Source organism: Sorangiineae bacterium MSr11367 (assembly GCA_037157805.1).
Classification (GTDB): Bacteria; Myxococcota_A; Polyangia; order Polyangiales; family Polyangiaceae; genus Pendulispora; species Pendulispora rubella.
In genome coordinates this window covers 1,959,912-2,017,582 of record CP089983.1, presented here as the reverse complement: position 1 = coordinate 2,017,582, position 57,671 = coordinate 1,959,912, and the positions used below count along the sequence as shown (strand labels likewise).

The 57,671-nt window shown below is 64.8% G+C and carries 51 protein-coding genes (2 of these 51 cut by a window edge); 21 read left to right on the top strand and 30 right to left on the bottom strand.

The features are described 5' to 3' along the window. Positions 1-2,689: the 3' portion of a CusA/CzcA family heavy metal efflux RND transporter gene (locus tag LVJ94_07905; GenBank protein WXB07158.1), read on the top strand. Its footprint begins 383 nt before the window's first position; only the last 2,689 of its 3,072 coding nucleotides appear in the window; its start codon lies off the left edge, out of view; the stop codon is at positions 2,687-2,689. Continuing rightward, on the top strand, positions 2,686-3,969 hold the full coding sequence (locus LVJ94_07900) for a TolC family protein (protein WXB07157.1): 1,284 nt from the start codon (positions 2,686-2,688) through the stop codon (positions 3,967-3,969). Before LVJ94_07905 ends, LVJ94_07900 begins: the two co-directional genes overlap by 4 nt. Here LVJ94_07900 and LVJ94_07895 read toward each other — a convergent pair whose 3' ends face one another. Beyond that, a complete protein-coding gene (locus tag LVJ94_07895; protein ID WXB07156.1) occupies positions 3,970-4,971 on the bottom strand; it encodes a hypothetical protein in 1,002 nt (333 codons plus the stop codon). A 561-nt stretch (positions 4,972-5,532) separates the two neighbouring features. Here LVJ94_07895 and LVJ94_07890 point away from each other — a divergent pair. After that, entirely contained in the window at positions 5,533-6,345 is an 813-nt protein-coding gene (locus LVJ94_07890; GenBank protein WXB07155.1) for a hypothetical protein, read from the top strand. A gap of 99 nt (positions 6,346-6,444) precedes the next feature. Here the strand turns inward: LVJ94_07890 and LVJ94_07885 are convergent, their stop codons facing one another. The 4 genes from LVJ94_07885 to LVJ94_07870 all read right to left on the bottom strand — a co-directional run bounded on the left by LVJ94_07885 (position 6,445) and on the right by LVJ94_07870 (position 11,851). Continuing rightward, on the bottom strand, positions 6,445-7,653 hold the full coding sequence (locus LVJ94_07885; GenBank protein ID WXB07154.1) for a hypothetical protein: 1,209 nt from the start codon (positions 7,651-7,653) through the stop codon (positions 6,445-6,447). Positions 7,654-7,732: 79 nt separating this feature from the next. Then, positions 7,733-8,737 carry an aldo/keto reductase gene (locus tag LVJ94_07880; protein ID WXB07153.1) on the bottom strand — a complete coding sequence of 335 codons (1,005 nt, stop codon included), beginning with the start codon at positions 8,735-8,737 and terminating at the stop codon, positions 7,733-7,735. 19 nt (positions 8,738-8,756) lie between these two features. After that, positions 8,757-11,102 (bottom strand): hypothetical protein, encoded by a 2,346-nt coding sequence (locus LVJ94_07875; GenBank protein ID WXB07152.1) that lies wholly within the window; start codon positions 11,100-11,102, stop codon positions 8,757-8,759. After that, positions 11,099-11,851: an HAD-IA family hydrolase gene (locus LVJ94_07870; protein ID WXB07151.1), complete on the bottom strand. Its 753-nt coding sequence runs from the start codon at positions 11,849-11,851 to the stop codon at positions 11,099-11,101. Before LVJ94_07870 ends, LVJ94_07875 begins: the two co-directional genes overlap by 4 nt. A gap of 183 nt (positions 11,852-12,034) precedes the next feature. On the opposite strand from LVJ94_07870, the gene ggt reads away from it, so the two are divergent. After that, positions 12,035-13,873 (top strand): gamma-glutamyltransferase, encoded by a 1,839-nt coding sequence (gene ggt / locus LVJ94_07865; protein ID WXB07150.1) that lies wholly within the window; start codon positions 12,035-12,037, stop codon positions 13,871-13,873. A gap of 21 nt (positions 13,874-13,894) precedes the next feature. On the opposite strand, the gene LVJ94_07860 is transcribed toward ggt, so the two are convergent. From LVJ94_07860 to cpaB, 9 genes are read right to left on the bottom strand one after another with little or no spacing between them, the layout of a single operon-like run. Beyond that, entirely contained in the window at positions 13,895-14,929 is a 1,035-nt protein-coding gene (locus tag LVJ94_07860; protein WXB07149.1) for a hypothetical protein, read from the bottom strand. Then, a complete protein-coding gene (locus LVJ94_07855) occupies positions 14,926-16,062 on the bottom strand; it encodes a CpaF family protein (GenBank protein ID WXB07148.1) in 1,137 nt (378 codons plus the stop codon). Before LVJ94_07855 ends, LVJ94_07860 begins: the two co-directional genes overlap by 4 nt. Further along, complete coding sequence (locus tag LVJ94_07850; GenBank protein WXB07147.1) at positions 16,059-16,655, bottom strand: hypothetical protein; 597 nt, start codon at positions 16,653-16,655, stop codon at positions 16,059-16,061. The genes LVJ94_07855 and LVJ94_07850 overlap by 4 nt, the downstream gene beginning before the upstream one ends. A gap of 8 nt (positions 16,656-16,663) precedes the next feature. Further along, on the bottom strand, positions 16,664-17,560 hold the full coding sequence (locus LVJ94_07845) for a hypothetical protein (GenBank protein WXB07146.1): 897 nt from the start codon (positions 17,558-17,560) through the stop codon (positions 16,664-16,666). Next, a complete protein-coding gene (locus LVJ94_07840; GenBank protein ID WXB07145.1) occupies positions 17,557-18,471 on the bottom strand; it encodes a type II secretion system F family protein in 915 nt (304 codons plus the stop codon). The genes LVJ94_07845 and LVJ94_07840 overlap by 4 nt, the downstream gene beginning before the upstream one ends. A 2-nt stretch (positions 18,472-18,473) precedes the next feature. Further along, positions 18,474-19,376: a type II secretion system F family protein gene (locus tag LVJ94_07835; protein WXB07144.1), complete on the bottom strand. Its 903-nt coding sequence runs from the start codon at positions 19,374-19,376 to the stop codon at positions 18,474-18,476. After that, on the bottom strand, positions 19,373-21,064 hold the full coding sequence (tadA, locus tag LVJ94_07830) for a Flp pilus assembly complex ATPase component TadA (protein WXB07143.1): 1,692 nt from the start codon (positions 21,062-21,064) through the stop codon (positions 19,373-19,375). The genes LVJ94_07835 and tadA overlap by 4 nt, the downstream gene beginning before the upstream one ends. Before the next feature lie 5 nt (positions 21,065-21,069). Next, on the bottom strand, positions 21,070-22,368 hold the full coding sequence (locus LVJ94_07825) for a type II and III secretion system protein (GenBank protein ID WXB07142.1): 1,299 nt from the start codon (positions 22,366-22,368) through the stop codon (positions 21,070-21,072). Continuing rightward, the gene (gene cpaB, locus LVJ94_07820) at positions 22,365-23,123 is read right to left on the bottom strand and encodes a Flp pilus assembly protein CpaB (GenBank protein WXB07141.1); all 759 of its coding nucleotides are present in this window, start codon (positions 23,121-23,123) and stop codon (positions 22,365-22,367) included. The genes LVJ94_07825 and cpaB overlap by 4 nt, the downstream gene beginning before the upstream one ends. A 41-nt stretch (positions 23,124-23,164) precedes the next feature. Between cpaB and LVJ94_07815 the strand changes: the two genes are divergently transcribed. The 10 genes from LVJ94_07815 (at position 23,165) to LVJ94_07770 (ending at position 30,394) form a co-directional block, all read left to right on the top strand. Then, the gene (locus LVJ94_07815; GenBank protein WXB07140.1) at positions 23,165-23,821 is read left to right on the top strand and encodes a hypothetical protein; all 657 of its coding nucleotides are present in this window, start codon (positions 23,165-23,167) and stop codon (positions 23,819-23,821) included. Positions 23,822-23,913: 92 nt separating this feature from the next. After that, the gene (locus LVJ94_07810) at positions 23,914-25,290 is read left to right on the top strand and encodes a sigma 54-interacting transcriptional regulator (protein WXB07139.1); all 1,377 of its coding nucleotides are present in this window, start codon (positions 23,914-23,916) and stop codon (positions 25,288-25,290) included. Between the two features lie 163 nt (positions 25,291-25,453). Beyond that, positions 25,454-25,639 (top strand): hypothetical protein, encoded by a 186-nt coding sequence (locus tag LVJ94_07805; GenBank protein WXB07138.1) that lies wholly within the window; start codon positions 25,454-25,456, stop codon positions 25,637-25,639. A 41-nt stretch (positions 25,640-25,680) separates the two neighbouring features. Beyond that, positions 25,681-25,956 carry a hypothetical protein gene (locus LVJ94_07800; protein ID WXB07137.1) on the top strand — a complete coding sequence of 92 codons (276 nt, stop codon included), beginning with the start codon at positions 25,681-25,683 and terminating at the stop codon, positions 25,954-25,956. A gap of 37 nt (positions 25,957-25,993) precedes the next feature. Beyond that, positions 25,994-26,401: a hypothetical protein gene (locus tag LVJ94_07795; protein WXB07136.1), complete on the top strand. Its 408-nt coding sequence runs from the start codon at positions 25,994-25,996 to the stop codon at positions 26,399-26,401. A gap of 167 nt (positions 26,402-26,568) precedes the next feature. Next, positions 26,569-27,123: an A24 family peptidase gene (locus LVJ94_07790; protein WXB07135.1), complete on the top strand. Its 555-nt coding sequence runs from the start codon at positions 26,569-26,571 to the stop codon at positions 27,121-27,123. Then, positions 27,120-27,638: a hypothetical protein gene (locus tag LVJ94_07785; protein WXB07134.1), complete on the top strand. Its 519-nt coding sequence runs from the start codon at positions 27,120-27,122 to the stop codon at positions 27,636-27,638. The genes LVJ94_07790 and LVJ94_07785 overlap by 4 nt, the downstream gene beginning before the upstream one ends. 4 nt (positions 27,639-27,642) lie before the next feature. Continuing rightward, on the top strand, positions 27,643-29,031 hold the full coding sequence (locus tag LVJ94_07780; protein ID WXB07133.1) for a hypothetical protein: 1,389 nt from the start codon (positions 27,643-27,645) through the stop codon (positions 29,029-29,031). Beyond that, a complete protein-coding gene (locus LVJ94_07775; protein WXB07132.1) occupies positions 29,028-29,567 on the top strand; it encodes a hypothetical protein in 540 nt (179 codons plus the stop codon). Before LVJ94_07780 ends, LVJ94_07775 begins: the two co-directional genes overlap by 4 nt. Beyond that, positions 29,567-30,394 (top strand): hypothetical protein, encoded by an 828-nt coding sequence (locus tag LVJ94_07770; protein ID WXB07131.1) that lies wholly within the window; start codon positions 29,567-29,569, stop codon positions 30,392-30,394. The genes LVJ94_07775 and LVJ94_07770 overlap by 1 nt, the downstream gene beginning before the upstream one ends. Before the next feature lie 6 nt (positions 30,395-30,400). Here the strand turns inward: LVJ94_07770 and LVJ94_07765 are convergent, their stop codons facing one another. From LVJ94_07765 to LVJ94_07700, 14 genes are all read right to left on the bottom strand, one after another. Beyond that, a complete protein-coding gene (locus LVJ94_07765) occupies positions 30,401-32,554 on the bottom strand; it encodes an ABC transporter ATP-binding protein/permease (GenBank protein WXB07130.1) in 2,154 nt (717 codons plus the stop codon). After that, on the bottom strand, positions 32,551-35,259 hold the full coding sequence (locus LVJ94_07760) for an ATP-binding cassette domain-containing protein (protein ID WXB07129.1): 2,709 nt from the start codon (positions 35,257-35,259) through the stop codon (positions 32,551-32,553). The genes LVJ94_07765 and LVJ94_07760 overlap by 4 nt, the downstream gene beginning before the upstream one ends. Beyond that, positions 35,256-36,434: an HlyD family secretion protein gene (locus LVJ94_07755; GenBank protein ID WXB07128.1), complete on the bottom strand. Its 1,179-nt coding sequence runs from the start codon at positions 36,432-36,434 to the stop codon at positions 35,256-35,258. The genes LVJ94_07760 and LVJ94_07755 overlap by 4 nt, the downstream gene beginning before the upstream one ends. Before the next feature lie 109 nt (positions 36,435-36,543). Beyond that, complete coding sequence (locus LVJ94_07750; GenBank protein WXB07127.1) at positions 36,544-36,726, bottom strand: hypothetical protein; 183 nt, start codon at positions 36,724-36,726, stop codon at positions 36,544-36,546. Between the two features lie 71 nt (positions 36,727-36,797). After that, the gene (locus LVJ94_07745; GenBank protein ID WXB07126.1) at positions 36,798-36,980 is read right to left on the bottom strand and encodes a hypothetical protein; all 183 of its coding nucleotides are present in this window, start codon (positions 36,978-36,980) and stop codon (positions 36,798-36,800) included. Between the two features lie 840 nt (positions 36,981-37,820). Next, positions 37,821-39,422: a serine/threonine protein kinase gene (locus LVJ94_07740; protein WXB07125.1), complete on the bottom strand. Its 1,602-nt coding sequence runs from the start codon at positions 39,420-39,422 to the stop codon at positions 37,821-37,823. A 23-nt stretch (positions 39,423-39,445) separates the two neighbouring features. After that, positions 39,446-40,090 carry a hypothetical protein gene (locus LVJ94_07735; GenBank protein WXB07124.1) on the bottom strand — a complete coding sequence of 215 codons (645 nt, stop codon included), beginning with the start codon at positions 40,088-40,090 and terminating at the stop codon, positions 39,446-39,448. 5 nt (positions 40,091-40,095) lie between these two features. Further along, positions 40,096-40,980, bottom strand: coding sequence for a hypothetical protein (locus LVJ94_07730; protein ID WXB07123.1), 885 nt, complete (start codon positions 40,978-40,980; stop codon positions 40,096-40,098). Positions 40,981-40,998: 18 nt separating this feature from the next. Beyond that, positions 40,999-41,523 carry a hypothetical protein gene (locus LVJ94_07725; GenBank protein WXB07122.1) on the bottom strand — a complete coding sequence of 175 codons (525 nt, stop codon included), beginning with the start codon at positions 41,521-41,523 and terminating at the stop codon, positions 40,999-41,001. 19 nt (positions 41,524-41,542) lie between these two features. Continuing rightward, complete coding sequence (locus tag LVJ94_07720) at positions 41,543-43,660, bottom strand: S9 family peptidase (protein ID WXB07121.1); 2,118 nt, start codon at positions 43,658-43,660, stop codon at positions 41,543-41,545. 44 nt (positions 43,661-43,704) lie between these two features. Further along, entirely contained in the window at positions 43,705-44,748 is a 1,044-nt protein-coding gene (locus LVJ94_07715) for a hypothetical protein (GenBank protein WXB07120.1), read from the bottom strand. Positions 44,749-44,777: 29 nt separating this feature from the next. Further along, positions 44,778-45,563, bottom strand: coding sequence for an alpha/beta fold hydrolase (locus tag LVJ94_07710; protein ID WXB07119.1), 786 nt, complete (start codon positions 45,561-45,563; stop codon positions 44,778-44,780). A 35-nt stretch (positions 45,564-45,598) separates the two neighbouring features. Then, positions 45,599-45,850, bottom strand: a complete 252-nt coding sequence (locus LVJ94_07705) for a hypothetical protein (protein ID WXB07118.1) — start codon at positions 45,848-45,850, stop codon at positions 45,599-45,601. A gap of 106 nt (positions 45,851-45,956) precedes the next feature. After that, positions 45,957-46,757, bottom strand: coding sequence for an aminotransferase class IV (locus LVJ94_07700; GenBank protein ID WXB07117.1), 801 nt, complete (start codon positions 46,755-46,757; stop codon positions 45,957-45,959). 68 nt (positions 46,758-46,825) lie between these two features. On the opposite strand from LVJ94_07700, the gene LVJ94_07695 reads away from it, so the two are divergent. The 5 genes from LVJ94_07695 to LVJ94_07675 all read left to right on the top strand — a co-directional run bounded on the left by LVJ94_07695 (position 46,826) and on the right by LVJ94_07675 (position 53,374). Further along, a complete protein-coding gene (locus LVJ94_07695) occupies positions 46,826-48,199 on the top strand; it encodes an AgmX/PglI C-terminal domain-containing protein (GenBank protein ID WXB07116.1) in 1,374 nt (457 codons plus the stop codon). A gap of 109 nt (positions 48,200-48,308) precedes the next feature. After that, complete coding sequence (locus LVJ94_07690) at positions 48,309-49,673, top strand: hypothetical protein (GenBank protein WXB07115.1); 1,365 nt, start codon at positions 48,309-48,311, stop codon at positions 49,671-49,673. Next, a complete protein-coding gene (locus LVJ94_07685) occupies positions 49,670-50,926 on the top strand; it encodes a GNAT family N-acetyltransferase (protein ID WXB07114.1) in 1,257 nt (418 codons plus the stop codon). The genes LVJ94_07690 and LVJ94_07685 overlap by 4 nt, the downstream gene beginning before the upstream one ends. A 65-nt stretch (positions 50,927-50,991) precedes the next feature. After that, entirely contained in the window at positions 50,992-51,987 is a 996-nt protein-coding gene (locus LVJ94_07680; protein ID WXB07113.1) for a hypothetical protein, read from the top strand. A 217-nt stretch (positions 51,988-52,204) separates the two neighbouring features. Next, positions 52,205-53,374: an HNH endonuclease gene (locus LVJ94_07675; protein ID WXB07112.1), complete on the top strand. Its 1,170-nt coding sequence runs from the start codon at positions 52,205-52,207 to the stop codon at positions 53,372-53,374. 112 nt (positions 53,375-53,486) lie between these two features. Here LVJ94_07675 and LVJ94_07670 read toward each other — a convergent pair whose 3' ends face one another. Both LVJ94_07670 and LVJ94_07665 read right to left on the bottom strand, forming a co-directional pair. Beyond that, the gene (locus LVJ94_07670; GenBank protein ID WXB07111.1) at positions 53,487-54,383 is read right to left on the bottom strand and encodes a hypothetical protein; all 897 of its coding nucleotides are present in this window, start codon (positions 54,381-54,383) and stop codon (positions 53,487-53,489) included. Between the two features lie 38 nt (positions 54,384-54,421). Continuing rightward, positions 54,422-55,015 carry a hypothetical protein gene (locus LVJ94_07665; protein ID WXB07110.1) on the bottom strand — a complete coding sequence of 198 codons (594 nt, stop codon included), beginning with the start codon at positions 55,013-55,015 and terminating at the stop codon, positions 54,422-54,424. A gap of 539 nt (positions 55,016-55,554) precedes the next feature. On the opposite strand from LVJ94_07665, the gene lepB reads away from it, so the two are divergent. Both lepB and LVJ94_07655 read left to right on the top strand, forming a co-directional pair. Beyond that, complete coding sequence (gene lepB, locus LVJ94_07660) at positions 55,555-56,160, top strand: signal peptidase I (protein WXB07109.1); 606 nt, start codon at positions 55,555-55,557, stop codon at positions 56,158-56,160. A gap of 308 nt (positions 56,161-56,468) precedes the next feature. Beyond that, positions 56,469-57,671: the 5' portion of a beta-galactosidase trimerization domain-containing protein gene (locus LVJ94_07655; GenBank protein ID WXB07108.1), read on the top strand. It continues 993 nt past the right edge of the window; only the first 1,203 of its 2,196 coding nucleotides appear in the window; it begins with the start codon at positions 56,469-56,471; the stop codon falls past the right edge of the window.

Sequence of the window (57,671 nt, the reverse complement as noted above, 5' to 3'; positions counted from 1 at the left end):
TCCACTGACGTCCCCCACGGGCGAGATTTTCCGCTACGTGCTGCACGGCCCCTCGCACTCGCAGCGAGAGCTGAAAGAGCTGCAGCAATGGGTGGTCGTCCCCACGATCAAACAGGTTTTCGGGGTGGCCGACGTCACGAATTTCGGCGGGGAGACGACGCAGTTCCAATTGGCGCTCGACCCCGCACGGCTTGCCCAATACGGACTCGGGCTGAGCAAGGTGGTGGACGCCATCAAGGCGAACAACGCCAACGCCGGCGGCAGTGTTCTCGTGCGCGGGGACCAGGCGGCGGTGGTGCGCGGTATCGGGCTCGTGCGCAATCTGGACGATCTGGGAAACATCGTGGTGAGCGAGAGCCACGGTACCCCCGTGTTCGTGCGCAATGTGGGGACGCTGAAGTTGGGCGCGCTCACCCGCAATGGCATTGCGGGGCGCGACGAAGATGCCGACGTGGTCACCGGCATCGTGCTCCTGCTCCGCGGGGTGAATCCTTCGGTGGCGCTCGATGGCATCCACGAGAAGATGGAAGCCCTGAATCATGGGCTGTTGCCGCCGGACGTGAAGGTCATTCCGTATTTGGACCGGACGGATTTGGTCCATACGACGCTGTCGACCGTCTCGCATACGCTGCTCGAGGGCATGGGGCTCGTGATCATCGTGCTCATGCTGTTCTTGGGCAGCGTGCGCAGTGCGCTCATCGTCGCATTGACGATTCCGCTGTCGCTCTTGATTGCCTTCATTCTGATGGCCACGACGGACATTCCGGCGAACCTTTTGTCGCTGGGGGCCATCGACTTCGGCGTCATCGTGGACGGAGCGGTGGTGGTGCTGGAGAACATGCTCCGCAAGCGCGAGGAGGACGCAACGTCGGTATTGACCCTCGACGATGCGCGCGAGGCGGCGAGCCAGGTGGCGCGGCCGATGTTCTTCGCCACGGTCATCATCGTGACCGCGTACCTGCCGCTGTTTGCATTCCAGCGCGTGGAGAAGAAGCTTTTCACGCCGATGGCGTACACGATTGGCTATGCGCTGGCCGGTGCCGCATTGTGCGCGCTGGCGCTCATTCCAGGTTTGGCCTATGGCGTGTTGCGAAAGCCGCGCAAGGTCTTTCACAATCCCGTATTGACGCGGCTCGGGCATGCGTACGAGCGGTACTTGGGTGTGCTGGTGCGCCGGCCGTGGACGTCGATCGTGCCTGGGATTTGTGCGCTGGGGTTGGGCGTGGTGTTGAGTCTGGTCATCGGGCGGGAGTTTTTGCCGCAATTGGACGAAGGGTCGATTTGGCTCCAGGTCACGCTGCCGCCGGGCATTTCGCTGCAGAAGGCGAGCGACATGGCCAGCGAGATCCGCATGGCCACGAAGGCGTTTCCCGAGGTGACCAGTGTGGTGACGCAACTCGGACGCAACGACGATGGGACGGACTCGTGGACGCCGTCGCACATCGAGGCCTCGGTGGGGTTGCGGCCTTATGCGACCTGGGGACACGGAAAGACGAAGCACGATCTCATCGTGCAGCTCTCGGAGCGCTACGAGAAGATCCCGGGGGTGACCGTGGGGTTCTCGCAGCCAATGATCGACGGTGTGAACGACAAGATCGCCGGCGCGCACAGCGAGCTGGTGATCAAGGTGTTCGGGCGGGACTTCGCCGAGATGCGGCGCATTGCCGAAGGCATCGTGGACGTGCTCAAGGCGACGCCGGGAAGCGCGGACGTGTCGATCGATCAAGAGCCGCCGCTTCCGCAGCTGCAGATCCTGGTGGACCGCGAGGCGGCCGCGCGCGTCGGGGTCAATGTGACCGACATTGCGGATCTCATCGAGATTGGCATCGGGGGACGGCCCGTGGGGCAGATTTTCCAAGGCGAGCGGCGATACGATATCACCGCGCGATTCATCGAGCCGGTGCGGAGCAGCGAAGAGAACATTGGCAATTTGACATTGAACGCACCCAATGGCGCGCGCATACCGCTTTCACAGGTGGCCAGCATCGGCTTCCGCACGGGAGAAAGCACGATCACGCGCGAAGGGAACGGGCGGCACCTCACGGTGAAGCTGAATTTGCGAGGGCGCGATCTGGCGTCGTTCTTGGAGGATGCGCACCAGCGGATCGACCGTGAGGTGAAGTTCGATCGGCAGCTTTACACGGTGAAATGGGGCGGCCAATTCGAGAACCAGCAGCGGGCGCAGGCGCGGCTCGCCATCATTGTGCCGCTGGCGCTGGGTCTCATTTTTCTGCTGCTGTATGGCGCATTCGGGACGCTGCGGCACGCGGCGATGATTCTGGCCAGTGTGCCGCTGGCCCTGGTGGGCGGGATGATTGCGCTGCTGCTGCGCGGGATGACGCTCAACGTGTCCAGCGCGGTGGGCTTCATTGCGCTGTTTGGCGTGGCCGTTCAAAACGGGGTCATCATGGTTTCCAATTTGAATCATATGAAGGAGAGTCTCTCGCTGGGCGAGGCGGTGATTCATGGCGCCAAGGACCGATTGAGGCCCGTGCTGATGACGGCCACGGTGGCCACGTTGGGGCTTTTGCCGGCCGCTCTGGCGCGGGGAATTGGCTCCGACGTGCAGCGGCCCTTGGCCACCGTGGTGGTGGGCGGCTTGGTGACGGCGACGGTGCTGACGTTGTTGGTGCTGCCTGCCCTCTATTACGTGGTGGAGCGGCGCGTGTCCGGGAGAAGCGGGTCATGAAGCGGAGCCTGGGCCTATGCGCCATCGCGGTAGCTCTCTGGGCTGGGCCGGCCGCGGCGGAGCCGGAGGGTGTGAGTCGCTTTACCCTTGCCGGGTACCTGCAGGAGGTCGCCCGAGGGAACCTCGAGCTGGTGGCGCAACGGACCAACGTGACGATTGCCCAAGCGCAGTTGGGCATCGCCAAGATATTTCCCAATCCGCAGCTGACCGGCGGCTTGCTGCAATACGATATTACGAAGAAGGACAATCCGACGGCGACCACGGTGCAGCTCGCGGTGCCGTTGGAGCTGGGTGGGAAACGCAGCTCGCGCATTTCGGTGGCGGAGAGCGGTGTGTCGGTCGCGCAGGCAGACACCGAGGATTTTCTTCGCCTTTTGCGCGCCGCCGCGGCGAATGCGTACATCGCATCGCTGCATGCGCGGCTCGTGCTGGAGCGCAAACGGCGCACGTTGGCGAGCCTGGAGTCGCTGGTGGCGGTCAATACGCAGCGGCTTCGCGTGGGCGACATCGGAGAGGCGCTGCTGGTGCAGTCGCGGGTAGAGACGCAGCAATTCCGCGCGCAGGTCCTTACGGCCGAGGGGGACGTTCGGGCGACAGACCTCGCGCTGGTGGGCTTCATGGGCAACGAAGCCGGGCCGCACATGCGGCACCCGCTCGAACTCGCCGGAGATTTGCGGGCCGCGGCGAATGCCAACTTCGACGTGGAAGGACTGGTCCGCCATGCGATGCAGCACCGGCCGGATCTGCGCTCGGCGAAACGGCGCGTGGCGTTGGCGCGGTCGGTGGTGGACTTGACGCACGCCAACCGCGTGATCGACGTGACCTTGGGCGCGAATTGGCAGCACAACTTCGCGACGTCGGGGACGACCAACCTTCCCTCGTCGGATTGGCTGGGCGGCACGTTGAGCGTTCCCCTGCCCTTTTCGCGCGTCTATCGAGGCGATCTCGATGCAGCCTACGCCGCGGAGAGCCAATCGAATACGATCGCGCGCGCCGCGGAGATTCACGTCGAGGTGGAGGTGCGCCAGTCCGTCGCCCGCTACCAAGCCGCCTCGTCGCGCGTGAAGCTGTACACGCAAGACGTGCTCTCGGACGCCGACAAGGTCCTCGAGAAAACGCTCTACAATTACCAACGCGGCGGGGCCACCCTGGTCGAAGTCCTCGTCGCCCAACGCACCGTCGACGACGTGTACCTCTCCTATTACGACGCCCTCACCGACTCGGCGCACACGTTGGTCGACGTGCAACAGACCGCGGCGTTTTGGGACTTCGGGCTGTAGTCACGTTGGCCGGTATGGCATCTTTTGCTTCTCTTCGTGGTAGCGGTTGCAGATCTCCCAGACGGCGAGGCTGCGCACTGCGAAGATGTTGCCCGCCTTCTCGAATGCGCCGAACGTCGCGGCGTCCCGCGTGGATTCGTGGATCGATTGCCACGATGCAATGCGCGTGGCCTCGCGTTTCGGCGGGTCGAAATCGTTCATCGCTTGCAGGAGCTCGGTCACCTGGGCGTGCTGTGAGCCGGCCATACTGCTAGGGCGAGGCCGATTCATCGCGGCGGCCGAGAAGACGTGCACCGCCGTCGCGCAGCTTTCGAATACCCACTCGTAAACCGGGGAGTGCTCATGCGAGTAGTGCACGAGGGGGGCAGCAATACCTTGCGATGCCAGGGAGGTGTCGAGGAGCAATCCGAAGCAGTCACCGTCGGCTCCCGCGAGAGGGTAGAAGGCAGGGTCGTGTTGAATCTCGCCCACGGAGGCCCAATCATCCGGATACCATTCGAACTGGAACATCCCGAAAGCGTCGCTCATGACCACGTCGAACGGAACGCGGGCGCCGAGGCCCCGGAGCTCGGAGAGCTGCTGCTGCAACCCAGGCCATACCGCCAGCGTGTCGGAAGGACGGCCATACGGCAATAACCGAGCATCCCGCTCGCGCTGGAGTTCGCGCATGCGTGCTTTCTGCTCCGCGACCCACGGTGGCTCGGCGAACGCGAGGCCGAGCTCCGGGTGCTTGGCGCCAAATTGGTACATATCGACCTGGAATGCCGGGTCCGTCCGCCCGCATTCCTCGTACCATGCACGAATGGCTTCCTTGCACGCGGCACGAAGCGAGGCTAGCTCCGGCATCTTCGAGCGATCGGCCATCATGCCGAAGATCTGGGTCGCCTTCCCGCTGAAAAAGGGCAGTGCCCTGAGAAGCTCCGCCGCGCCCGAACGGCCCGAGGTCCGCGTGGGCGAACATTCCGCAATTCGTGCCGCGATCCATTCTTCGATTTTGGTCATCCGCCGTTCTTACGTCGCAATAGCAAAAAAGCTACCGCCGACAAACTACGAGTTTTGGCGATGCACGAAGAACCAGAGCGAATAGGACTGTGATCCGACGCTTCTCATCGGCGATTCATGTACGCGTAGGAAAACATTACCATGTAGATGACGATGTCACCGATGCGTTCGTAAAGACGTATGTAGAACGCACGAAGTTGGAGCCTACGATACTTGGCAAGGTCTTGAACATTTTACGCGGAGCCGCACGACAGTAGATGAAATTTATTGAAGCCTAGTTTGCCAAGCCGCCGCTCGACACTTTTCGATGCAAAATTCGACGATACAATCGGGGTATTTCGGTCGAACAACTGCAAAAGCTGACCATCACAGTGATCGCCGTGCGCGTGAGAGATCAAAACTCTTAGTTTGTCACCGAGGGCGACCAGGTTTGCTGGGTGCAGGACGCTATTGGGAACCAAAATTTCTCGCTCTGTCCCGGCCGGCGGGAGCTAGCACCGAGTGCCCTAATTCCGTGAGGGCAATCGTGTCAAATAGGTCGAATGCGGACATAATCGCCGCATGACGAGCCTCGACCGAGGAACCTCGGTGCCCGCCTGCATGCAGGTACCGGACTGGCTGGTGGGCACCAACGCCGCGGTGACCCGCAGCGTAGCTGCCACCGCCCGCAAGTGGGCCCGCGAGTACTTCCTGTCCGGCCAACTCCCGGAGCTGCAACTGGTGGACCCTGCCGGCTTACCCCTGCTCGTGTTCAGCAGCTCCGATCTCCGCCCCACCCAACGCGCCGCACGGCTGTTCGCCGTCGTCAACTTCCAGATCCGGGCGGACGACGTACTCGGGCCAGGACGGCATCGCGACTTCCTCGACGCGTTCGAGTCCCACACCGGGCAGTCCGCCTGGGGCACCTTCGACAATGTCATGAGCGGGCGCTGGCCATCGACCTTCGACGTTGTCAGACGGCGGCTCGAACAGGTGCAGCCTCAACTCGAAACCTTGGCGTCGACGATGGTCGTGGACGTAGGCTACCAGGCGCGCCCAGCCAGCGTGGTACTGGAGAGCACCCTCAACGAGACACTGACCTACTGGGACGCGGGGGAGGGCAGCCCTCTGCCGGAACGCGTAGCCACCGCACTGAAGCGAATGGACGCGAGCTCGCCAGAGGAGGTACGCGAACGCGTCGTGTCCTGCATCATGACGGCGGCGCAGGCGATCCGCAGGGTCCAGAATCGAGAGTGGTTCACCCCGGACCGCGTCCGCGACTACCTCACCACCTTGGGCACCGACGCGTACGACGCCCTTACGGGCTGCATGGGGAACGAGGTCGCGTCGGAGGTCTACGCCATTGACCGGGGGGTAGCCGACGGCGAGGGGTAGTTCGGCGTCATCACAGGACTACGCGCGAGGCTCGGGGACCGGGCACGACACTCCCGTGCGACGGACCCTTACGAACTTTCGGCGTGAGGTACTAGGCAGTCATTTGGCCAAGCGGAATACACCTGCGCCAGACGTGAAGTAGACGTACCGCCCGTCGACCACGAAGTCTTCGACGGGGTGCGGATAGAGTACGAAGGGGGTGCCGCCAAATCGCGCGGCGACGATGGCGGCCTTTCCCCAATAGAGGCCCTTGGCGTCGACGAGCAACTTGTCGTTTTCGCGCGATCGGGTCAGGAGTGGCGCGGCAACGGTCACGGCGGCTCCGCCGGCGATGGGCATGGCTTTGACCTCGTCGCCGGACGTGAAGTAGACGCGCGTGGCGTCCGCCGCAATCGGACCATTGTTGTCGAGATGTAGGAGCTTGGTGTTCGTATCTTGATTCGGGTCCGCCAGATTCGTCTGCCATATGATGCTGCGCCTGTGGGTGACGAATGCGAATCGGGCCCCAGGATCGATGGCCAACGCACGGCGCATGAAATAATTGCAACCTTCCGATTGAAGCGTCTGCGGCGTTCCGCTCGGCAATGGAATGCGAGAAAGACCACTGCAGAAATTTGCAAAATACAAATATCCGGGACCGATGGCCAGCTCGCCTGGGTCTCCGATCGTTCCTCCGCCGGCGTACACGGCCGTGACGGCACCTCCCCCGACGGGGACGGTCAGAAAACCGTAGCGGGAGTCGTTGATCCAATACAGATTACCATTCGCCACCACCAGAGGCTTCAAAGACCAGGATTCGCCCGGGGCGGCCTTGGCGACGAGACGCGTGGGACCACCGACTTTGGGAACGGCATACATGGCGTCGTACACCCGGCCGGCATCGCTGTCGTTGTGGCTCGAGCGCCAATAGACGTTCGTTGCATCCGCGGCGAGAGCGTACGCGACGCGTGGATCGTCCATGCCCCCCACGGAGAGGCGCTCTGGCTCGCACAGCCCCGCGGCGCAGCTCGCCCCCAGGCAATCGTGCCCACATGCACCGCAGTTCTTGGCGTCTTTCTGCAGATCGGCGCGACACGCATTTCCCGGGACGTTGCCGTCGACGACGCTACCGTCGTTCACGTCGGGCGATGACCCTCCGTCGCCTGGATCGCCGGGGCCTGCGGCGTCACGCTCCACGTCTCCCCCCGCATCGCCGGTCGGGGTGGCCGGCGAGTCGGAGCCGCACGCGGAGATCCACACCGAGGTGCTCACCATGCCCACCGCAAGGAGAAATAGAAGATTCGACCGGCCCCGGCGGAAATTAAGCATGCGCCGATAGACTCGCATCCACCTGCGCGCATTCATGGATCACGCGTTTTGGCCGGAGCGCGCCAGCGTGACGCATCGATTACCGCTTCTCGCTATCCAAGTGCGCCATTTGGGACGCCGCGTAGCGATCGCCGGCGGCGGCGCCTGCGGGGATGGCGCGCTCGATGCTCGCGAGGTCGTCGGGCGTCAATGCAACGTCGAGGGACCGCAGCGCCTCGCTGAGGCGTTCGCGGCGGCGGGCGCCTACGAGAGGGACGATGTCCGGGCCGCGGGAGAGAACCCACGCGATGGCAATGGGGGCTACGGTGGTGCCTTTGGACTCGGCCACCTTGCGCAAGGCTTCCACCAAGGCCAGGTTGCGGTCCAGATTCTCGCCCGAGAAGCGCGGGCTCACGCCGCGGAAGTCGCCTTTGGCCACGGGGCGGTCCTTGGACCAGTGGCCGCTGATCAGCCCTCGCGAGAGGACGCCGTAGGCGGTGATGGCAATGCCCAGTTCGCGCGTGGTCGGCAGAATGGTGCTCTCGATACTGCGAGATAGCAGCGAATACTCGATTTGCAGGTCCGACACCGGATGCGTGGCGTGTGCGCGGCGAATCGTATCGACGCCCGCCTCGGAGAGGCCCACGTGGCGGACGTATCCCGCTTTCACCAAGTCGGCAATCGCGCCCACCGTATCTTCGATGGGCACGGCCGGGTCGACGCGGGCAATGCGGTACACGTCGATGTACTTCGCGTCCAGCCGGCGCAGCGAATACGCGACGAAGTTTTTCACCGCGGCGGGGCGCCCATCGTACCCCAGCCAGCTGCCATCCGGCCCGCGCAGGGCGCCGAACTTCACGCTGATGATCGCTTTGTCACGCAGACTCGGGCGCTCGCGCAGGGCGTCGCGCAGCAAAAGCTCGTTGTCGCCCATTCCGTAGAAATCGCCGGTGTCGAACAAGGTCACGCCCGCATCGAGCGCCGCGTGGATGGTCGCGATGCTCTCGGTGCGATCTGCGGGGCCGTAAAGGTCCGACATGCCCATGCAACCCAAACCGAGCGCCGAGACCTGGGGACCCTTGGAGCCGAGCTTGCGTGTGATCATGGCCGCGAGATTAACATGATCAACGATGACGGGGTTCGCGCCCTTTCGGTTGAGTCGGTGTCGGACGAGGCACCGCCGTCGGTATCGCACGGCGCACGGCGACACCGTCCTCCACCGTGAGACGTTCGCCATGGTGCAGAATCTCCATGCTGCCTTCGCCGTGCAAGAGCTCGTAGCTGGCCTCGTTCGAAAGCACGGTCACGCGCAACTGAAGCCCCCGTCGCGTCAGGGTGAAGGTCAGTCGCGTGAGCCCCTCGGGAAGCCGCGGCGCAAAGGCGATGACCCCGTTTTCATCGCGCATCCCGCCGAGTCCGGCGACGAGCGCAATCCACGTCCCGGCAAGCGCGGCGATGTGAAGACCGTTGCGCGTGTTGTGCTGCAGATCCTGCAGATCGAGCAGCGCGCACTCGGCGAGGTAATCGAAGGCGAGGGCCATGTGCCCGACCTCGGCCGCCAGCACCGCCTGCGTGCACGCCGACAGTGACGAGTCGCGCACGGTGATGCGCTCGTAGTATTCGAAGTTCTTCGCCTTCTGCTCGGCCGAAAATGCATGGCCACAAAGGTGCATGGCCAACACGAGATCCGACTGCTTGACCACTTGTTTGCGGTAAATATCGAAATACGGAAAACTCAAAAGAAGCGGATACTGCTCCGGCTTGGTATGGTCGAAATCCCAGAGCTGATGGCGCGTGAAGCCGTCGGCCTGCTGGTGCACCCCCAGGTCCTCGTCGTACGGAACGAGCACCGCGCGGGCGGCCGCACGCCATTCGGCCATTTCGTCGGCGGTCACGCCGCAGCACCGTGCCTTTTCCAAATGGCGCTCGCACGCGTCGGCCGCGCCCAGCAGGTTTCGCTGGGCCATCAAGTTCGTATAGAGGTTGTTGTCCGCCAGCGCACTGTATTCGTCGGGCCCGGTGACGCCGTCGATGCGAAAATCGCCGTGCACGTCGTAATGACCCAGCGAGCGCCAGAGACGCGCCGTTTCAATCAAGAGCTCCAGGCCCGTTTCCTCTTCGAAAGCCCGGTCGTCCGTGACCTCCACGTATCGAATCGCCGCATCCGCGATGTCCGCGTTGACGTGAAAGGCGGCCGTGCCCGCGGGCCAATACGCGGAACACTCTTCGCCTGTGATGGTTCGCCAGGGAAAGGCTGCGCCGGCGAGCCCGAGCTGGCGCGCGCGATCTTTGGCAATCGGCAAGGTGCCATGCCGCCAGCGCAACACGTCGGCCACCGACTGGGGATTCGTGTACGTGAGCACGGGCAGCACGAAGGTCTCCGTGTCCCAGAAGGCGTGCCCGTCGTAGCCGGGCCCCGTGAGGCCTTTGGCGGGAATGGGGCGCAGCTCCGCGCGCGCACCCGCCTGCAGCACGTGGAAGAGGGCAAAGCGCACGGCCTGCTGGATCTCGGTGTCGCCCTCTAGATCGACGTCGGCGCGCGCCCAGAAGTCGTCGAGGTAGGCTTTCTGCTCGGCGAAAAGCGCGTCCACGCCCGCGTGATGCGCCGAGGTGAGCGCCGCGCCCACCTGATCGCGGACGGCGGGAAGGCTCCTCTGACGCGACCACCCGTAGGCGAGAAACTTCACGATGCGCAGGCGCTGCCCGGGCTGGAGATGATCCGTCACCACGACCCGGCCGATGTCCGGCGCGACATTCTTCGCAATGCGCACGGCGTCGGTGCCCGTGATGACGTGGTCCATCGCGGCGGCCATGCGGATACCGCTGTTCTTCGTCTCGTGCACCAATTCGACCATGCTGTCGCGTGATTCGTATTCCAAGGAACGCAGCGGCGCCTCGAGCACGGCGGCCTCGCGCGGATCGCGGCCCATGGGCGGCAAAGCTTCGTTGGCCATCAACTCCGATTGGACGACCAAGGTGGCCGGCCCATCGAGCGGTTCGACCTCGTACACGATGGCCACGATGGATCGATGGGTGAACGACACGAGCCGCTTCGACGTCACGCGCACGGTGCGCCGGGCCGGCGATGTCCATTCGGCGACGCGCGTGAGCACGCCCTCGCGAAAATCGAGGTGGCGCACGTGCTTTCGCAATTGGCCATAGCGCACGTCGAACGGCTCGTCGTCCACGAGCAGGCGCATGATCTTGCCATTGGTCACGTTGATGACGGTCTGGCCCGACTCGGGAAAGCCATACCCAGCCTCCGCGTAGGGCAGCGGGCGCAGCTCGTGCACCGAGTTGAGGTACGTGCCCGGGAGGCCGTGCGGCTCACCCTCGTCCAAATTGCCGCGCAGTCCGATATGCCCATTGGAAAGCGCAAAAAGCGATTCGGCCTGCGCAATCAAATCGAGCCGCAATTCCGTTTCGGTGAGGCCCCAGGCCTCGACGCTGAAGGCGCGTTGTTCGATCACGGCGCCCCCCCCACGGCAAGCAGCTCGCCAAGATCACCCACGACGACATGGGCGCCCCGTTTTCTCAATTCCTCGGCTTGGCCCACACGGTCGACACCGACCACATATCCGAAGTTCCCCGCACGTCCGGCCTCCACCCCGGCGAGTGCGTCCTCGAAGACGGCGCCCGAGCCGGCCTCGACCCCGAGGGCACGCGCGCCGGCCAAGTACGTGTCGGGGGCCGGTTTTCCGTGCAGGTGGTCGCGCAGGGCCACGATGCCGTCGATGCGCACGTCGAACAGCGACTCGATGCCCGCGCCCACGAGCACGTCGTGGCAGTTGGCGCTGGCCGACACGACCGCGGTGCGAAGTCCGGCCGCGCGCACGGCACGCACGTACCGCACCGAACCCTCGTACGGCTTGACGCCGTGGGTGTGGATGCGCCGGAGGAGAAGCTCGTTCTTTCGATTCGACAAACCGTGAATGCTTTCGTGCTCGGGGGCATCGTCGAGATCGCCCTCTGGGAGCGAAATCCCACGCGAGGCGAGGAACGATTGCACACCATCGGCGCGCGCCTTCCCATCGACGTACAGCTCGTAATCCTGCATGGCGAACGGGACGAACACTTCGCCCGTCTGCTGTGCGCGCGCCCGAAGGTACTCGTCGAACATCTCCGTCCAGGCGGCGGCATGCTCGGTCGCGGTTTGCGTGAGCACGCCATCGAGATCGAAGAGGCATGCCCGCACGTGCGAAGGAAGGCCCAGGGTCATGCCCCTAACCTAGAGGCCAAATCCCCCCAGGTCGATGCTTGTGCTTCGAAACGGATTGTAGATGCTATTCGAATAAACCATTTTGGATTGTCGCCCCGGGACGCCGGGAAGGAAATATTCACCCGTAAAAACAGTCGCAACGGCACCTAGACGCGCTCTGGCGTTCTGAGGGAAACTGCCGCCATGATCGTCCGCCGCTTCGTTTTTCCTCTGATCGCGCTCGCCCTGGCCGCCGGGTGCGGCTCCAATTCCGCGCCGTCGCAGGCCCCCGCGGCCGCGCAGCCCTCTTCCGCCACCGCGCCCGCGCCCTCCTCGGTCGCCACCGTGGAGGCGCCGTCCACACCGGCCGCTCCGCAGATGCCACCGGGCTGGAAGTACGAGAAACCCGTCGTCGTCGAGGGGGCGAACGGCATGGTGGTGACCGATCACGCGACGGGGTCCAAGGTCGGGCGCGATGTGCTCGCAGCGGGCGGAAACGCGGCGGATGCCGCCGTGGCCACGGCGTTTGCGCTGGCCGTGGTGTTCCCCACGGCGGGAAATATCGGGGGCGGCGGCTTTGCGGTGACCCGCATCAACGGCCAGGTGAAAGCACTCGACTTCCGGGAGGCGGCGCCGGCGGCGGCGTCCCGAAACATGTACTTGGACGCCAAAGGCAAGGCGAGCGAACACGACACCATCGAAGGCCCAAAGGCATCGGGCGTCCCCGGCAGCGTGGCCGGCCTGTACGAGCTCTATCAGCAGCTTGGCTCCAAGAAGAAGACGTGGGCCGAATTGCTCGCCCCGGCCATCGAGCTCGCCGAGAAAGGCTTCGTGGTCGACGACGCGTACCTCAACACCTTCGGCAAGCGCCCCGACGAGAGCCCGCAAGACCGCATGCGGAAGTTCCCGTCGACCATGGCACTCTATTTCCCCAATGGCGCGCTGCCCGCCAAGGGCTCCGTGTTCAAGAACCCCGAGCTCGCGGCCACGCTCAAGCGGATTGCCGCCAAGGGCGCGCCCGGCTTCTACGAGGGGCCGACGGCCGACGCCATCGTGGCGCAGATGAAGGCCGGCAACGGCATCATCACGAAAGCCGATCTCAAGGCTTACAAGGCCAAGTGGCGCACGCCCATCGAGTTCAACTACCGCGGGCACAAGATCATCTCGATGCCGCCGCCGTCGTCGGGCGGTGTCACGCTCGCCATGATTTGCCACATTCTCGAAGCGTACGATCTCGGCAAGCTGGGTTGGCAATCGCCCGAGGAGCTGCACCTGGTCATCGAGGCGATGCGCCGCGCCTTCGCCGCGCGCAACGAGAAGCTGGGCGATCCCGATTTCGTGAAGCTGCCGCTCGAACAGCTTCTCTCCGAGCAATGGGCGACCGAACAGCGTGCGACGATCAAGCCGGACAAGGCGACGCCTTCGTCGGAGATCCAAAGCGGCGCGGCATCGGGCATGGGGCCGCACACGACGCACTTCTCGGTGGTCGATGGCCAGGGCAATGCGGTGGCGCTCACCACGACACCCAATTACTGGTACGGCGCCGGTGTCGCCGTCAAAGGCGCGGGCTTCATCTTGAACAACGAGATGGATGACTTCGCCACCGTCCCCGGCTCACCGAACGGCTACGGTCTCGTACAGGGCGAGGCCAACGCCATCGCCCCCGGCAAACGGATGCTGTCGTCGATGACGCCGACCCTCGTGGTGGGCGCCGACGGCCAGATCAAATTGGTCACGGGCGCCGCCGGCGGCCCGACCATCATCACGGCCGTGTTCAACGAGATCTCGGCCGTCGTCGACTTCGGGCTCGATCCGGGGATGGCGGTGAGCGGCCCGCGTGTGCACATGCAGCACCTGCCCGACGTCGTGCTCTACGAGAAGGGCGGCCTGTTGCCCGGCACGATGAAGCGACTCGAGGCCATGGGCTACTCGATGAAAGAGAGGCAGCACATTGCCGACGCGCCCGGCCTCGGTCGAACCGGTGCATCTTGGGTCGGCGTGGCCGAGCCCCGTCGAGAAGGTGGTTTGGCCGCGGGATACTAGAGGTTTTTTTCGCGCCGCCCCCTATTGTGACGGCGGCGCGGAGGAACGCTGGCGAAGAATGCGCACGGTGTTGCCGAAGGCTGGATTGTCCGGATTTTCCGAGGCCAGTCGTTCGTAGAGTTGCAGCGCCTTGGGGAGATCGCCCGTTTGGAAGGCATCCACGGCGGAGCGCTCCAAGGTGGGGGTCACGGGACCTTTGGGGGGCGGAGGCGGCCCCGCATCGACGGGCGGCGCGGGATGAACGGCAATTCCGGTCGGGAGCGGCGTGGCGCTAGGAACCGGTGCGGGCACGGGCGCGGCGGCGGCCGACACGGTCGTGGCCACGGGCTGCGGGCGCGGGCGGTGCCGCTGGATCCAGAGGCGCGCGAACACCACGGACACGGAGGCGAGCAACGTCACCACGACGAAGATGCTCGCAGCGACCGCCACTTTGCGCCGAGCATCGCGCCGGGCCAGCGAGATCTGCGTGACGTCCATGGGCCGCGGCGAATGCGGCGGGGGCGCGGAAGGGGGTGCGGGCGCGGGTGCCGGCGGCGGAGGTGGGATGCTCCACACGCGGGTCGCGTCCGAATCGCCGAGGGCGACGGGCGGCTCCACGCGGACGACGCCCGACGCCTGCGCAGGTTGCGCGGACATCTGCGTTGGCTCGAAGGGAAGACTGTCCGGGGGCGGATTCAGATCGAGGGCCGTCGTCTCGAGCTCGGGCGGCACCTCCAAGGAGCCATCGGGCCCGCGCAAACTCGCCGCGGCCGCGCCGAAGCGCAGGTGGCACGGCGGCGTGAGCTCACTCCACCGGCGCTGGAGCGGTGCACCGTCGACGAGAACGGGTGACACGCTGTCGGTGCTGCACATGAAGAGGCGCTGCCCGTCGAAGTGAACGAACGCGTGCACGTCGAGCACCCCCCTGCCCTCCACGTGGAACGCCCCCGCGCGACCGACGGAAAACGGATCACGCGATTCGCCCTCGTAAAAGAGCATCTCGGCGCCCTCGTCGGGCGAAAGGACGTACTTGAGCACACGCGGGTGGGTCATGCTGACGGCAAGCCTCGGTCTCATGGTTGTGCGCTTTTGCTGGAGGAAGCGTTGGAGGCGGCTTGGTACATCGCAGCAGGAAGCTCGTATCCTTGCGCCTGGATGTGATCGAGCATGCTCGGAAGGATGCCCGTGGGCCGCAGCTCGCTGATCACGCGTCCGTCGGCATCGAGCCCGCTCACGTGGCGCAGGTAGAGATCGCGCACGAGGTAAATGCCTTGTGCGAGGTCGAAACCGGCAATCTCGGAAACGTGCGTGATCTTGCGGCTGCCATCGCGAAGACGCGCCACCTGGACGACGATGTTGATGGCCGAGGCGATCTGCGCGCGCAAGGCCATGAGCGGAATGGATACGTCGCTCATCATGGCCATGGTCTCGAGACGCGAAAGCACGTCGCGCGGATAGGTCGCGTGCAGGGTGGTGAGGCAGCCACCGTGACCGCTGGTCATGGCCTGCACCAGATCGAGTGCCTCGCCTCCGCGGATCTCGCCGATGACGATGCGATCGGGCCGCATGCGCAAGGTGATGCGAAAGAGCTGCCGGATGGTCACCTCACCGCGCCCTTTCACGTCGGCCGGGCGGGCCTCCAAGGTAACGACGTGGTCGCGTTGCAATTGCAACTCTTGTGAATCTTCGATGACCACGACGCGTTCGTCCTCGGGGATGTACGAGGAAACGGCATTGAGAAGCGATGTCTTCCCGCTGGCCGTACCGCCGGCGATGACCACGTTTTGCTTGCAGGCAATCAGGGTGGAGATGAGATCCGCCGCGTCGCGCGTGATCGACTCGAAGCCAATGAGCTTCTCCACGGTGAGCTTCTCGCGGAAGAAGCGGCGGATGGCCACGTACGGTCCCCCGGGGCCGGCCGGAGGAAGCACCGCGGCCACGCGCGAGCCATCGGGAAGGCGCCCCTCGAGAAGCGGTCGCTCTTCGTCGGCGTGCTTGCCCACGTACTGCGCGGCATTGCGCAAGGCGGAAAACAGCGCCTTCGGATTGGGAAATCGCGCGGCCACCCGCTCGAGACGGCCGCGGCGCTCGATGTAAATCTTGCCCGGGCCATTGATCATCACCTCGGTGACCGTCGGATCTTCCAGGTACGGCTTCACCGGGTGGAAGAAGTCGAGCAAGGTGGCGGAGAACACTTCGTCGGGGATCATTGGACCGCCTCCGGCGTGGGCATCGCGACCTTCTGCATCAACGAGGTCCGCGCCTCGTCGGCGTGCGGGCCACGGGGGGCAAGGCGGAGGTACTCGCGAAAGAACGGGTCGGCGCCAATTTGGTCGGTGAGCTCGTCGCGGAAGAAGGTGCCGACGGCGAACTGCACCTCGGCGTCCTCGGGCATGTCGCGCGCGGATTGCTCCAGGTGCTCGCGCGCTCGTCCGATCTCGCCGATGGAGACGTAGAGCGCGCCCACGACGAAGCGCAGATGGGCATCCTTGGGACGCCGTGCGAGGGCGACCTGCGCGTATTCCGAGGCGAGGCGGTAGTGCCGCGAGGCCACGCACACGCGAAGGAGCTCGGGCAGCACCTTGCGCTCGTCGGCGTGCGCCGTGAGGGCGGCGCCGAAATACTGCTCGGCGCGCACCAGATCGCCGAGGTCCGCGTACGCCTTGCCGCGCTCGAAGAGCAGCTGCGGATCGCGATCCTCCGGTGGCTTGTCCGCGGTGTGTCGCCCTGCGCCGCCCGTGCTGGCGCAACCGACGGAGCCCGCGAGGAGAAGAACTGCAACGAGAAAACGGCGCATCGTCATGGGGATCCTCATCGTCCAAGCGGCTTGGCAGAGCGGCGCTCTGCTTCGATGGTGGCGTAGCGATCGAGCGACGCGAGCCACTCGACGTAGGGACCACGCCGGTGCGCGGTCATCGGGATCAAGATGGCGAGCTCGCGCTTCGCGCCGAAGGGATCGCCCACGCGAAACGCGTGCTCGAGCCGCACGCGGCGCACGCGGTATTCCTCTTCGACCTTCTTGCGCTGCGACACGGCGCCGGACGAGGCCTCGCGCTCCTCCTCGCCCGAACCGGCTTGGCGGTAGCAGGCAGCGGCCAGCTCGAACAACGATACGGACTCCACGGCGTCACGTCGCGAGAACGGACCGCGTTCGCGCTTGGCTTGCGCCGTGCGCAGCTTGTCCGCGGCAAACGCGCCATAGAGCTCCGGCGCCTGCGTCGGGCACGTGGCCACCGGTGCATCGAAGAGCCCGGGCGCATCGGGAATGGGCAACTCCGCCGAAGCGGCAACGCGCGAATAGATGATCGACGCGATGACGGCCACGATGGGCACCGGTACAAGGAGCCAGAACGGCGAACGTCCGCGCTGCTTCTGCCCGAGGTCCACCGACTCCACCGTGAGCGTCACCCCATGGATGGCCAGCACCGCCCCCGACGGCCAAATGCCGGTGACGAACGGTGTGCCGTTCAAGGTGGGCGCATTCGCCGCGGCGCGGGTGGTGATGTGCACGCGTCCACCCTGAGCCACGACCTCGACGTGCTCGAGCGCCGCCGACTCCGGCGGAAGCCGCACCTCGCAATGGGCGGCGCTGCCGATGAGCGCCCGCTCGGCATCCACGAGGAACTGCTCGGTGCGGCCGTCGGCATAGCGAACACGGAACTTGAGTCCCGTTTGGGTTTCCCGCGCTTCGCGTGCTGCGAACTTCATTTGAGACCTCCCGTCGAAAGCTTGTCGAGCATCATGGCGGACGGCACCGCGATGAGGATCATGCCGACGCCGATGAGAACCATCGTCGGCAGCACCATTTTGGCGCGCATGTTCTCTGCGGCCTTTTCGGCCAGATTGGAGCGCCGCGTGCGCGAGGTGGCGGCCTGCACCTCGAGCACCGCGGCCACCGGATTGCCGCGTTCTTCGGCTTGAATGAGCGCCTGCGCGAACTCGCGCACGCTCTCGATGGGAACGCGCGCGGCCAGCTCGCGCAGCGCCTGCGTGCGCGTGCGCCCCAGTTGCAGCTGCTGGAGCAAGAACGCGAGCTCCTCGCGCAGGGCCTCGTTGGCCTTGGCCTTTTCGACGACCTGCTGCACCGAGCCCGGAAAATCGAGCCCCGCGCTCATGGAGAGGGCCATGAGGTCGACGGCATACGGAAGGCCGCGGTTGATGGCCTTCCAGCGACCGACCCGCGCACCGTCCACGATGAGGTACGGCACCGCCGCCCCCAGCGCCAGGCCGATGGGAATGGGCAGCCAGGCAATGCTCATTTGGACGAAGTACGCGAGAAGGCTTCCCACGGCGCCGCCGCCCAATCCACTGAAGACGATGAGGGCGAAATACTCGTCGGCGGAGAGCCCGAGGTAATCCCCCGCATAGGTCAATTGCATATCGAGGTTCGCGCGCGTGCCCTCATCGAGCACGGCCCCCACGCGCACGCCCAACCAGCGCACCAGCGGCTCGATGGTCGCCCAGGACGGGCTCCGCAACAGCGATTGCTGCCGTTTGAGCCCTCGCATGCCCAAGCGCGACGTCGTGCGCGAGGGGCGGAGCGCAATCCAGAATACGAGGGATCCCAACGTCAGGACCAACAGCGCCACCATGAGAATGCGATAAACGGGATAGCTCATCGTTAGATATCCATCCGCGTAAAGCGGTATCCGAGGTACAGCGCGGAGAAGTACATGAAGACGCATTGCGCGACGACGAGCTGCCCTTTCACGGTATCGCGCAGCGGGTCGAAGAAGCCGGGCACGACGCGCGGCAGGAAGAACGCGAGGCACGCGGTGATGGCCGCCGCGATGAGCAACGATTGGCGCGCGCCAAGGGTGACCTTCTCGGTCAACTCCTCGAGGCGTTTGAGCTCACGGAGCGAGCCGGCGGTGCCCTCGAGGATGCGCGGCAGATCGCCACCGGTCTGGCGGCCGATGAGCAGCGCGGAGACGACGACGTCGAGCGACGTGGATTGCGCGCGGGCCGTCATGGCGAGGAGCGCTTCCTCCAGGGTGCTGCCGATGCGCACTTGTTTGAGCGCGGTCTCCAGCTCTTCGCGCAGCGGCTTCGCGGTCACGTCCAGGGTGATCCAAAGGGCCTCGCCGATGCTCGCCGTGGTCTTGAGCGCATTGGCCAGGGCCAGGGTGAAGCCGTGCACCTGATCGTCCAGGCGCTTTCGTCGTCGCTTGGCCATCGAGCGAAGGAGCACGGGCGGCACGACGATGGCGGCCACGGTGGCATAGAGGAGGGCTTCGAGCTTCACGAAGCCGTAAATCGCCAGCAGCGCGATCGCGCCAATGAGCTGGAGCCACGCGAAGTAGGCGCCGCGCTCGGGGAGGAACATGCTGCGCAGGTGGACATTCAGGCCGCCCGCGTAATTGGCCCCGACGCGGCGGGCCGCCCCGCGGGGATCGGTGGCCGAGACGTACACGAAGGCCGCGACCCCGAACCAGACGAACGCGAGACCGACGATCTCGTAGACGGTGGAGGGCACGTCGCCGCGACCGATGGCGGCGAACCAGCGCAAGAACGTCTCCTTCATAGGTAGGGCCCTCCTTTCTTGATCAAGCCGCGGACGAGCATCTCGTCGATGAAGCTGGGCAGGTAGCCCGTCGCCTGGAAGTCACCGACGACGGTGCCGTCTTCCTCGACGCCCGTGCGCTCGTATTCGAAGATGGTGCGCGTCTCGAAGTGCCCGTCGGGTTCGAGCTCGTCGAGCTCCGAGATGTGCGTGATTTTGCGCGTACCGTCGGCCATGCGCGACTGCTGGACGATGACGTGAATCGATCGCCCGATCTGCTCGCGAATGGCCCGCGACGGAAGATCGAGGCCGGCCATGAGCGCGAGCGTCTCGAGCCGGGCGAGGGCCTCCTCGGGGGAGTTCGCGTGGATGGTCGTCAACGAGCCATCGTGGCCGGTGTTCATGGCCTGGAGCATGTCCAGCGCCTCACCGCCGCGGCACTCGCCGACGACGATGCGATCGGGGCGCATACGCAGCGCGTTGCGAACGAGATCGCGGATGGTGAAGGCGCCTTTGCCTTCCATGTTGGCGATCTTCGTCTCGAGGGTGACCACGTGCGGCTGGTTGAGCTGAAGCTCCGCGGCGTCCTCGATGGTGACGATGCGTTCGTCCTTGGGGATGGCGGCGGAGAGGATGTTGAGCAAGGTGGTTTTCCCGCTGCCAGTGCCGCCCGAGATGAGGATGTTCTTCTTGGCGACCACGCAGCGATCGAGGAAGCGGGCCATCTGCGGCGTGATGGAGCCGAGGCGGACCAGGTCTTCGGTGGTGAGGCGCTTCTTGGGGAACTTTCGGATGGTGATGCAAGAGCCGCGCAACGCGAGAGGGCGGATGATCGCGTTGACGCGCGAGCCGTCCCGAAGGCGCGCATCGACGAGCGGCTGCGATTCGTCGATGCGCCGACCGAGCGGCGCAACGATGCGTTCGATGACCGCGCGCACGCGCTCATCGTCGGTAAAAACGGTGTGAGTCGGCTCGAGCTTGCCCGCGCGCTCGACGAAGATCGTCGTCGGATCGACGACCATGACCTCCGTCACGGTGTGATCGGCGAGGAGCGGTTCGAGGGGTCCGAGGCCGAGGGCTTCTTCGACGAGTTCGCCGATGAAGGCATCGCGGGAAATGTCCTCGGGGATGTCGTCGTCGAGATCGCGAACGATGCGCTTGAGCGCCGTGAGGACGCGCGGCCGCAGCGATGGGTCGTCGGCGCGGGTGGGGTCGATTTTCGCGAGATCGAGGTTCTTGAGGAGCTCCTGGTGGATGCGCCGGCGGAGGGCGACGACGTCGACGAGGTCTTCGTCGTCATGTTCACTCCCCCTCCCCGGGGGGGAGGGAGCCCTTGCGGGCGACGGAACTCCAGGGCCCCCTCCCCCCTCGGGGGAGGGTTGGGGTGGGGGGGCCAAATCCAAACTGGGATCTTCATCCCCCACCCGGACGGCAAAAGGACCAATACGAACCAAGCTTCCATAAACGAGCTCGCGCCGCGCGCGATGGAGCATGACCCCCGGCGCAACCTCGGTCCCGTTGCTGGAGACGTCTTCGACGATGAAGGTCGCGGCGCCCAAGAGCAGCTTGGCATGGGTGCGCGACACCAGATCGCCATCCAGCCGCAATTGGCACTCGGAATGGCGCCCTACGACCAATACCGCCGGCGCGGCCACCAGCATGGTCGAAATGTCCGTATCGCGGTGCGTGACTCGAATGGGAACCTGCATGGCGATCACTTGTAGTTCGGGGGCGGTTTAGAATAGGCATTCACCGAATCGAGATTGCCGCTGTAATCGTCGTACTGCTTCATCGCCGCATCGACGATGTCGTACGCCTTGCGCGGCACCGATTCGACGATGCTCGGAATGATGAACACCGCGCCCTCGATTTCCGCCTCGCTGTTCTGATGGCTACCGAACAGCAAGCCCAAAACCGGTATTTGGCTGAGGAGCGGTATTCCGGACACCGAGTGCGTGGTCGAGCTGCTTCGGATGCCCGAGAGCACGATCGACTGCCCCAGCTTCAAGTGAACGAAGGTGTTCACCGTCGACGTCTTGCGCCCGGGAAGCGAGCCCGCCGCCGGCGGGGTCAGATCGCTCACGAACGCGTTCACCTTCACCTCGAGATCGCGCGTGACCGAGTCGTAGCGCGGCACCACCGTCATGTTCGTACCGAACTTGATGGCCTGCACGGTGCCCGTAAGCCCGGCGGACACGGGGAAGTTCTGCTCGCCGCCGTTCTCGAAGGTGGCCTCCGAGCCGCTGGTCGTCACCACCGTCGAGTGCTTGAGCACCTTCGCCCAACCTCGGGTCTGCGCGAGATCCAGCGCGGGGAGCGCTTGATCCAACGTTGCGGTCGCGTTGGTGGCGTTGGCCACCAGATCGCGGGTGATGACCAAGCCACCAGGCCCCACCGCTCCAGGCCAGCGCACGCCCGCGCCGTAGGTCGACGTCTTGTCGTACTGCACGAAATAGAAGTCGATGCGGATGTTGATCGTGTGCTCGATGCCCACCGACCCCACCACCACCAGCGACTCCACCTGGCCCGGATACAGGCTGGCAATGAGCGCGATGCGGCGTGCATCTCCGTCGGTGGCCACGCCGCCCTCGATGAAGAAGCGCGTGCCGACTTTGCGAAGGCGAAGGCCGGTGTAGCCGACCAGGAGCTGCTCCACCTCCTGCTGCACCTGCTCGGGCGAGCGTGCGTACACGGTGATCGCATACGTCACCTGCGTGCCGTTCTGCATGAGCATCAGCACCGTGGTGCTTCCCGGACGGGCACCCACGAAGACGAACTGCGAAAGCCCCGGCGCCACCTTCACGTCGACGATGCCGCCCGCGCCCACCGAGTAGCTCGTCACCCCCTGCGCGGGAATCGTCTTGTTCTCGCCCACGATGAGGGTCATCTCCACCGTGGTCGCACGCGTGGGACCGCCTTGATCTTTCGCGGTCTGGGCGCGCGCATCGGATGCGGCGGCCAGTGCCGCCCCGAAGAGCATCGCCGCGCATAGGTAAGCTCGTGCGCGCATCATCGGTTCACCGACTGCATGGCCTGCGGGCCGGCAGGAGCCGCCACCACCGCGGCCTTTTGCGGCAAGGTCACCAGCTTGTCCGAGCCGTATTCGCCCAGCCCCTCCTGCAGGCGGTTATCCTCGGGGCTACGCAGCGCGACGGAGAGCTTTCCCTTGTCGGCGGCGACGGAGAGAATCTGTGCATTCTGCAGCGATAGGCTCAACGCCAGATCGCTCCCCTCCGTCTGCCCGCGTTCGGGCGACTCGTTGCTGCGGCCGAGGACCAGCACGTTCTGCAAGAGCACGACGCCGGTGCGCACGTCGTTGCTGTTCGGCCGCTGGAACGTGGCGAGAACGTCCACGCGGTCGCCGGCGTGCACCAGCATGTTGGCCTTCGTCTCCGTATGGATGGTCACCGCGCGCATGTTCGTCTGCACCAAGCTGGCGACGTCGCGCTTGTCGTCATTCGCCAGCACGATGTCCGTCCACATGATGAGCTGCTGCGCCTCGAGAGGAGCCGCAATGCGCAAGTTGGCAATGCGCGCGCGATCCGACGAGCGAATCGCGCGCGTCTCGACGTACGACTGCGGAATGAACCGCTCGCCGATGTCCTCGTCGCGCAAGATGGCCCCCGGCTCCAGGGTGCGCACCGAGACCAGCACGCCGATGCGCGCACCACCGGAGGCCTCCGCCTCGAAGCGTTTCAGGTATTGCCACAATAGGAATCCTCCGACGCTCGCGATCAACATCGCGAGCAGCGTGGCGCGCAGCTTCATAGTGTCACCTCTTGGAACGAACGATGCTTTGTTGATTGGAAATGCGAACTACGACGATTGCACTACTTGGTATTCTCTCCGTCACCGCGACGATGGCGTGCGGTGAGCCCCCCGGGCCGCCGGCAACCGCGGTAGTGATACGGGCGCAGGCTGAAAACGGATCTCCCGTTGGCGGGGTCGAAGTCTTCACCGGACCGCGGCTCGTCGCTCGGACCGATGCCGAGGGGCGAGCCAGGCTCGATGTCCGTGGTGCCGAGGGCGAGACCTTCTCCGTCCAAGTTCGCTGCCCGGACGGATTCCGGTCCCCCACCAGTCCGTTGCCCATTCGCAACTTCGATGTCGGATCGTCCACGCCCGCCGAATACTCGGTCACGTGCCGTTCGACGCGTCACACGCTCGTCGTGGCCGTGCGAGCCAGCGAGGGTCCGAACCTCCCCGTCTTCTACTTGGGGAAGGAAGTGGCGCGGACGGATCGCTCCGGAAGCGCCCACGTCAGTATGGACATGGAGGTCCACGATAGGGCCCAGCTCGTTCTGGGGACGGGGGGCAAGGAAAATGAAAAGGTTCACCCTCAGAATCCCGCCGCTACGTTTGAAATGCCCGATCATGATGACATTCAGGTCTTCGAGATGAAATTCACGCGGGACAAACCCAAGGTGGTTCGGAAGCCCAAACCGGCCGGCCCCGTCGTGTTCTGAATCCGTTGTTCTGAATCCGTACATATGCGAGCCGCGTTCCAACCCGACCGCCTTGCTTTGTCTCTGGGCCAGATGGATGCGATAGTTCCGTCATGGGGTCGCCCGTGCACCCGTCCTTGTCCGAAGAGACGGTCCTCCGCCCGAAACGAAACTCCGCAACGACGTCATTTCAGCTGACTTTCGTGCGCGGGCCCGATGCAGGCGTCGTCCTGGTCGTCGACGGCGCAGCGGCCTGCCCGCTGCTGCTGGGAACCAGCGAGGTCTGCTCGGTAAGGCTGCGGGACCCCGAGGTGTCCAGGCGGCACGCGAGTCTGGATGTGTACGATACGTACCTACGCGTACGCGATTTAGGCTCGAAAAACGGGACGTTCGTTAACGATACACGGGTCGGAGAGGCCCTTTTGACCGGCGGCGAGGAGATCCAGATCGGCTCCACGGTCGCCCGCGTCGACATCGAAGTGAAGTCCAAGCCGATCCCGGTTTCCCCGGATACGAGCTTCGGCCCCGTGCTCGGTTCGAGCCTGGCGATGCGCCGGCTCTATCCTCTATGCCGCAGGCTGGCGGAATCGGACGTGCCGCTTGTCATTGAAGGCGAAACCGGCACGGGCAAAGAGGTCATGGCCGAGGCGCTTCACGCCGCCAGCCGCCGCGCCACCGGGCCTTTCGTGGTGTTCGACTGCACGGCGGTCCCCGCCTCGCTCTTGGAATCAGCGCTTTTCGGGCACGAGAAGGGTGCATTCACCGGCGCCGCCTCGGCGCGAGCCGGCGTTTTCGAAGAGGCCCACGGCGGAACGCTCCTCATCGACGAGATCGGCGACCTGGAAAAATCCCTCCAGAGCAAGCTTTTGCGGGCCATCCAGAAGTCGGAGATCCGGCGTTTGGGCGGCTCGCGCTGGGTGAAGGTCGACGTCCGGCTGATCGCGGCCACGCGGCGCGATCTCGACAAAGAAGTGCAGGCGGGGCGCTTCCGAGACGACCTTTTCTTCCGGCTTGCCGTCGCCCGCATTGCCCTGCCGCCGCTGCGCGATCGTCGGGATGACATCGAGCCGCTGGCGCGGCATTTCTGGGAGCTTTACGGGGGCCGCGAGAAGCCGTTTCCCGTGCATTTGCTCGATCGGCTGCTTAGTCATTCGTGGCCAGGCAACGTGCGCGAGCTGGCCAACACGGTGGCGCGGTTGGTCGCCCTCGGGGAGCTCGCGGATTCGTATTCCGAGCTTTTCCGGCAGCCTTTGCCCATCGAGGGCGAAGACGGCGAATTCGCCCTGGCCCGCGACTTCATCGAGAACGTAGTCGGCCAAAATTTGCCCCTGGCCGAGGCCCGCGAGCAGGTCCTGCGCGAGTTCGAGCGGCGTTACGTCGTGCATTTGCTGAAATTGCACGGCGGAGACTCGGCCCGCGCCGCCGCCGCGTCGGGCATCGGAGAGCGCTACCTGCGCATGATCCGAGCACGCGTCCGCCCCGCGACCTAGCGCGGAAGCCTCCGTTCCGTTCGCGGAACATGTAGTTCCTCTTCCCGCTCCCGCTGCCCCTCGCGCTCCCGATCTTCGATCGACGGAATCGGCATCGGGAGGGAGAGAAGACGAAGAAGACACTCCCGCACGCCGTGGCATGGACCGTGAAGTAGATGCGGGCGTGAGAGCGAATGCACGAAAACGGCGCCGCGCGGCGGGGTTCACTCCCCTCGAGCAGGTGCTGTCCATTGCCGCGCTTCTCGGCTGCTTCGTCTATCCGATGTCCCTCGCGGCACGTGCTGCTGGGCAGAGGCTCGCGGGGCAGATGGATACGGCGCACAAGACGTTGCTCACGCAACGACGTTGAGCAAACGGTTTCACATAACAACATAGGAAGGAAGGAACGATATGAACGCTATCGTACGTATTCGTCAGTTCGCCACGAACCTCATCCGCGACGAGCGCGGTGACATGAGCTACGCCGACAAGACGGTGCACATCTCCTCGGCGGCCAAGGTGGTCATCGGCGCGGTGGCGATCACGGGCGCGGCCGCGGCCACGACCGCGGTGACGAACAACTCGAGCAGCTCGAGCGACAAGACGAGCCAGCAGATCAACCAGGCGACCGGTGCGCAGTCCGAGACCACCGAAAAAGTCAAGGCGCCGTTCGCCAGCCAGAAGTAAGCCCCCACATCGCCCGTCGCGAAGAGAAGGAAAGACCATGCGAATATCCATCATACGTCGGGTCCGTACCCTCTTCGCGGACCGGCGGGGCAACAGCGATCTCACCACGTACATGCTGCTCACGGCTGCCGGTGCCGCGATGGTGGGGCTCACGTTGCCGTCGCTGTTTTCGTCGTCCAATAGCGCGGCAAAGACATTTCAAAATCAGGTCAACGTCCTGGAGCGCGGTGCCAATCCGGGCGGCGCTGGAGGAATCGGGAGCGGCATTGGAAGTGGCTCCGGGTGGACGTTCAATGTCGGAAAAGATGGAGTGAGCGTATCGGGTCCCGGAGGGATCAGCGGTTCGGTCGGTGGTGGTGGATCCGGCGGTAGCGGAGGTGGGCAACAAAGCCTTCAGCCATCGCAACAAGCCATCAACTCGACTACGCAAACTCTGACGCAGTGAAAGGACGTGCACGTGCACGTGCGCGTGCACGACCACGATCACGATCACGTGAACGACTACGTGATTCGTGATCGTGCTCATGATCGTCTTCGTGCACGAGATCGTGCACGCGCACGCGCTCGTGCACGAAGGCGGCAATTGGCACTGGCTACACGGAGAACACTGCGATGGACATCGTAAGAACGGCGATTTGGGTATGCTACGCCATCGCCGTGGTGGCGGCGGTATGGGACTTTTTCTCGGGAAGGATCCCCAACGTCCTGACCTTGGGAGGAGTCGTCGTGGGCCTCGCGCTGCACACGGCGGTGGGCTACGTCGACGGCGGATTCCATGGGGCGCTTCGCGGGTTCGGTGCATCCCTCACGGGCGTAGCCATTTGCGCAGCGGTACCGCTATTCAGCTATTCACGCCGGGAAATGGGCGGCGGCGACGTCAAGCTTCTCGCTGCCATCGGCGCGCTATGCGGCCCGAGGATCGGCTTCGACGCCGAAGGGTTTGCCTTCGCCATCCTCTTCTTGGTGATCTTCCCATGGCGCGTCGTACGAAGCGGCGCCTTCTGGGACCGCCTTGGCAATCTGAAGATTGGACTGGGCAATATCTTTCGCCGGAGGCAAAAGCAGCTACCGTACTTGACGGTGCGCAAGCTTCCACCGGTGGTTTTGGGCCCCGCCATTCTCGCGGGACTCTCGGTCGCCATCGTGCGTCATGGAATATGGCCATGAAATACGTCCGCGGTGTTTGCCAGAGATTCCTCTCCGACACGAACGGAAGCGGCGTCTCCAACATGTTCGCGTTCGCGCCCACCTGGTTCATCGTATCGGGCGTCTTTTTGATGAATGTGCAGCTCTCGCGCAACTACATGCAGCGCGACATGGTCGACCACGCCGCGGCCATCGCCGCCGACACGGCGATGAAAACGATCTGCGCCGATGGGCGCGACTTCGGCGGTGCATCCCAGGGTGAATTCACCGGCGGCCGCGCCTCGGCCATCCGCGCGAGCGTCGACCCGGTACTCGGATTGGCGTCCAACGACGCCCAGACCTGCCAAGTCACCGCACGCCCCAAGCACGGAGGCACACCGGGTTCGCGCCAAGTCGAGGTCGAGGTTCGCTGCGAATTTCCCTGCGATTTGCCCTTCGCTGCACAAATGATGTGCTCGGGCTCCCCGCGGCACGTCACCTTCGTGGCGAAACAGACGACGGTCGCGATGGGCTGCGACATGCGGGACGGAGCGTGATGCCATGACGATGTCGCTCACTTTTTCGCAGCTGTTCATGGGCGCCCTGACCATTGGGCTCGGCACGTTTCGCGGGACGGAATCCTACCTGTCCTTCTATTACGAAACCCAGGTCGGCCATGCCAACCACGCGGCGTCCAGGTTGGGGGCGGACCATGCGCGTGCCGCGAACTCCAATGCGAACAACAATGTCATCTCCTCGTCCATCATGGGTCCGAGGTTCGCCGTGGAGGCGGACAACATCACCATGGATGTGAACGCGGCCATCGCGTGCCCGCAATGGTTCAATCCGCATATGCAGAAGATCTGCGCGGAGTACATGGCCAACAAGCCGCGGGCGCTGGCCAAGTTGGTCTGGGTGCGGGCGAAACAGGAGTTCCTCTGGGGAACGCTGGGCAAGCTTTCGTCGACCATCGACAAGGTCACCTCCATCGCCTCGCTCGATCAGGTTCGCTCGGGGCTCGGAGGGAGTGGGGACGGGAACGTAAGCATCCGTGCCGAGGATCCTTCGATGACCAAGGACATCTGGGCCGGCGACAGTACGCCGACCTCGTGCTCGCTCGCGCAGAAGGATGCCCTGGGGTCGGAGATGCCGGGCCATGCCTTTCCCCTGTTGATGGAGAACCTGTTGCAGGGCCTTCCGCAAGCGCTGGTGGCGACGTTGCCGCAGGCCATCTGCGGGGCGCCCAGCGGCGGTGGTGGGTCATCGAGTCCGCTCAAGTTGCCGCAGATTCCGAGCATTGCGAAGGATACGGCGAAGCAATGTGGGGAGCTCGAGGAGCGGATGCACATGCGGCTCCCCCACCCCAGCCCTCCCCCGGATGGGGAGGGGGCCGACGGCGGGCAACCCAGTTTTTCCGCGGACGTCGCCAAGTACGTCAAGTGCGTGGTTCGAACACCGGAAAAGACGCAGCGCGGGTTCGGCCGGCAAACGGATTATTCGTACCAGGATTCGAAATCGGGCCAAATTACCTCGTGCACGTTCGACCGTGAGAAGTGCGACAACGACAAGTTGGAGTCGAACACCGCATCGTATTTGCACAACATTGGATTACCCGCCTCGTTCAGCGAATCCAAATTGGGCGGCACCACGCGGGCGCCGACGGATTCTGATTGGAACCATGCCGACAGCATGCGCGCATGCGCCTACTCGTCGGCGGAGGTCAACGGGACCATCACGAACATCTCCAATGCGGTTCGCACGGTCATGAGCTTCGGGCAGTCCTCCGAGTCGAACACGCTGCGTGAGCGGCACGAATACCAAGCCTGCGCGAAATGGTATTTCCCCGACGGGGGGGAAAGCGAATTCGCGAGCGTTACCCACGACCAGCAGCCGTTCGTGGCCGCGTGGAAGTACGCCATGGTCGCGGGGCGCAACAAGGGGGGCCTATGAAAAGGGCTCGAAAGCGTGGCTTTTCCCATGTCTCCATGACCCTGGAGGCGGCCGCGGTCATGGTGTGGTTCGTCGTCCTGGTGCTCGGCGAGAAGTACGTCGGCGATGCCACCACCGCCCGACGCCGCGCCGAGGACTCGGTGCAGCAGTCGTCGATCGCCAACGCCATGTCCTATTGCTCGGGCGGCGCGGCTTCCGCGGCCTCGAGCAGTGCGGGCGGCGTGCCGAGTTCCCTGCAGGTGCGCCCGCAAGGGAATCTGAACGTGTCGCAAATCTTCGCCATTCTGGCCTTGTTCGGAATCGGCCACGAGCGAACGTATCCCGTGTACACCGAACCGTTGCGCGGCACGTTCGCCAATGCATCCTCGGGCGGGGTGACGCCGCATCAATTGGTCGGCGAAGGGACGCACACCTTCACCGGGAACCGCGCGCTGGCGTGCCTGGAGCGCTCGAAGGACAGCCCCATTCCGAGCATCAACCAGTACCGCGGCTCGATCTTCGATACGACCATTCGAGGCTACGGCCCCAATCCGTGATGCGCTCGGTGCTTTTCCGCCTGGCCCCTCCCATTCTCCTTCTCCTCGGGATGGTGCCTCTCGTCGCCCATGCGATGCAGGTGCGCCGCGAAGAGCACGCCCTCCTCGCGCAAATGGCCCGGTTCGAAGCGCTTCCCGTGGCCCACCACGCGGAGAATGGCCGCTTCGTGTCCCTCAATGGCTCGCGGGTCTTTTTTCGCACGAGCTCGACCCGGGAATCGCTCGAGGGCGCCGTCGAGGGCATCCGCCGCGAATGCCAGAGCGGCGATCGCGCGACGATGCTCGGTGGCGAGGCAGCCCGCGACGATCGGCCTTCGCTCGGGGGCGATCTCCGGCTCGACCGCATCGATCACCAGGGAACCGACAACGCGGCCGCAATGCTCTGCGTCTTTCGGCAGAGGGATGACTCGACGCGGGTTCGCTACTCGATGGTGAAGCGCGCCGACGGCGGGAGGACCAGCATCATCACGGTGGCCACGGATTCCGCCGCGCCCCTCGAGACGCTCTTTCCTGCCGAGGGCGACGCACCTGGCGGCGACTTCGACGGCGTACCGCGACCGCCCGGCTCGCGGCGCACCTTTGCCGCGGCCCTCGACGGCGAAGCCTACGGCGTGCGCGTGTACGAGGTCCAACGGGCGCTGCCCGCGAGCGTCGGCGCCTACGACGACGAAATGCGCACGCACGGATGGTCCCGCTCCGAAGCCGTCGCCCAGCGCCTCCCCGACGCCCGCGTCTACACCCGTGGCCCGGTGCAAATGGTCGCGTCGTTCGAGAGCAGCCCCGATGGGTTCACCACCGTCGCGATCGCCCCGCTCTCCATGCCGTAACCAGATTTACGGATGCGCGATCACGAGGAGTGCGCGCGCCCTTTGGTCGACGCAGCGCATGGCCTTGCGCATCGTTTCGGGATCGAGCGCACCGAAGCTCTCATCGAGAATGACGAGATCGGCGTTTTGGAGCAGAGCTCGTGCAATGTACACACGACTCTTTTCGCCATGGGAAAGCTGCCATCCGGTCTCGCCAACCATTTGCATCAAACCGCCGGGCATGCGCTCGAGCAGCGCACCGAGGCCGAGCTCCCGGCAAATGGCCTCGGCTTCTTCGAGGTCCTCCTGGCTCGGGGGCCACACGCGCCCCATCAGCAAGTTGAAGGCGAACATCCCCGAAAGCACATGATTCTCATGAAACTGAGGTGCGGCCACGACGCGCCTCCGCCACGCCTCGGCGCCGAGCGTACTTCGATCGAGACCATGGAGGAGGAGAAGGCCTGTTTCGGGGGATCGCAGTCCCGCGAGCAAGGCTCCCAAGGTCGATTTCCCGCCGCCGGACCCTCCTTCGAGAAGGATCCGCTCGCCCGCCTCCATCCGAAGCGTGCACCCACGCAGAACGGACTCCCCTCGTTCCCGATACCGAAAGGTGACGTCGCGCGCCTCCAGGAGCGCGCTCCCTGGGAGCTCGCTGGAGGCGGAGCAGGCAAGATCGGGCGATGCGGTAAGCTCGATGCGGGCCGCGGCATCGAAGAGCGGCGCCACCTGCTTCCAAGCGATGAGCGCACCGCCCAGGCTCGTGAGGCCGCCCGCCAAGCGGCCGAGGGCACCCGAGGCGAGAAGGATTCCGCCAAGCGCGATCGCGAGCGAACCGGACGAGAGCGAGGGCGCCGAGGCGGGCGCTGAGAGAAGCGTCGGCACGAGACCGAGCATGGCCACGACGAGCCAGCCGCTTGGCAAAAGTGCGGCAATGCGCGCCGCCGACGCGTCCATCCGCTCCGAGTGCGCGATGTACTCGGACACGGCCTCGTTCTCGCCTCGATGCCAGTTCTCTGGCGCCTGCTGCGCGAGACGCGTGCGATGCCCGACGATGCGCTCGACGAGGTCGTTGGTCATCGCGAGGCGCGTCGCCGTCCAGTCGCGGCTTCTCTCGAGAAACGTCCGCACCATGAAAACGCTGAGGAGCGACCATAAAGCCAATAGAACGAGCTCCGTCGCAGCTCCTGCTCCTTTCGACAATACGAACGCGCAGACCGCGAGCTCGACGATCGCGATCAGGCCCCCGATTCCAGAGCCGAGCGCGAGCGATTCGACCGCTTCCGACTCGATCACGCGGCCCAGGAGCCCGCCCGCGCCTTCCGCACGGATCTCTTCGGGGGCGAGCCGCAGCGCGCCGTGAAGAAGCCTCCGTTTGAGCAGCCCTCCGGCGTCGATCGCGAAAAGCCCCTGCGCACGGCTCTCGAGCACCCGAAATGGGACCTGCGTTACGAAAAGCAGGGCCCACGCCAGGAGCAACCCCATGTCGATTCGCCCTTGCAACGCGCCCTGGCCGAGCATGGCCCACGATGCGAGGTTGAGCACGTATTGAGCCGTGTGTACCAATGCGAGTGCCGCGGCTTTGCCGCCGAGCCCCGCTGCGCGCAGCTGCGCGAAGAACGGCGCGCCCGGGGGCAGACGTAGAATCCAGCAATCGCCGACGTTCGCCCGGCCGAGCAGCCGGCTCAAAATGGCGAGCTTGGCGCGCTCACGCCTTCGGCTGCGGAGACCGGCCATGTCCAGCATGGCATCGATCTTCGCGGCGTGAGGCGCCTCGAGCTCGGCGCATAGCGCGGCGCGGATCTCTCGTGCGGGCACGGCGCGAACTTCGAGGTCGGGCCCGAGTAGCAGAACGCGCCCCGCGCGAAACCCCGCGAGCGCCAAAAGCGACGTTCGCCCACCTTGCGTGATGCGGACGAGGGCCGGCGCAAGGCCACGAATCAGATGTTCGACGCTCGAGTAGGCACTGTCGATTCGCTCGGCTTCGATCCCGAACCAGCTCGCGAGCGACTCCATCCAGGGCCCCAGCTGGGTTTCCTGACGCGCGTCCACCGCTTCGGGCAACGATGGAATCGCGACCGGGCGCGGCGCGAGTCCAGCGCGCTTCGAGAGCGCGAGCATCGCGGCGCCGGCTTGCTCGAGCGGCCAGCCAGAGCGCTCGAGATCCAATCCCGCGCCGCTCATGTTCGGGCCCGGAGCCGCGCCGGCCGTGTCATGGTCGGGCGCACGATGGGCACCACGCCCTCATCGTGCTCGTCGAGCTTTCCTGCACGAAGCGTCATCCTGCGCCACGTGCCACCGGACCAGAACCCGCGCTGAACCTCCTTCTCGGCGTCGAGCATCATCCGGTAGCGCGAGCTCGGATCTTGAACGAGTGCCATGGGAACCCCGTCCTCGACGACGCGCCCGCCTTCGACGACCAGGACCCGGCCGAAGTCCAAGGTCTCGCGCACGTCGTGCGTCACGCAGAGGATCGTCGCGCCCCGCCACCATGCGCGTGCGCGGGTGAGGAGCGTTCGCCGCTTCTCGCGGTCGAGACCGCGGAATGGCTCGTCCAAGATGACCAGGCGCGCGTCCCGCCGCAGCAGCGCGCGCCCGAAACGTACGCGTTGCCCTTCGCCGCCGGACATGAGAGCCCCGCCTTCACCGAGCACGGTCTGCATGCCATCGGGCAGTCGTTCGAGCAGCCCCTGGAGATCCGCGGCATCGAGTGCCCCCGGCATGGCCCCCATCGCTCCCGCCGATGTGCCGTACAGCATGTTGTCCGCCAGCGAGCGATTCCACAGCTGCACGGCCGGATCGACCCAGGCGCACTCCCGCCGGAGCGTGTCGGCACGAGCTGCATCGAGGGGATGTCCGTCGACGAGCACACGCCCTGCCACCGGACGATGCCAGCCGAGCAGAATCCCGACGAGGGTCGACTTCCCCGCCCCCGAGGAGCCTACGATGGCCACGTCGCTTCCAGGTGCGATTCGGAGATCGAGCCCATCGAGGATCGTATGCCCTCCCGCGACGATGCTCACGCCTTCGAACGCGAGCTCGAGCCCTCGCGCCGAAGACGTCGCCGTCGCACCGTGCACCCGCTCCTCTTCGAGGGCGCCGAGCGGTTCGAGAAGCCGGAGCGCGGTGTTCCGAATGCCGGGGTAAGCTCGCACCAGAGCTGCAAGGCTTTGTCCCAGCGCGGGCAGCTTGAGCACCCAATAGGCAAACAAGAGAAGCCCGCTGACCGGACCGCCGCGTTGCACGTAGCAAAAGAGAAGCAGTGCCGCGAGCGCGAAGCCGAGAAGCGCACCCACGGTGTCGGCCACGAGCGCCGCTTCGATCAGGGAGCGACCCGCGCGTGCCCACTGCACGAGCAGGTTCTCGTGCTCCCGACGCACCGCACGCTCGGCGCCGTGGGTCCGAACGGGGACGAGCCCGAGAAGCGCGTCGAGGTAGAACCCGCTGAGTCCTCCCACATGCGCGCGTACGCGGAGATCGCGTTCGCTCAGGACCCGCTCGGATGCAAGCGGTACCGCGATCGCCACCCCACCCGCAAGGATCGCGAGCGGCGCGCTCGCGGGATGAAGCCACACGATCGCGCCCACGGTGGCAAGGAGGCTCAGCGCACTCCGAACCAGCTGGGCACCGAGATCCGGGAAGCCACGCAGCGTCGAGAGCGCGTGGCTTCGATGGGCCATGTCGGAGGTGGGACGGCTGCTGAGGTAGCGATCTGCGAGGCGAGGGAGCTTGCTCAAGAAAGCGATCCGCAAGCGCGCATCGAGGTGCCGCCCGAGGCGCCGAATCGCGTGGGCGATGGGAAGCTCGAGCAAGAGCATCATGAGGAAGAAGGCGACGATGGCGCCGAGGCCCGCCATCCGCTCTTTGACCACGCCAAGATCGCCCGCCACCTCGACGAGCCCGCGCACGAGGATGGCTTCGATGATCCCGAAGGTTGCCGCAAGGGCGATCGCAACGACGAGAGCTACCGGCCCGAGGGCGCCGTCATCGCGCAGAATCCGCAAGAGCTCGTGCAACGGACGCGCGGGCGCTTCTTGGAGCACGGCGGTCAGCTCGGCGGACGTCGACGAGACGGGCGCTTTCCTTTCGACGTCGCGTGCGCGCACCGCGACGACCACGGCTCCCTGGAGCCAGACGTCCTCCTCGCCGTCTGGGAGGCCCGTCCAGTACGGCGGCGGAATCGGGCCCTCGCCGGGTGGCACACCTTCGCAACCCTCGATGAGCGAACGAAGAAGGCCGCCGGCCTCGCGACCCTTGCGCACGCTCCCGGAGCTCACGATATCGGTCACCATCCGCGTCGCGGCATCCAGGAGCGCGATCGCTCGCCAGCTCGCGCTCGTTGCGGCGCGGGTGAGCATCGCGTCGAGCTCTCGGGTGCACCCGAGCTCCGAGAGGCGGCGGCGAAGGACGCGCACGACCGCATCGGACGTCGCGAGGGCGTGAAACTGCGCCTCGGACACCGGCATGCCGTGCATGAAGAGCTGCTCGCGCAGCGAAGAAGGGGTCATCCACCGTCGCCCGACGCCGGGATCCATGACTTGCAGGAGTCCGCCCACGCTTCTCCATACGACGATGAAGTGAGGCATGCCGTTGGGCTGCCGCACGACGACGATCGCGGGAAGCACACCGCCCTCTGGCAAAAAGAGATGCTCGGGCGGCACCATCGTTTGCGTCGCGTTCAGCCCGAGTTTCCCTGCGAGATCTTCCAACGTGTCGATCGACGTACCGTCCACGTCGGTCTGGCAAGCCTCGCGAAGTCGGCCGTAACTCGCCGAGATCCGGAATCCTTCGAGGAGGGACGTGAGGGCCGCAGGACCGCAGTCCATCGCGGAGGTTTGGACCACCTCGGGAACGAAGAAGCGCCGGTGGATCGTCGGGGCCGCGATCATGGCTGGTCCCCCTTCTGCACGGGCGCACCGAGCCGGCTCCCCGCGTAGCGGAGCGCGATGCGTGCCGGCGTCGAGGTTTCGACATCGACTTCGAGGGCACCGGGCAGTCCGTGCTCGAGGAAAATGAGCGGGTTTCCAGCGGCCACGAGATCGAGCTCGACGCGAATACGGCCATTGTGCGCGACGCTCGCCACGTCCCGAACGATGACGGGTACCGTTCCGAATTGCGTCCACGGGAATCCATCGAGACGCATTCGCCCGGCCTGACCGCGCCGGATACGCCCCAGCGCGTCCTCCGGAACGAAGTCGCCGATGGCGATGAGGTGCCCTTCCGGAATGAGCACCCCGAGTCGGTCGCCCGCTTGCACGAAGGAACCAATCTGGTGCTCCGGAGAGACCTCGCCGATCGTGCCGTCCGCCGGCGCGCGGAGGAGTCGCTTGGCGATTTCCGCCTTCAACACGGCAATGGCCGCAAGGGACGTTGCGCGCTTTTCCTCGAGCTGCGCCATTTGAAGCCGGAGCTGGGCGATGTGAGCGAGCCCTTGGTTCTCGCGGCCCTGCCCTTCGCCGGAGAGGCGCTGTACGTCGTGGCCGATGGCTTCGGTGGACGCTCGCTTGCGTTGCGCTTCCGCCCGTGCGCGTAAAAAGTCCCGTGTGGAAATCAATCCTTCGTTCTGAAGACGCTGGGCTCGAAGAGCCTCTTCGCTCGCCAGCCGCGAATCGATCGATGCTTCCTTCCGTTTCGCACGCCGCTCGTTGACTCCGGCGCGCGTGGCCGCGCGATTGCTCGACAGGGCATCCTGTTCCGCGCTCGCCTGGTGGCGAAGCGCATCGAGCTCCGGGTCCACCATCGCGACGCGCGTGAGCTCTTCCGCCAATTGGCGCTGTTCGGTCTCCGAATCGAGTTCGACGAGAACGTCGCCGAGGCGAACGCTTTTCCCGAGAGCAATGTTCGTCGCGACAATGCGCCCGCCGATGGCCGCGTTCAACGGCTTGGCCGCCTCCGCCACTTCGATTCGCCCGGAATCGGTGGTTTCGTGAAGTGTGACTCCGACGCGCAAAAACCAGAAAAGCCATGCCCCGAGAAAAAGCGCCGCTCCGCCGAAGGCGAAAACGGAGCGCTGGGCCGCATCGATCTCGAGGGAGCGAAGGCATTGAGAAAACGGAGTTGGCATGGCGTCTCCTCGGGAGTTGCGAAAATCAAAAGGCCGGCGGGAGCGCTCCCGCCGGCCAGAACCCGGGTCGTGCTATTGGGGACCCCAATTACCTGTCCGCTGGCGTTAGCTACGCCCTCGGAGTCCGCCGGCCAACGCCCCACTCTCCGCCAGCCTTCAGGCCCGACTGGACCCGTACATGGCCGCCGGCCGGCGTGGCTTTGCCGCGCCCATCTTTTTCGGCCGTGACGTCATTCGGCGTGGTGGTGGAAATGGTCTCTTCGGAAGCGTTGACAATGGCATGGTCGATCATGGTGCTCTCTGTTCTTTCTCGGTTTTCCGTTATGGGTGATTGTATGGTTGGTATCGTCGAGTGACTGCTGGTTACGCCGCGGGGCGCGGGATAATGGGTGGTCCCTGGAACCCACTGCCGGCCTTGATGCCCGACTTGAGCTTTAGGAAGCCTTGGCCATCACGCGGGGCGCGCGCGGCCTCATTTTGTCCGGCTTCTTCGGCCGTGAGGTCGTCCGACATGGTGCTGGGCGGCACCTTATGGGCTGCGTTCATGGTGTTCTCCGTCCTTTCTCGGTTTCCCGCTGGTGGTTTCGCGTATTTGGATAGTGGGCACGCCCCCGTTGGCCGTCGGGTGGTGTTGAATGCGAGGCATGGACTGCATGCCGCGCCAACCATCGAATGGATGCCCTAGCTACATTGAATATCTGGGCATGATTAGGCGCTTCGGGATGTCCGAGAAGCCCAATCACGGAGAGACGCAAAAGACATCTGCGTTCGATTTGGTAACCGGTGTCATTCAGTAGTACTCAGCGCCGACGGATGGGTCAAGTGCGAATGGCAAATTAAAAATATTACTGCGAAGCGTTGAAGTGCACGACGGCATTGTGTGTCAGGTGCCGAGGAGCATTCGTCCAGTCGGATACCGTCGTACGGCGGATCAGGCCATCCATATCGAATAGGGCCTAGCGAGAAGCCGATTTCCGCGAATGTGCCAGTCGGATCATTCTCAAAGTCCTCTCGCGCATCGTGGAGTTGCCAATCAGCGCATGTTGGCTTCTACGACGGCGGCCCGCGGCAGCCTACCAATCATCGGATGTATGATGTCGCGCACGCTACCCATCCCGGCGTCGGTGCGACCAGTTGGTCGTCGACCCTGCAGTCGGGAACACCGCTCGATTTTGCCATTTGACACCGCTTACCTTTGATCCATGCTTGAACAATGTATGAGCTGATGAGGTACTTTCAGCCCTAGACATGGGATGACGAGGCGGTCGTAAGCGACTCGCGTCGATGAAACGCGAAGCCAGGCCGTCACGCGAAATGGCATGACGGAAAAAGCCTTTCTATTTACATCGAAATACGAATAGGCGGGTGGTCGAGCCTTGGCCCGTCTCAGCGAAGCGGGCGCGCGTCGGCGTCGCGAACCACGTCGGCGTAATTCAGTTTGACCACTTCGCCGGTATCCTGCTTCGTCCGTATCTCGATTTTGCCGTCTTCACTGAGGTAATCGAGCCAGGTCCACTGTGAATAGCGCTCCTTCAGCGAATGCACGGTACTGTCGCCATCGAGCCGCACCTTGACGGGCTCGCCGAGGCGATCCAGCACGAAGCCGCGCCGGCCGTCGTACGTCGAATAGTGCCCGAGGAGGCGGCTCCTCTGAAAATCCGTCAGAACGCGCGCCGGATTTCCAGCCCCGGGCTTGCGCGCACTCGCCGCAGCCAGCGCAGTCCCGGCATCCAGCGCGCCCCCCGCATCGGGTGCAGCCCCCGCATCGACGTCCGCCGCCACGCTCCCTGAATCGGCCACGATGGTCGCCGTCGTGAGAGCCGGCACCGGCGCCCCCGACGGCGCGGCCGTGGCCAACTGCGGAGGGTGGCGCTTCACCCATGCCAGCATGAGCGCCGCCCCCACGCACACCGACGCGAGCACCACCACGAAGAGGCTCGCGGCCATCCACGCGATACGCCGGCGCGATCCCCGCGGCTCGGGCGCCCCTTCCGGCCCCGGACGCGGAGGCGACACGCTGGGCAGCGGGAGCACCTTTTCCGCCGGCGCCACCCAGCCCACGTGGGCATTCAAGGTCGACTTGTCCGCGAGAAGCTTGGCCGCCCGCTCCACGCACCGTTGCCACTCACCCGTGCCAAACGGCGCCAACGCCAGCGCCAACTCCGCCACCGTGGCGTAGCGCTCGTTCGCGGCCTTGCGCAAGCAACGCAGGATCACCTGTTCGAGCGCCGCCGGCACCTCGGGGCGGAGCGCATGCAGCGGTGCGGGCTCGCGGTGAACCACCGATTCGAAAATCTCGGTCATCGAGGTGCCATCGAACGGCGGGATCCCCGCCAAAAGCTGGTACAGAATCGCCCCGAGCGCCCACACGTCGGTCCGCTCGTCGACCTGTTTGGCCGAACGAAATTGCTCCGGCGACATGTACCGCGGCGACCCCATGATCGACGTCGACCCGGTGAGGGATAGGTCGCCCTCCAGGTTCGTCGCTTTGGAAATCCCGAAGTCGAGCACCTTGATGATGGGGGCCGCCCCGACACGATTCGCCAGAAAAAGATTCGACGGCTTCAAGTCGCGATGAACGACGTTCTGCGCGTGCGCCTCGGCGATGGCGTCGATGGCCTGCAACACGTAATCCACCGCCGTTTGCGCCGGCACCAGGCCTTGGTCGCCCAGATCGTGCCCTTCGAGCAGATCCATGACGATGTACGGCACCCCCGTTTCGAGCGTGCCCGCGTTGAACACGCGCACCACGTGGTCGCTCTGCAACTTGACCACGATGCGCGCCTCGCGCATGAAGCGCCCCACCGGCTCGCTCTCCGCCAGCGCGAAGCCCGAGAGCACCTTGATGGCCACGCGATGCTGCAACTCCGTGTCCCATGCCGCAAGGACCGCGCCCATTCCACCGCGGCCCACGACGTTCTCCACGCGGTATCTCCCCAGGAGAATCACCCCCGGTTCGAACGACTGCAGGGAGGCCCGGAGCGTCATGCCATCGTTACGTTACCATACGTTCAACGACGCAAAACGAGTCCCAAAAGTGTGACGGTGTCGATCGAGGCCCAGTCGGAAATGGGTTTGCCCACCTCGACGCGGACGCGTTGCGAGCGTCCGCCGCAGGCGCGAAAACCCTCGTAGTGCCATGGACGTCCGGCCAAGTCGTAGCCACACCCGCCCACGTGACCGGTCCATTTCGTGGGCGAAATCTCGAAGTCGAGCGGTGCTCCGCCGGCGAGGCCGCGCACGCGCAGCACGCCCCCGGGCGCGTCTTCGACATCGAGGTTGAACGGCTGCTTTCCGTACAACCCCCGCGCGCTCGCACCGCGGAAGGTGATGTTCACCGGTCGATCGTACACGCTGCCCTGCAGCATGCCCGAGTCGTCGTGCGAATCGGACGATCCCGAAGGGGCCCCAGGCCCGGCTTGGGGGGCCGTTCTTGACCGGTGCACGTTCACCACGGCCCCGAAAATGTTCCCCTCGGGATCCACCGACGCGGTCACGGCGCCGCCGCCCTCGAACCACACGCTCAATCCGTCTTTGGTCGCGCTCGGATCCGCCGGGCCGCTGGCCAAGCTCGACGAAGATGCACACCCGGCCCCCGCCATGACCAGAAAAACCGCGGCCGCGCAGCCAAGACGAGAGCCGAATGCGCTTTTCATGTCTTCTAGATCTCCCCGTAGGCGCGCGACACGAGGCGGCGCGCCACCGATTGAATACCCGTATGTTCGAAGTAGTTGGTCGTGATGTCGAGCACCGCCGCCACCGTATCGAGCTTGGCGTCGGCCACGTCGACGTAGCCCTTGATGCGATCGAGCAGGCCTTCGCGCGACATGCCCTTTTCGGAGACGAATCGATCGATGTGCTCGCGCGACGATTCCAACGTCGAGCTCACCAGCGCCTTCTTCTCGCCTAGCCCGCCTGGAAGGTATTCGGCAATCTTCGCAAAACGGCTATTTTCGCCGAGCTGGCCTTCGCTGATTTCGCTCACCTTCCCCAGCAAGGTGCTCATGAAGTCCGGCCCCAGCGGGATGATGCAGTCGAAGGCAATCCACGCCGCAAAGCGAATGGCGTCTTCCTTGGCCGCATTGGCGAGCGACGCGGCAAAGTCGCCCACGCTGTCGCCGGGCAGCCCGCTCGAGTAACAGAACGCGGCCATCTCGGCGACGAATTTCACCGAAGCATCGATGGCCTGGGCCGTGTCGGGCTTGGGCGTGATCTTGTCGAGAAAGCTCAAAATCTGAAACGACTCCCCGAGGGCATGCGTGAGCGAGGCCGCGCCCGCTGCCGCACCGACGTGGTCGACGAGCTGGTAGATGTCCACGGCGCGCTGATAGCCCTGGCCGGAGTCGTTGTAGAGCATGATGGCGCGTTCGCCGATCTTCTGGACGAGCTCCTGGTCCTCCTCCCCCGTCACGCTTTTGATCATCTCCTCGATGCTGGTGATGTTCTGCCACTGGCCCGGGACCAGATAATCGAGCCCTTTGAGGACGGTGGTGGTGACGTTCGTCGTCGGCAATTCCTGCAAGAGTTCGTGAAGAGGCTTGCTCATGATGGGTTTCCTCCCTTTTTACAGCTTGGCGATGCCGTTCAAATCGAACTTCGAGAAGAGTGCCTTGCGGGCGCTGGCGTCGAGCGTCTGACTCGATATTTTGACTTGATATCGCTCATTGACCAGTAGCGCCGACTGGTTCTTCCCCACTGTGACCAAAGGATAAGAATCGACCTTGTCGGTCGACTTGGCGAACTTCGCCTTCGCGTCGTCGTCGTTGACCGAATCGGCCAGACTCAGCGTGGCGACGTCTTTGCCGTCTTTTTGCAATTTCGCCTCGGCAAAGCCTTCTTTTTCCTGGGTGAAGACACGTTTGTAACCATCCGTGCCATCGTCGGGGAAAAGCTTGTTGAATGCGGCACCTTTCGTCTGCTTCACCTCGGCGACGGGAGGCAGGCCCGCTTCTTCGCGGGCCTGGGCCCTCGCCTCGGATGTGGTCGTCGCGGCGGCTTGATCCCAGCGGGTCTCTTTCTTACACCCCGTTCCGAAGAACGCCGCTGCGCATACAGCAAGTACACCGAACCTGATGGTGATGCGCCTCATGCCATGCATGCAGGCGATGCTATCGCTTTTTCGAAAGCGCAGCCTCGAGTCCGTACACGCTGCTGGCGCCAGCGGGGACTTGCATGCTTGAGCCCTGGAAGTCGTCACCGCCGCCCTCGTAGGGCTGGTAGCTGCCGCCGAGGTGCTCGGCCAGAAACACTTCCGTGACGGCGAAGAAGCTCAAACGATTCTCGGGCCGCTGGAAGCCGTGCCCTTCGTCGGGGAACAGCACGTAGGTCACCGGCAGGCCCTTCGCCTGCATGGCCTTGACGATCTGGTCGCTTTCCGCCTGCTTCACGCGCGGATCGTTCGCCCCCTGGCCGATGAGCAGCGGCTTTTTGATCGCGTCGACCTGGGACAGCGGCGAGCGCGAGGCGAGGAATTGCTTTCCCTCGTCGGTGCGCGGATCGCCGATGCGCATCACGAAGTCGTTGAAGATCGCCGACCAGTACGGCGGGATCGAATGGAGCAAGGTCACCAGATTGGACGGGCCGACGATGTCGACACCGCACGCGAAGACGTCGGGCGTGAAGGTGAGCCCGGCCAACGTGGCGTACCCGCCGTAGCTTCCGCCCATGATGGCCACCTTCTTCGGGTCGGCCACCTTGCCGTCGACGGCCCATTTCACGGCGTCGAGCAGGTCGTCGTGCATCTTGCGCCCCCACTCGCGATCGCCTGCGTTGACGAACTTCTTCCCGAATCCGGTCGACGCGCGGAAGTTGACGCTGAGCACCGCATAGCCGCGGTTGGCCAGCCATTGATGGCTCGCGTTGAGTCCCCATTGATCGCGTCCCCAGGGCCCGCCGTGCACGAGCAGCACCATGGGGACGGGCTTCGACGGCTTGCCCGTCTCCTTCGGATCGACGCTGCGCGGCAGGGTGAGGTAACTCACCAGCTCGAGCCCGTCGCGCGCCGCGATGACCACCGGGTGCATCGGCGCAAGCTCGACCCCCTGCAGATCCTTGCGATCCGAAAAGATGTACGAGGCGTGCTTCGTGTTCCGATCCCACAAATAGAAGGCGGTGGGACCATCGTCCTTCAAGAAGGATACGGTCCACTTGCGGCCGTCGTGCGACTGGCTGAGCACCGTGATATCGCCCTTGGCCACGCGGGCGAGGGCATCGAGATCTCCTTGCACGGACTTGTCGAGCGCATGCCACACGCGCCGTTCGCGGTTGGTCATGACGGCGAGCGGCTTCATCGTCTTCGGGTCGACGATGTCACCTTGCACATCGCTCTTGGGATCCTCGAAGAGGACCGTGCGCTTTCCCGAGCCCACCTCGACCGCGACGACGGCCGCCGTGTCGCGATCCCGGCTGTCGCTCATGTACAGCGTTTTACCGTCGCGGTTGAACCAACGCGGCTCGGTGGTGGTGCTGTCCTCGCGGCCGATCTTGATGAAGCTTTTCCACTCGGCCTTCTTGCCGGCGCCTGCACGGAGGAAGATCTCGCGGCTGCCATCGGCATTGTACTTCTGCCCGAGGCGCAGTTTGGCGTCCTTGTCGAGGAGGAAGTCCTGGTAACCGTCGTTCTCGTACAGGACGGTCACCTTGCCGGTCTTGATGTCGATCAGCGCCGGGTCCATCCAGTTCTTGTCACGCTTGTTCATTTGCACGAACAACGTCGTGGGGTGCTTGTCGAACGTGTCCTGGAGATCCGTTCGCACGCCGTCGTACGGCGTGAGGTCTTTCTCCTGCCCCGTCTTCAGGTCGACCACGAAGACGTGGAAGTTCTCGTCGCCGCCTTTGTCGTTCTGGTAGAGCACGTGCTCGCTCGTCTCCGCCCAGCGCACCTCGCGCACGGGGCGCGTGCGCTCGTGCGTGACGACCTTGGCCGCCGTGGGATCCGAGGCCGGGGCCACCCACGCATTGAGCACACCTTGGTCCGGGGCGATGAAGAGGATTCGCCTTCCATCGGGGCTCACGCGCGGGGCGGCATGATCCGGATTGCCGAACAGGACCTTGCGCGCGATCAGCGTGCCATCCGCATGCGGCGGCGACGGAGCGGGCGGGGCGGGCGTGGTCGGCGCGGCATTGGCCACGGCGGCCGACGTGGGGGCGGCGGGCGGAGGCGCCGAGTCTCCGCACGCGATCAAGCCGAAACAAGCGATGGCCAGTGCAAACGAGCGAGGCATCATGGCCACCGAATTGAGCATAGGGCCACGCAAGGTCAAGGCCCGATTCAGTGGGGCGCTTTGCTCGGCTGAAAGGTCGTTGCGACCCCCATGCTCATGGCCATGTTACCGGTCGAACCATCGGACGCGGCGATCGACATTTGGATGTTGGTCGACAGACTCACGAGCGAGTTGGGCACGAGCTTGTCGAACACGACCTCCGTCTTTCCGTCGCCCGTCGAGAGCATGCTCTCGAGCTGGACCTTCGCGCCGGGCAATTTCTTGAGCTTCATCGGTTGCCGCGGTGCATTTTGGATGAAGGAAACGCGCGTGGACATTCCGTTGGGACGCACGTCCTGCAACGTGTGCGTCGCGGTTTGGGTCAAGCGAAACGCGGGCGTGACCAGCTGGGTTTCCACCTCCCAGGCGGCGCCCTTCCCAACTTCCTCCTCGGGAAGCGGGGAACTCATCTGCCGGATCGAGGAGCGCATGTTCTCCAGGGTCTCCTGCATCGCGTCGGACGCATCGGGCGGTACGACGAAGTCGGCGTCCTTGGTGATGCCGCGCGAGGTGACGACGGCGTAGCCTTTGAGCCCCGTGAGCTTGCCCAGCTCCTGCTCCAACTTCGTTCGCACCTCCGCAGCCACCGGAGCGTCGCGCAGAACGGTCAACTTGACCATCTCGAACTCGTAGCGAAGCTCCCCCTCGGGGCTCACGCTCTTCGGATCGATGCGCATCGCCGCCCGGACCGTGGGCAGGGGCACGGGCTTGGGAACGGCATTCCCCAATCCGACGCCAATGGCCATTTTCATGTCCATTTGGCTCCACTGCGAGGGCCCCACGGCAAAACGATAGCGGAGCGCGTGCCGAGGCGCCGCACCGGGCGATAGCAGGCGAACCTTGGGAGGCTGGGGCGGCGACGCGGTCTCGGACGCGGGCGGCTCGACGGGCTTCGCGTCGGCATCGGACTTCGCGCCCGGCGTCGCTTGCGAGCCGGTCGCTTCGGTCTGCGACGAAGCGGCCGGCTCCGCGGGCGGTTTGGATGCGTTGCTCCCGCCACATGCAGCGAGGGCGAGACCGCACACGAGTGCGCGGTACGTGAGAAGACTCATCGTCGGTTTGACCTTTCCATCCATGGACGTCAGTGGGAGAGAAGAACGTCGAGCACCTGCTTCGGATCGTCGCCCATGGGCATGTGCCCGCAGCCTCGCAACGAAACGTGACGAGCATCGGGCAGCAATCGGCGGGCGCGGCGCGCTTGCTGCGGCAAGAGGAGATAGTCGCGCGTTCCCCACGCGATGGTGACAGGCACGCGAAGCTCGTGGCCGTTGGCAAAGTAGTATTTCCGCGTGCGGTCGAGCGTCTCGTCGAACGCGGGACCATCGAGGAATGCGGCCAGATCGAGCAGCGCCTCGTCGGGGTCCAACCGCGAAGGGTGCGCGACGAACGGCCCGGCGAGAAGGCCTCGCGCCAGCTTCGAATGGGCAAGCGTCGGTGCCAGAGGACGCGCGCGCCGCCCCAACGAGCGCGCCGTCTTCAAGACGAACCGCGCGTACGTGTTCTCGATGGCGATCCAGAACCCCGCCGGCGACAGCGCCGCGGCCGAGCGCACGGCATTGCGGCGCGCGAGCTCCAGCGCGATGGCCCCCCCGAGCGAATTGCCCGCGACGTGCGGGCGATCGAGCCCCATGGCTCGTATCCACGCTTCCACCGCGTCGGTCAGTGTGAGCACGCTCGACGGCGTCCCGGATGGCAGAGCGGGTGATTCGGCGAAACCGGGCAGGTCGATGGCGAAGACCTCCCGCTCGAGCGCGAGCTGCTCCACCACCGGCCGCCACACCCCATGGCGACTACCGATGCCGTGAATGAGCACCAGCGGTTCGCCGGAACCCTGTCGTTGATAGTGAAGGTCGCCTGCACCGCCCATGGCGAGCAGCGTACCCGATCTTCACGCGGTGCGAATCAGGGACAAACGCACCCTCCCGTGCACGCGTAATCGCGGTAACACGCGCCGACACCGCAGGCGGTCTCGCACTGGGCCTTCGTGCCGTAGTAGCGGCCCGAATCGCAGGTCCACTTGAGCGGGCAGATGGGCGCCTGCTGAGATACGCTTTCTTGGACCTGGACGTCGGTCGGTTCCGACGTCTCGGGATCGGCGGCGCACCCGACGAGTAGGCATACGAGAACGGCAACGGACGATCGAACGAATTGCATGGCAGTGGCTCCTTTGGTGAAAGAGAGACGGCAGCATTTCGGACAATGTCATTGCTTTACGAAAATCGATGTCACCCATTCGGGCGACACATCGTCAACCAGCGACTCACAAACGCTCGAGAGGATGCTCCTGATGGCATTTCGTCAACGTGGCCATCAAGTCCGGTGCGGCGGTAAATGCCGTGTCGTCGATGCGCGCAATGGGTTGGACGATTTGGACCGTATTGGTGAGGAAGGCGCATTGGAACGAGGAAATCTCCTCGATGTGCACCTCACGCGTTTCGGAGGGGATATGACGTTTCGCGAGACCGAGCTGCACGAGCTGCATGGCAATGCCCGGGAGCGCAGGAGCGTTCGGCCAGACGATGCGCGCCCCGTCGAAGAATCCAATGTTCCACACGGAACCCTCGAGGACGCGACCGTCGGCATCGAGGAACAAGACGTCATCCCACCCTTCCGCGATGGCCCGGCGCCCATGCTGCATGACGCCCAGGCCAATGCCAATGTGCTTCACCGACGGCAAGAAGCGCTCGAAGCGCGTCGTTCGCACGCGCGGCGTGATCCCGGATGGCTCGCGCGGCGCGCCGACGGTCACGAGGTAGTCCACCTCGGTGGGGGCTCCCCGGCGGGCGAGCCAATCCATATTCCGCGGGAACACGTTGACGCGCATCGTCGCCTCCGTGCCCGCGCCGAGCGCACGGCGCATGTGGCGACGTACCTCGTCCGGATCGATCTCGCAACCGAGCAGCTCCCGCGTGCTCTCCTGCAGGCGCCTGAGATGCAGCCCGAGCCCGCGCACACCGGCGTCACGCACCTGCATCATCGTGTAGTGGCCATAAGGAACGCGCCCCAGGATGGAGAGGTCGTCCAGGCCTACGGGGGCGCCATTCAGCTCGTATCGGTCCATGACCAAAGACATAGCGTTTTTTTTTCGACACCCCGAAACCTTTGCCGGAGCCCCCTGTCTGATTCCGCATGACCACGGAAACGATGGATCGGGACGACCTCGACGTCATCGAGGCGATTTTATCCTGGGGAGGTGACATCCTCGCGATGCGGCATCTGCCCATGGGCTCGGCGGTCTCCATTGGAGAACATGCCTATTGCACCTTCTTTGCGCCGGCCGAGCAAATCGGGACCGACCTCGCGCTGGTGCTTCCCGAGGGCAGTACGCTGGCCCCGGAACAGCCCCTGGAGGCGGATTTCGGCCCTTTCCGCGTCGCACTGCGCGCCGTGCCTGCGGGGCGCCCGACGCCGCTCGGCGCACTCGCCCGATGGAAGGACAGTGCGCTCGGCGGCGTGGGAACGTCGTTTGCCATGCACGCGCTGATCTTCGGCTCCCTGGCGCTCTTTCTTCCCGCGCTCACGGCCGACGATGACGTCTTCATCGCGCGCGACCGCATCGAGACCATGCAGAAGTACCTTGCGGGTGCCGCCGAGCGCGAACGCGACAACGTGGACGATGAATCGGCCGCGCGCGAGGGTGCCCGCGAATCGGCGCCCTCCGGAAAGCAGGCTCCCAACGAAGCGGGCCTCATGGGGCGGGAAACGGCGCCGAAAACCAACGCGCACTGGAGCGCCAAAGGAGATGCTACGCCGCAGGACGCCAGCTTGGCGCGCGAACGCGATCTCACCTTGGCGCGCGAATTCGGACTCGTTGGGATGCTCGGCTCCTCCCCGCTGTCCGATCCCAACGCACCGATCACGCCTTGGGGAACGGTTCCCAACGGCGCCGATGCCGAGAGCCATCTTGGCGCGATGTGGGGCTCCGACCCCGGGGAGAACTTCGGCATCGGCGGTCTCTCGCTTTCCGGCGTGGGAGAGGGCGGGGGTTGCCCTCCGGGAATGCCCAATTGCGGCCAGATCGGTCTTGCCAACATCGGTGAATCACTCGGGCACGGGTTCCATGACGGCCGCGGCTCCTGCATCGGCCCAAATTGTGGCCCGGGCAACAATGGCATGGGCTATTCGCACGGGCGAATGCCCGGAGGACACCCACCGCGTGCCCCCAATCCGCGTCCCTGCGAGGACAAGGGCTGCGGCTTCGAGGCGATGGGCCGCATTCCGCCCGAGGTCATCCAGCGTATCGTCCGGCAAAACGCAGGCCGCTACCGCGCGTGCTACGAGCTAGGACTGCGCAACAACCCTTCCCTCAACGGTCACGTACGCGTCAAATTCGTCATCGACCGAGGCGGTGCCGTGTCGATGGCCCAGGACAGCGGAAGCGATCTCCCCGACGAGAACGTGCGCAGCTGCGTCGTAAAAAGCTTCTACTCCCTTGCCTTCCCGACCCCCGAAGGCGGCACGGTGCGCGTCGTTTATCCAATTATGTTCAATCCGACCGAATAAGTAAAAGCTGGCAAAAGTTGAGTAGTGAACCTCGCCCGGTTCCCCCCTGTGAAGAACGGGACGCAGCACTTGAAATCCAAATTGGGCGACATATGCATGTTTCACCAAGATGACTCCGACCATCGAGGGGGCGGTTGCTCACTATCATGAGCTGCTGAACGACGGCCATTGGCAAGCCACCTACGAGCTGGTGACGCAGGGAGGCAAGGAGCGGCAACTTCGCAGCTACGGTAAGCCCATTGCCTCGTGCCTGCGGCCTTATTTCATGGAGCCCGCGGCCTATGCTTCGTTGCAGCGCGCCGCCTCACTCGTGCAGCGCGCGGTGGTCACACTCGGCCAGCGGATCATCGAAGACGCGGCCCTGCGACGGCGCCTGCGGCTCACGCCCGAGGAGGACGAACGGGTCACCCTGGAGTCGAACCCCGTCGAACCCTACGCGCGCCTCGATGGCTTTACCGGGAGAGACGGAGTCGTCCGATTTCTCGAATACAATTCCATTCCGGCGGGCCCGCACCTCATGCATCGCATTGGGCAGCTTTTCGACGAGCTGCCCATCATGGCCGAATTTCGAAAGCGCTATCGCACGCATTTCATCGAGACGGAGCAGCGCTTCGTCCCGTCGTGCATCCGTGCACACCACCAACGCGGTGGCACCGGCCTTCCCAACGTGGGCGTCGTCGCCTCGGGCGGCGCGTTTTCGAGTGACATCAACCAAGTGTGGTCCGAGCACATTTTCATGATGCAGGCGGCCATGGAGGCCAATCTCGCCGTGCGCCTGCTCGAGCCGGAGTCGGTCGAATACCGCAACGGCCGCCTTTACTCGGGCGATTTTGCCATCGATTGCATCACGTATCTCGATTATCCGGATTTCCTGCGCGCCTTCCCCATGTCGCACCCTTTGTGGCGCGCCATCCGCGAGGGCTCGTCGTATTTCCTCGGATCGTTCGCGCTCACCACCGCGCGCGGCAACAAGGCGCTCTTTGCGCTGCTTACCGATCCGGAAATCGTCGAAACCCTGGAGCCCGAGGTGCGGGAGGCCGTCGTGCGCCACGTACCTTGGACCCGCGTCGTCGAGGAGAGCCGCACCGAGTACGGCGGCGCCGGCAACCAGGTCGATTTGCTTCCGTTCATCGCCAAGCACCGCGACCGGTTCGCCCTCAAGCCGACCAATGTCGAAGGGGGCAAGGGCGTCGTCTTGGGCTGGCAGTGCGACGCCGGAACGTGGGAAACGGCGCTTTCGCGGGCGCTGGAAAGTGCGCACGTCGTGCAGGAGCGCATTTACCCCGGGCGGGCCACGTATCCGTCCGTGCACGAGGGCAAGCTCGTGTTGACCGAGCGAAACGAAGATTGCAATCCATTCCTCTGGAACGAAAACGAGGTAGAGGGATGCTTCATCCGCCTTTCGGCCTCGGAAATGCTCAACCTGCAGCAAGACGGCACCCTGGCGCCGCTGTTTCTGGTTTCGGCGGAATGAGCGCGGTCGTGCACACGGACGTCGTATCGTCGCTGGCATCGTACTCGGACGCCGAGCTCGATCGGGTCACCGAGGACGCGAACGTCGCCCTCGGCCGGCATTGGTTTCGCTTGCTCGATGCGCTCGACCTCGGGCCGCTCGTGGGCGAAACCGTGCGCATCCAGTACGTGGTGGCGCGGCAGGGCGGAGAGCTCGTCGCCGTCTGTCCTTTCTTCGTGGCGGAGCATCCGTCGGTGCGCTTCGTCAACTCGTTCGAAAAGGCCTTTTTCACGGGCATGGAGGGCGAGCTGCGACGCGCCACCAAGGCGACGCCCGAGCAACTTCGCTGGTTGATGCGCGCACTGGGGTTCTACCGCCAGCTGCTGCGCATGGTGCGCGTGCGCACGGATGGCTGGGTCATCGCCGTCAGCCCCCTCACCTTCCGCGGCGGCATTCCAACCGTCCCCATGGCGGCTTCGGAAACACGGCGCGTTCGAACGGAGGTCCTCGAGCGGCTCAAAGACTTCGCCGGCCTGCGAAATCTGCCGCTGGCCCTTTTCTGCGTACCCGAGGAAGACGAGCCCCTGCGCGACACGGCACGCGCCTGCGGCATGGCGGAACTGTTTCTCACGTACGATATGTACATTCCGCTCACGGGCAAACGCATCGAAGATTACATCGCCGCGCAGCCGCCCCGCCGCCGCAAACGCGGCAAACTGCAGCGCGAAATCAAGGCGCCGCAGCGCACGGGTGTCACCATGGGGCGCACCTCGAACTGGGCCGCCCTGTCCTCGGACATGACCGAGAGCTACGAAGCCCTCTATTCGCAATACGGCGATCACTTCGGCCACCCGCCCGCCTTCTGGGAATCCCTGGAGCACCACCTCGGCGACCGCGCCGAAGCCCTCGTCGCCCACCACGGCGACGAATTCCTAGGCTTCTCCACCTATTTCCATGACAAGAAAGGCGACTTGACCGTCTACCGCGTCGGCCGCCGCGCCATCGACAAAGCCGACGGCATCTATTTCAACTTGGTCTTCTACGAACCGATCAAGCGCGCCTACGAACTAGGCTGCCGCCGCGTCTGGGTCGGCACCGGCGCATTCGACACCAAGCTGCATCGCGGTGCCTCGGGCCATCCCCTCTACGGGTACATCTGGATGCCGAGCCAGCGCGCCCGCCTCTTGCTGTTGCCGTACATGCAGCGCTTGACGGGTTACGTCTCGAAGCAACTGCACTACGTCGGCCAACCCGCGACGGACGACGCGGCGTAACGCTCACGGCATCCGCGTGCCTGAGTGCGCTTGGGTGCGGTTGACGGCACCAAAGGGCTCGCCGCATGATGCGGCGACGTAACATCGGGGACGGCCTTTGCGAGAGCGTCGAGGGTCTCGGAAGGAAGCTGATCGCAGCCGCGCCCGCGAACCCGGATGGGTACTACTTCCTTGCCGGTGGGCTCGCGGGACAGTCTTCCTCGCTCAGTGCCGCGCAGGCTGCGCTCGAATCGCGCTGGCTCGCCACGCCTTCCTCATCGCGCACGACGACCCGCCTCCAAGACACGTTCTACCTACGAGTCTCGAGCGGCGCGTTCGACGATGCCGAGCGCACCCTCGATGCATGGGAAGCCGAAGCCCAGAATTTCAGCGATGCCGATCATCGTGGTCGACCCGCCGTCGAGCGTCTACTCTTCAATCTCGAGCTCGGCCGGAACGCAAAAGCGGCCACGCTCGCGCAAACCTATCTCGAGCAAAGCCGCGCATGGACCGAAGGCGCGTCCATCGTCTTCGACATCGAAGCTTATCGCGTTCTCTATTGGTCTGGTGCAATAGACCGAGCAAGGTTCGGACAGCTGCGGGATGATTGGCTTCGCGCATCGGAGCACCGACGCTCCGGTATGAACGAACTGAAACTGTATCGCTGGTACGAGGCATTCGTCGAACCTGTCGTGGATGCCGAAGATGCCCGGCTGGCCATCGCCCAGCGACCAGCCGGCATGGAGGAGCCAGACCGCGAAATCATGCAGACGCAGTCGCTTCAACGACTCGGTCGCATGTACCTTTTGGCCGGGCAGATGGACGAAGCGGTGGCTTTTCTCGGAAGAGCCGTGGGCGCATGCTTCTATCGCTATCCATTTCATCGAATGTGGGCGAATCTCGACTATGCCATCGCCTTGCGCCAGCGGGGCGATCGTCCTCGTGCACGAGAGGCGCTCGACACCATTTCCCATGGCTGGGGAAAAGACCCTCGCAGCAAGACGAACCGTGGGGCGCAGGCCTTGTTGAAACGGTTGGGCCCCGAACCATCCAGAGACACCACGCTTCCCGATGATAAATGAAGTCGGCGTAGTTGCTGACGTATCGATTTGACTTGACGTACCGTTGCGAATGCAAGCTCGTGCTCTTGCGAGCATCATCCCAAATTGGCACTCTGGCCCGCTCATCGCCGCGTCACGCATCGTTCGCGACGGAGAGGAGCGCGGAAGCCTTGCGCGTCACGAATGCGCGAACATGAGCCCGTGAGATAGGACGAAATTCCAGTGGTAGAAACGAATCATGAAGCTCGCAGATCTCTCCAACCAGGAGCTGCTCACGGGAATCCGTGACGTCATCGGTCAAGGGCGCTTCCTTCTCGCTCGGTTACTCGCCTATCTCGGTGAAATCGAGGAGCGACGACTCGAACTGGAATCCGCGTGCTCGTCGCTCTTCGATTTTTGCCTCCGTAGACTCGGCATGAGCGAGGACGAAGCATGCCGCCGCGTGGCAGCTTCGCGCCTCGCACGCAGATTTCCGCTCGCACTTGCGATGATCGAACGGGGCGAGATTCATCTAACCACACTGCTACTATTGCGCGAACAATTGACGGCGGAAAACCACGAAGAGCTTTTACGCGCGGTAGCTGGCAAGACCAAAGGGCAAGTGCAAGAGTTTCTCGCCTCGCGTTTCCCACGGCCAGATGCACCTTCCTTGATTCAAGAGTTGCCGACGGCGCCCACACCGCAACCTCCGACGATCCCATCGCCACAGCCGGCACGTTCGCGTGTCGAAGCACTCTCGCCGGAGCGATACAAAGTGCAATTCACCGCGACGGCCGAGCTAAAGTCGAAGATTGACCAAATCGCGGATCTGATGCGTCACGCGAATCCAAGCGGTGACCTCGCGGTCATCATGGATCGAGCACTCGACTTGCTGCTCGTCGAACTCGAGAAGCGTCGCCTCGGAAGAACGAAACGTACGCCACCAAAGCGGGCCGCCAAGAACACGCGTCCAGGCTACGTCACCCGGGCTGTCCGGCGCGAAGTCTTCGAGCGCGACGGAGCACGGTGCACCTTCGTCGACGAAACAGGCCGCCGTTGCGAATCATGCACCTTCCTCGAGCTGGACCACATCGATCCGCGAGCACGGGGAGGGCCCGACAGCGCATCGAACCTTCGAATAAGGTGCGCCGCCCACAATTCCCTCGCCGCCGAACACCACTTCGGCCGCCACCACGTCGAAAGGAAGAAGTCCGAAAAGAGAGCTGTTCTGCGAGAGTCACAGCCACGCGAGATTCACCCGCGCCAGCGCGTGTGGAAATCCGATCTCGCGCTCCGCGCGTTGACCATCATGGGCTTCAAAGAACCCCAAGCCCGCCGTGCCCTCGCCATCATCGACAGCCGCGTCGCGAATCGTTCTTCATCGCTCGAGACCACCCTCCGAGAAGCCATTTCGATATTGACGCCGTAGGCGCGCTCCTCGTCTTCCTCATGGTCGTTTAGCCGCGGGTGGTTGCCACGGCCATATGTGTGGTTGCGATTGCTCCCTTCGAGCACGTGCAGTGGGAAATTCGCTCTAAGATTCAAAACCGCTGCTCGAGCAACGGAAACAAGAACGGCGTACTCCCCGGCACCACGCTCGGCTTCACACTGGCCCATTCGTTCCAAATGGGTAGACGCTTTCCCGTGTCCGCGGCTTTTGCGCCAACGGAGTCGACCCGTTGATCGACGCCGGTGTGCCCGTTGCCGAAGAACAAGATCAGCCCCATCACGGTGCCCAGGGCGCCGGCGCCGAGCATCGCCCAGCCGGTGGCCTGGCCCGCGGTCGTGTCGCTCCTCGAGCCGGTTCCCACCGCTTTGGCGACGGCAAGCACGTATGGCCCGATGAGCAGCGTGGGAATGCCCACGCTGAGAAGCACGATACCGGCAACGTAGGAGCCGCTGGATGCGGGCGCCACGTCCAGCACGACGCGCTCGCCCGCATTGCCCCGCAACGAGAAACCGCGCGAGCTGCGGATGCCGTCGCCGGTAATCTGATACGTCGAATCGAGTGAAAGGCTCTTCCCGCAGGGGCTATTGCAAACGCGCACCCACTTCGAGCCATGGAGTTGCTCCAAGGTCACATTCGCGCCTTCGATGAACACCGTGGCCGATCCCAACGAGGGCGCGGGCGCCGCCGGCGCGAGGGCTGGCGATGCAGGGGGCGTCCCCATCGACGGCGGAGCGCCATCGCGGGCGATGCGCGCAACGTAACTCCAGACGATGCGCGCCGTTTGACCATTTTGGAGCTGAATGGTCACGTGATCGCCAACCACGACCTCCGTCACGGTTCCACGAATCACATTGCCGTCATTGAGGTACACGGCATCCGGGCCAGGCACCCCGCCGACCTGCTGCCCGCCAATCTGCCCAAACGCGGGCGCAGTCAGCGTCGATGTGTAAACGCATGCGGCGAGAAAAAAAGGTACGCGGCGGCGCATTTGCGGGCCGCCACGCTACCGCGCCGCGGCCCCCGCGATCAATTGCTGTTGCCGTATTTCCAGCCGAGGTAATTACGGAAATAGCCCACCGACTTGACGTGCCCAATCTTCTTGCCCACGCTCGTGGACCAGGCGCCGCCGGCGCCGTCGGCAACTGCGACATGCCCGTATTGGCTGGTGTTCCAGAAGACGAATGCACCCTTTGGCGCCTTCCCGGAGTGCTTGGCGCCGTCGCCCGAGCGCCAATGGTCGATGGCCGAGGGGTGGCGCGTCTTGCGGGCCCACGCGAGACGGGCGGCCTTTTCGCAATAGCCTTCGTACGCTTTGCTGCCCGTCCGCGCCTTGTACCAATTGATGGCGCCATTCGCGGTTTGCGCCGCCATGACGGAAAGGTCGTCGGCGTCGTCGGATTGCGTGTCGACGACGTCGCTCCCATCGTCGGCGAGACTCGGATCGGCGATGTCCTCCTCGGCAACGGGGCTCGCAAGCTCGCCGGCGAGGAGCTCTTCCTCCATGCCGTTGAAGCCATCCCCAACGGTCGACTCGTCCCGCACGTCGCTGCTGCAACCTGCGAGAACGGCCCCCACGGCCAGTGCGACCACGGCCAACGACGAACATTTGAAAGCCTTCATCCGTGCTCCTTCCTCGAAACGAGGCGGTGATTGAGTGGCGGTGTGTGTCGAGCTTCTTCCCACCACGTAGAGCAAGCTCAAGGCCATGATATGGGAACGTTCCCACACGGAAAAATGCGAGAAAATCTCGCGATCCCTCGCGCGTTTCGCGACGCCTCGCGGCCCTTTCGAGGCCCGCTGTCGCTTGTCCGGACCGACGATGTGGGATCCACGTGATCCGGGTTGGATGATCCACGATCCAGCGTTGCCCCTACGGCCTAAACCCGCTATCGACGGTACGTAGCGGTTACCGCATGTCCGCCGTATGAGGACGGCGGCAGCGGGACGAGGCCGGCGGGACCGGGGCGATGTGTGGTCCAGCAAGCAACGACCGCCATAACCTCCGGCGATCCTCGCGCGTGTGGCGGACGAAGGCGCCGGCCTCGCCGGGATTGTCCCGCTGCCGCCGTTCGACCGCCTCGTGCTCACCAGACTGGGACAGACCCTTGAATGGCGCGTCTGACGGGAATAAACCGATCGGGCCAGAGGTCTCCCGGGTCATGAGCCTTTGGCATCGGCCTTTCCGGTTTCTGCGCGACGGTGTCTCGGTGCTGGCCGCGGCGGGCCTGGTCTTCGTGACCCGGTCGTCGTTCGCGGACCACTACCACGTGCCAAGTGGCTCGATGGAGCCCACCATCCACACCGGCGATCACATCCTCGTCTCGAAGATGGCGTACGGCCTGCGCATGCCGCTCACCCACGTGCAAATGGTCAACTTCCACGCGCCAGCTCGAGGCGACGTGGTGGTGCTCGACTCGCCCGAGAACGGCACCGTGCTGCTCAAGCGGGTCGTGGCCATCGGCGGTGACCGCGTGGCGGTGCATGACGGAGAGGTCAGCATCAACGGCGCCCCCCAACCGACGCACAACAAGGACGACGGAGAGCTCGAGGAATGGCTGGACGGCCGCGTCCACGCCCTGGGATCCCTCGGGGGGAGCGAGTTGCCCGAGACCGTGGTTCCGCCCGGCGAGATCCTGGTCATGGGCGACAACCGCGGCAACAGCCACGACGGACGCGATTTCGGCTTCGTCTCCGCCAGCACGGTCCTCGGGCGGGCGGTCGCCGTCTTCGCCCGCCGAGGCGTCCTGGGCTGGCACGGCCTCTAAGAGCTGCACGTATCTGCTGAGCCTAAAAAAGGGAGCGACCAGCCGCGACTTCCCTCCGAGGTAACCGTCGATTCAACGTGGCGGGTTCTTAATGACCTGGTGCTGGAACCGCGGCAGCGGGACAAGACCGGCGGGACCGGAGCGATGTGTGGTCCAGAAAGTCAGGACCGCCAGATCCCTGGCGACCCTGCCGCTTCGAACGGGTAAGGCGCCGGCCTCGCCGGGATTGTCCCGCTGCCGCTGCTCGCCTGACAACGACTCGCGAGTCCGCCGCAATCCGTCGATTTTTGCGTTAAGCTGCGCCTCCGATGTCGCCACCTCGACGCCCGCTTCGTCGCCCCCGTCCCCGAACCCCTTCCCCTATCTGGCTCCCCGGCGATTCGCCCGCCCCGCAAGCGCTGGCCCGCCGTGATTTCCTGCGGCTCGGTGCCGCGGCCTTTGCCGTGGGGCTCACGCCCGGCATGACCGCGTGCCTCCCCACCGGAACGCCGTACGGCGGCATCGAGCCCAACGGGCCGACCAAAGAGCCGCCGGAACAATGGTTGCGGGATGCACGCACCGCCGGCTTCGAGGTTGCCGTCGACGCGAAGCCATGGGAATTGCGCGAGTCGCTCGACATCCTCGCCGACTCCGGCGTCAACGTGGTCGAGGCCGACAGCGATCTCTCGGCGTACCTCACCGACTCCGAATTCGACGAGCAACTCGCCGTGCTCGATCTCGTGGCCTACGGCTGCCACCTGCGCGGCATGCGCTGCGTCGCCTATTACCCGACGCTCGAAGTGCTCACCGCCGACGCGGCCAGCGCCCAGCACGTGATGAGCAAAGAGCACCCCGATTGGATGCAAATCAGCATCGACGGCAAGCCGAACATGTTCGTCGGCGGCGGCGGCCGTGTCTTCTGGGTCGATCCCGGCACGGAAAGCGCGTGGATGTGCCCGGCCAGCGGATACGTCGATTACTTCCTGGGCCGGGTCAAACGACTCGTGTCCGCCCGCCTCGATGGCCTCTGGGGCGACGTGCCCCTCCTGTCGGACATCGAGGGCAATTGGCCGTGCACCAACGCATCATGCCGCGACAAGTTCCTCAAGGACACGGGCCTGGCCCTGCCCACCGAGGTCAATTGGGATAGCCCCGAATTCCGTCGCTGGGTGGTCTGGCGCCATCAGCTCATTTGGGAATTCGAACAACGGATTCTCCAAGCCATCAAGGCAGCCAAGCCCGCGGCCGAATGCATCATCGAAACCGTCACCATGGATTACAACGGCGGCACCATCCAAGGGCTCGATGGCGCGCACGCCAAGCCGGGCGAGCTGGTGCGCGTTTGGGAGGTCGACGCGGTGAGCGACGGCCAAGCGATGCGCGGCGCCACCGCCGACGACTGGAACTGCATGGCCATCATGATGCGCCATGGAACCGGCGCATCGTTCGGGCGCCCCTCGTGGATCTTCAGCTACGGCTACAACGAGGACGATGCCGAGCGCGTGATGGCGCTGGCCGTCGCCACACGCAAC

Excerpts from the sequence above, each read along its gene's own strand:
- LVJ94_07705 (WXB07118.1), bottom strand. The coding sequence starts at position 45,850 with ATGCAATTCGTTCGATCGTCCGTTGCCGTTCTCGTATGCCTACTCGTC.
- LVJ94_07695 (WXB07116.1), top strand. The coding sequence starts at position 46,826 with ATGACCACGGAAACGATGGATCGGGACGACCTCGACGTCATCGAGGCG.
- LVJ94_07700 (WXB07117.1), bottom strand. The coding sequence starts at position 46,757 with ATGGACCGATACGAGCTGAATGGCGCCCCCGTAGGCCTGGACGACCTC.
- LVJ94_07740 (WXB07125.1), bottom strand. The coding sequence starts at position 39,422 with ATGACGCTCCGGGCCTCCCTGCAGTCGTTCGAACCGGGGGTGATTCTC.
- LVJ94_07710 (WXB07119.1), bottom strand. The coding sequence starts at position 45,563 with ATGGGCGGTGCAGGCGACCTTCACTATCAACGACAGGGTTCCGGCGAA.
- LVJ94_07790 (WXB07135.1), top strand. The coding sequence starts at position 26,569 with ATGGACATCGTAAGAACGGCGATTTGGGTATGCTACGCCATCGCCGTG.
- LVJ94_07800 (WXB07137.1), top strand. The coding sequence starts at position 25,681 with ATGAACGCTATCGTACGTATTCGTCAGTTCGCCACGAACCTCATCCGC.
- LVJ94_07725 (WXB07122.1), bottom strand. The coding sequence starts at position 41,523 with ATGAGGCGCATCACCATCAGGTTCGGTGTACTTGCTGTATGCGCAGCG.
- LVJ94_07840 (WXB07145.1), bottom strand. The coding sequence starts at position 18,471 with ATGAGCTATCCCGTTTATCGCATTCTCATGGTGGCGCTGTTGGTCCTG.
- LVJ94_07835 (WXB07144.1), bottom strand. The coding sequence starts at position 19,376 with ATGAAGGAGACGTTCTTGCGCTGGTTCGCCGCCATCGGTCGCGGCGAC.
- LVJ94_07855 (WXB07148.1), bottom strand. The coding sequence starts at position 16,062 with ATGATCCCCGACGAAGTGTTCTCCGCCACCTTGCTCGACTTCTTCCAC.
- LVJ94_07845 (WXB07146.1), bottom strand. The coding sequence starts at position 17,560 with ATGAAGTTCGCAGCACGCGAAGCGCGGGAAACCCAAACGGGACTCAAG.
- ggt (WXB07150.1), top strand. The coding sequence starts at position 12,035 with ATGATCGTCCGCCGCTTCGTTTTTCCTCTGATCGCGCTCGCCCTGGCC.
- LVJ94_07735 (WXB07124.1), bottom strand. The coding sequence starts at position 40,090 with ATGAAAAGCGCATTCGGCTCTCGTCTTGGCTGCGCGGCCGCGGTTTTT.
- LVJ94_07785 (WXB07134.1), top strand. The coding sequence starts at position 27,120 with ATGAAATACGTCCGCGGTGTTTGCCAGAGATTCCTCTCCGACACGAAC.
- LVJ94_07755 (WXB07128.1), bottom strand. The coding sequence starts at position 36,434 with ATGCCAACTCCGTTTTCTCAATGCCTTCGCTCCCTCGAGATCGATGCG.
- LVJ94_07745 (WXB07126.1), bottom strand. The coding sequence starts at position 36,980 with ATGAACGCAGCCCATAAGGTGCCGCCCAGCACCATGTCGGACGACCTC.
- LVJ94_07680 (WXB07113.1), top strand. The coding sequence starts at position 50,992 with ATGATGCGGCGACGTAACATCGGGGACGGCCTTTGCGAGAGCGTCGAG.
- tadA (WXB07143.1), bottom strand. The coding sequence starts at position 21,064 with ATGCAGGTTCCCATTCGAGTCACGCACCGCGATACGGACATTTCGACC.
- LVJ94_07795 (WXB07136.1), top strand. The coding sequence starts at position 25,994 with ATGCGAATATCCATCATACGTCGGGTCCGTACCCTCTTCGCGGACCGG.
- LVJ94_07685 (WXB07114.1), top strand. The coding sequence starts at position 49,670 with ATGAGCGCGGTCGTGCACACGGACGTCGTATCGTCGCTGGCATCGTAC.
- cpaB (WXB07141.1), bottom strand. The coding sequence starts at position 23,123 with ATGAAGCTGCGCGCCACGCTGCTCGCGATGTTGATCGCGAGCGTCGGA.
- LVJ94_07665 (WXB07110.1), bottom strand. The coding sequence starts at position 55,015 with ATGAAGGCTTTCAAATGTTCGTCGTTGGCCGTGGTCGCACTGGCCGTG.
- LVJ94_07890 (WXB07155.1), top strand. The coding sequence starts at position 5,533 with ATGACGAGCCTCGACCGAGGAACCTCGGTGCCCGCCTGCATGCAGGTA.
- LVJ94_07675 (WXB07112.1), top strand. The coding sequence starts at position 52,205 with ATGAAGCTCGCAGATCTCTCCAACCAGGAGCTGCTCACGGGAATCCGT.
- LVJ94_07715 (WXB07120.1), bottom strand. The coding sequence starts at position 44,748 with ATGAGTCTTCTCACGTACCGCGCACTCGTGTGCGGTCTCGCCCTCGCT.
- LVJ94_07775 (WXB07132.1), top strand. The coding sequence starts at position 29,028 with ATGAAAAGGGCTCGAAAGCGTGGCTTTTCCCATGTCTCCATGACCCTG.
- LVJ94_07850 (WXB07147.1), bottom strand. The coding sequence starts at position 16,655 with ATGACGATGCGCCGTTTTCTCGTTGCAGTTCTTCTCCTCGCGGGCTCC.
- LVJ94_07870 (WXB07151.1), bottom strand. The coding sequence starts at position 11,851 with ATGACCCTGGGCCTTCCTTCGCACGTGCGGGCATGCCTCTTCGATCTC.
- LVJ94_07885 (WXB07154.1), bottom strand. The coding sequence starts at position 7,653 with ATGCTTAATTTCCGCCGGGGCCGGTCGAATCTTCTATTTCTCCTTGCG.
- LVJ94_07780 (WXB07133.1), top strand. The coding sequence starts at position 27,643 with ATGACGATGTCGCTCACTTTTTCGCAGCTGTTCATGGGCGCCCTGACC.
- LVJ94_07670 (WXB07111.1), bottom strand. The coding sequence starts at position 54,383 with ATGCGCCGCCGCGTACCTTTTTTTCTCGCCGCATGCGTTTACACATCG.
- LVJ94_07810 (WXB07139.1), top strand. The coding sequence starts at position 23,914 with ATGGGGTCGCCCGTGCACCCGTCCTTGTCCGAAGAGACGGTCCTCCGC.
- LVJ94_07720 (WXB07121.1), bottom strand. The coding sequence starts at position 43,660 with ATGATGCCTCGCTCGTTTGCACTGGCCATCGCTTGTTTCGGCTTGATC.
- LVJ94_07690 (WXB07115.1), top strand. The coding sequence starts at position 48,309 with ATGACTCCGACCATCGAGGGGGCGGTTGCTCACTATCATGAGCTGCTG.
- LVJ94_07880 (WXB07153.1), bottom strand. The coding sequence starts at position 8,737 with ATGATCACACGCAAGCTCGGCTCCAAGGGTCCCCAGGTCTCGGCGCTC.
- LVJ94_07770 (WXB07131.1), top strand. The coding sequence starts at position 29,567 with ATGCGCTCGGTGCTTTTCCGCCTGGCCCCTCCCATTCTCCTTCTCCTC.
- LVJ94_07765 (WXB07130.1), bottom strand. The coding sequence starts at position 32,554 with ATGAGCGGCGCGGGATTGGATCTCGAGCGCTCTGGCTGGCCGCTCGAG.
- LVJ94_07750 (WXB07127.1), bottom strand. The coding sequence starts at position 36,726 with ATGATCGACCATGCCATTGTCAACGCTTCCGAAGAGACCATTTCCACC.
- LVJ94_07760 (WXB07129.1), bottom strand. The coding sequence starts at position 35,259 with ATGATCGCGGCCCCGACGATCCACCGGCGCTTCTTCGTTCCCGAGGTG.
- LVJ94_07815 (WXB07140.1), top strand. The coding sequence starts at position 23,165 with ATGCGAACTACGACGATTGCACTACTTGGTATTCTCTCCGTCACCGCG.
- LVJ94_07900 (WXB07157.1), top strand. The coding sequence starts at position 2,686 with ATGAAGCGGAGCCTGGGCCTATGCGCCATCGCGGTAGCTCTCTGGGCT.
- LVJ94_07895 (WXB07156.1), bottom strand. The coding sequence starts at position 4,971 with ATGACCAAAATCGAAGAATGGATCGCGGCACGAATTGCGGAATGTTCG.
- lepB (WXB07109.1), top strand. The coding sequence starts at position 55,555 with ATGAGCCTTTGGCATCGGCCTTTCCGGTTTCTGCGCGACGGTGTCTCG.
- LVJ94_07860 (WXB07149.1), bottom strand. The coding sequence starts at position 14,929 with ATGAGACCGAGGCTTGCCGTCAGCATGACCCACCCGCGTGTGCTCAAG.
- LVJ94_07825 (WXB07142.1), bottom strand. The coding sequence starts at position 22,368 with ATGATGCGCGCACGAGCTTACCTATGCGCGGCGATGCTCTTCGGGGCG.
- LVJ94_07730 (WXB07123.1), bottom strand. The coding sequence starts at position 40,980 with ATGAGCAAGCCTCTTCACGAACTCTTGCAGGAATTGCCGACGACGAAC.